Source organism: Kitasatospora sp. NPDC015120 (assembly GCF_043080305.1).
Taxonomy (GTDB): domain Bacteria; phylum Actinomycetota; class Actinomycetes; order Streptomycetales; family Streptomycetaceae; genus Kitasatospora.
Genome location: NZ_JBIBVJ010000003.1, coordinates 6,182 through 62,359 on the forward strand (window position 1 = coordinate 6,182; position 56,178 = coordinate 62,359).

The following is a 56,178-nucleotide window of genomic DNA, read 5'->3' on the forward strand; positions in this document are numbered from 1 at the left end:
GCTTGAAGGTGGCGGGCCCGGCGGGGGCGCGCCCCCCCCCCCCCGCGGGGGCGCCCCCCCCCCCCCCCCCCGGGGCCCCCCCCCCCCCCCCCCCCCCGGGGGGCCCCCCCCCCCCCGGGGGGGGGGGGGGGGGGGGGGGCCCGGCCCCCCCCCCCGCCCCCCCCACGCCGACCCCCGCTGCTGCTCCTGCTGCCGGCGGCGGTCATCATGATCCCGCTGGTCGCCTACCCGATCTACCAGCTCGGCCTGCTGTCCGTGCTGGACTTCGGCCAGGCCCAGGCCTCCGGCGGCGTGCCGACCAGCTTCGTCGGCTTCGGCAACTACCAGAAGATCCTGAGCGACGGGCAGTTCTGGTCGGTGCTGCTGCAGACGATCGGCTTCGCCGCGTTCTGCGTGGTCGCCACCCTGGCCGTCGGCGCGACCCTCGCGGTGCTGCTGACCAGGGTGGGCCGGGTGCCCCGGCTGGTGCTGACCACCGCCGCGATGGCGGCCTGGGCGGCGCCGGCGATGACCGGCTCGACGGTGTGGAGCTTCCTGTTCGACACCAACCTGGGCCTGGTCAACAAGACCCTGGTGGGCATCGGCCTGGACGGCTTCCACGAGTACAACTGGTTCTACGACAAGTGGACGGCCTTCCTCATCGTCGGCGCCGTCGTGGTCTGGCACTCCTTCCCGTTCGTCATGGTGACGCTGTACGCGGGCATCAAGGCGATCCCGACCGAGGTCATGGAGGCGGCGGCGCTGGACGGGGCCGGCACCTGGACCACCTTCCGCCGGATCACCGCCCCGATGCTCCGGCCGATCCTGACCATCGTGGTCATCCAGTCGGTCATCTGGGACTTCAAGGTCTTCACCCAGATCTACGTGATGACCGAGGGCGGCGGCATCGCCGGCCAGAACCTGGTGCTCAACGTCTATGCCTACCAGAAGGCCTTCGCCTCCTCCCAGTACGGGCTCGGTGCGGCCATCGGTGTGATCATGCTGCTGATCCTGGTGATCCCGACCGTCCTCTACATCCGCTCGCTGCGCAGGACGGGGAACGAACTGTGAACGCCCGTAGCCGCTGGCGCCTGGGCGCCAACACCACCGCGCTCCTGGTGGCCGTCGTCACCGCCTTCCCGATCTTCTGGATGGTGCTCTCGGCCTTCAAGCCGAAGGGCGAGGTGCAGTCGCTCAATCCGCGCCCGTGGACGGCGCACCCGACGCTGGAGAGCTTCCGCCAGGTGCTCAGCGTGGACGGCTTCGGCCGGTACTTCGTCAACAGCCTGGTGATCGCGCTGTCGGTGGTGGTGCTCTCCGCGCTGGTGGTCTTCCTCGCGGCGGTCGCGGTGACCAGGTTCAGGTTCCGCTTCCGCACCACCATCATGGTGATGTTCCTGATCGCCCAGATGATCCCGGTCGAGGCGCTGACCATCCCGCTGTTCTTCATGTTCCGCGACGCGGGCCGGTTCGCGCCGGGCATCGGGCTCAACACCCTGGCGTCGCTGATCCTGGTCCAGCTGGCGTTCTCACTGCCCTTCGGGATCTGGATGATGCGGGGCTTCGTCGCCGCCGTGCCGGTGTCGATCGAGGAGGCCGCGCAGATCGACGGCGCGAGCCGGGCCCGGATCCTGTGGACGATCCTGCTGCCGCTGGTCGCCCCCGGGCTCGCCGCGACCAGCGTGTTCTCCTTCATCGCGGCGTGGAACGACTTCGTCTTCGCCAAGACCTTCATCATCAGCGCGACCGACAACCAGACCCTCCCCTCGGCGCTGCTGGTGTTCTTCAAGCCGGACGAGAACGACTGGGGCGGCATCATGGCGGCCTCCACGCTGATGACCGTGCCGGTGCTGATCTTCTTCATCGCGGTGCAGCGCAAGCTGGTCTCCGGGCTGGCGGGCGCGGTCAAGGACTGAGACGCGGGCCTTGACGGGAATCCCCGCGATGGAGGGGCTGCGACGGGTACAGCGTCCGGGGCCGTGGAGGTGGGGTCCATGGACCGGGAGCGAGCCGACGGGCGACTCGCGCAGATCACCGAGACGGCGGGCCTCGCCCGCCGTCTCGGCACGCGTGTCCGGCTGCGTGGCGGCCGGGCAGTGGATTTCGCCCCGGACGGTCGTTCCTCCGGGTGACCGACGGCCGCGGGTCAGGCGGCCAGGGGCTCCTGCGCCGACGGCAGGCCGATCAGGGTGAACGCCGCGCCGGCGTCGTCGCGGACCACGGCGCGACGGCCGTAGGGGGTGGGTTCGGGGCCGGACAGGACGGTTCCGCCGAGTTCGCGGACCAGCTCCACCGCGAGGTCGGCGTCGGCGGCGCCGAACTGGACCGACCAGCCCGCTTCGGCCCGCCGGGCGATCCCGCCGGCGGGCCGGCCGTCGACCCGGAACGGGGTGGCACCGCCGCTCTCGGGGCCGTACTCGTAGCCGAACACCCGCCGGTAGAACGCCCGGGCGGTGTCGGGGTCGGGGGAGTGCTGCTCGCTCCAGCTGAACGCGGCCGGCTCGTCGACGAGTCCGGCGCCCTGCCAGAGCAGCCCCTGCCGCAGGCCGAACACCGCACCGGCCGGGTCCGCGGCGAGCGCCGCCCAGCCCTGTTCGGGCGCCACCTCGTAGGGTTCCCGCAGGACCCGCCCGCCGGCCTCGCGGACCCTGGCGGCCGTCCGCGCGGCATCGGCCACCGCCAGGTACGTCGTCCAGCACGCCCCGGCTCCCGGCGGCCCGGGGGCGAGGCCCGCGACCTGGGCGCCGCGCAGCGTGGCGACGGTCCAGCCGGGCAGCTCGACGAACTCCCAGGCGAACAGCCCGCCGTAGAAGCGCCTGGCCCGTCCGGGATCCACCGTGCCGAGCTCGACCCAGCAGGGGACGCCCTCGTGGTACCTGCCGGCCTTCGGCATGCCGGGCCCTCCTCGTCCGTCCGTCCGCCGGTGTCGGCCGGGGTGCGGTCCGCCGGCGGTCTCAGGAGACGCCGAGCGGCCGGAACTGGATGCTGATCCGGGGGCCCGTCGGCCGGGCCGTCTTCGGCACCGCGTGCTCCCAGGTGCGCTGGCAGGAGCCGCCCATCACCAGCAGGTCCCCGTGCCCGAGCCGGTGCCGCAGCACGGGCCCGCCGCCGCCCCGGGGGCGCAGCAGCAGGGACCGGGGTTCGCCCACGGAGAGGATCGCGACCATGGTGTCCTCGCGCGCGCCGCGGCCGATGCGGTCGCCGTGCCAGGCCACGCTGTCCCGGCCGTCGCGGTAGTAGCAGAGCCCGAGGGTGCTGAACGGCTCGCCCAGTTCGGGCGCGTAGTGGTCGCTCAGCGTCGTGCGGGCGGCGCCGAGCACCGGGTGCGGGGGCGTGTCGTGCTCCCCGTAGGAGGCGAGCAGCCGGGGGACGTCCACGGTGCGTTCGTACATCTCGCGCCGTTCGGCCCGCCAGGGCACCTCGGCGGCCAGTTGTTCGAACAGCCCGTCCGCCCCGTGCAGCCAGCCGGGCAGCACGTCGACCCAGGCGCCCGAGCCCAGGACCTCACGGCGCAGGCCGGTCAGCGGGCCCAGCACGGGTCCGGCCGGGCCGGGGTCGTCGAACAGCGACGGCTGGAGAGGGAGGGCGGGGGTGCTGCTCATGGCTCCAGCCTACGCCGAGAATCGAACAGGTGTCCGAACATGGTTCCGCATGCTCCGCAGGACGCTTCGAACGGGAGAGGGGCCGGGGACAACAGGGGGCGTGCGGGCCGAGGGCCGGCCCGGGCGCGGCGCCGGGACGCCCGGCGATCCGGTGCGGGGCGTGGGCGCGCGTGGGTGCCGACGTGGGCACCGGCGTGGGCACCGGCGTGGGCACCGCACTTCGAGCGTACGCCGACCGCGGGCCCGTACGAACGGGCCCGCGGTCGGCGGCGTGGGGGCTCAGCGGGCAGCGGGCACCCCCTCGGCGGTCCCGCCGGCCGTGACGTCGACGGTCTCCTCGATGTCGCTGGTGCCGAGCCGGGCGTACACCTCCGGGCGGCGCGAGCGCAGCCGCAGGGCGAGGCCGACCCCGGTCAGGAACACCACCGGAACCACCGAGACCAGCGGCCAGTTGACCTCCGGCCCGGCCGCCGTGAACAGGTCGAGGCGCCAGACCACCAGCCCGGTCGCACCGCACAGCAGCGCCGTGGACAGCAGCGGGGCGACCACCGTGCGCAGCCGGCCCGCGCTCGCCGCGGCCGCCCGCTCGCGCCGGAAGAACGCGTAGACCGCGAGCCCGGCCAGCGCCTGGAGCAGCAGGATGCCCACCACCCCGGGGGAGTTCACCCAGAGGAAGAACTGGTTGTACGGGTCCGCGCCGATCAGCGCCGCCACCGCCACGCCGCCCGCCGCCAGCAGGCTCTGGGCGATCCCGCCGATCCAGGGCGAGCGGTGCCGGGGGTGGATCCGGCCGAGTGCGGCCGGTGCGGCGCCCTCGGTGGCCAGCGCGTGGCCGTAGCGGGTGATGGTGTTGTGGAAGGCGAGCAGCGCGGCCAGCAGGCTGGTGACGATCAGGACGCGCTGCAGGTCCGTGGCCCAGCCGCCGACGTAGTCCGTCATCGCGGTGAAGAACATCCCGGCCGGGTCGGCGGTCGCGGCGTCCACGGCCCCGGAGTCGCCGAAGGCCTGCACGATCGTCCAGGTGATGAAGGTGTAGAACAGCCCGAGGAAGGCGATCGCCGCGTACGTCGCCCGGGGCACCGTGCGGTGCGGGGCGCGCGCCTCCTCGCGGTAGATCGCGGTGGCCTCGAAGCCGACGAACGCGGCGAAGGACAGGCCGAGCACGCCGCCCATGCCGCCGGTGGTCATGCGGGCGGGGGAGAACGAGGCGAGCGAGAGGCCGTGCGCCCCGCCCCTGGCCAGGATCGCGACGGCGAGCACCAGCAGGATGCCGGTCTCGGCGATCAGCAGCGCGCCGAGCACCTTGGCGCCGAGGTTGATCGAGCGGTAGCCGAGGAACCAGACCGCCGCGACTCCGATCAGCGCCCAGACCGGCCAGGGCAGGTCCAGGCCGAGCAGGTCGGCGGCGGTCTCCTGGGCGAAGTAGCCGAAGGCGCCGAACATGCCGATCTGGATGGCGTTGTACGACAGCACCGCGAGCAGGGCGGCGCCGAGCCCGGCGGGCCGGCCGAGGCCCCGGGTGACGTAGGCGTAGAACGCGCCGGCGTTGCGGACGTGCGCGGCCATGGTGGTGAAGCCGACGGCGAACAGGGCCAGGACGAGGCCGGTGGCCAGGTAGGCGGCCGGGGCGCCGATGCCGCCGAAGGCGATGGCGAAGGGCGCGACCCCGGCCATCACGGTGAGCGGTGCGGCGGCGGCCACGACGAAGAAGACGATGTCGCCGGTGCCGAGGACACCGCGTTCCAGCCCCGGGGCCGGGGGCGTGGCCGCGGCGGCGGTCGCCGCGGTCGCGGTGGTCGTGTCGGAGGGCAGGTGCATGGGGGGAGCTCTCCTGGTGGTCGTGCGGTCGAGGGTAGAGGAGGCCGCCCGGGTGGGGGCGCGAACGGCCTTGGCGCGCGCCCGGGGCGCAGCGCCGTCGATGGGGGCGCGCAGCGTTGCTGACGGCGCGGCTCAGTGCGTGCGGCGCCCGCCCAGCCAGGTGCCCAGGACGGCGACCCCGGCCAGCTCGCCCGCCGGGACCGCGTACGGGTCGGCGGCCAGGTGCACCAGGTCCGCCCGCAGACCGATCCGCAGCACGCCCCAGGCGTCCTCCTCGAACGCCTGGTGCGCCACGCCCGCCGAGTAGGCGGCGAGCGCCTCGTCGAGCCCGATCCGCTCCTGCGGCAGCCAACCGCCCTCCGGCAGCCCCTCGGACGTCTGCCGGGTGACGGCGGTGGCCAGCCCGGCCAGCGGCTCGTAGCGGGTGACCGGCCAGTCGCTGCCGAACGAGACCCGTGCGCCGTCGCGCAGCAGGGCGGCGATCTGGTACTGCCGGGCGCCGCGCTCGGGGCCGATCCGGGGCAGGGTCAGCTCGGTCATCAGCGGGTCCGGCTGCGCCCAGAGCGGTTCGAAGTTGGCGATCACGCCGAGTTCCGCGAAGCGCGGCAGGTCGGCCGGGTCCACCAGCTGGACGTGGGCGATCACCGGGCGGCGGGCGCGCGGTCCGTTGCGGCGCGCGGCGGCCTCGATCGCGTCCAGGGCGATCCGCACGCCGTGGTCGCCGATGGCGTGGATGTGCGGCTGGAAGCCGAGCGCGTCGACGGCGGTGACGGCGTCGGCCAGCTCCGCGCCGGTCCAGTTGGCGGCCCCGTGCGAGTGCGGGCAGTCGCTGTAGGGCTCCAGCAGCGCGGCGGTGCCGGACTCCAGGACGCCGTCGGCGAAGAACTTGACCGCCCGCGCGGTGACCTGGCCGCGTCCGGCGGCGTCGACCCGCTCCCGGTCGGCGGCCAGCCGGGGGAGCTGACCGCGCCAGTCGTCGGGTTCGAGCAGCAGCGCGAGGTTGGCCCGGACGGCGAGTTCCCGGCCGTCGGCGACGGCGGCGAGCCAGGTGTCGACCTGGGCGGGTTCCACCCAGGCGTCCTGGACCCAGGTGACCCCGGCCGAGGCGAGCATGCGGGCCGTCCCGTGCAGCGCGTCGGCCTGCTCGTCGAGGGCGGGCAGCGGGACGAGGGCGAGCACGGGGTTGAGCGCGCCGAACTCGCGCAGGGTGCCGAGCGGGCTGCCGTCGGCCCGGCGGACGATCTCGCCGTGGGACGGCTCGGGCGTCGCGGCGGTGTAGCCGGCCCGGCGCAGCGCCTCGCTGTTGGCCCAGCCGGTGTGGTGGTCCATGGTGCGCAGCAGCACCGGCCGGTCGGGGACGACCGCGTCGAGCAGCGCGGCGTCGAACAGGCCGCCCTCGGCGAGCCACGGGTCGAAGGCGTCGCCGGTGATCCACTCGGCCTCGGGGTGCTGCTCGGCCCAGACCCGGACGGCCTCGACCACCTCGGCCAGGCTGGTGCAGTCCCGGACCGGGACGCCGCGCAGGCCGAGCCCGCCGATCAGCGGGTGGACGTGGCCGTCGCCCCAGGACGGCAGCAGGGCGCCGCCGGCCAGGTCGACGGTCTCGGTCCGCTCGTCGCGCAGGGCGTGCGCCGTCGCGCCGAGGGCGGTGATCCGTCCGGCGGTGACGGCGAGGGCGTCGGTGACGGGGCGGGCCGGGTCGCCGGTGTGGATCCGGCCTCCGGTGAAGATCGTGTCGGCACGCATGCGGGTGCGTCCTCTCCCGGTGCGGTCTGGTGTGACCTGGTTAACTGAATGGGATTCGGTAACCGTAGGCGCGGCGGTGTGGAGCGCGGAAGGGTTTTACTGAAAGTCATTCGATTACGTTTTCATCACGATGATCTTGCGCGATGATCGTAGTGCCGCGCCCCGCGGCGACACCGACACCGCGCTCGCGGAGAGGGACGGGAACCCCCATGGCCAGGCCGCGCACACCCCTGCTGGACCGGCAGCGCATCGTGCACACCGCGCTGCGGCTGGTCGACGAGGCCGGCGACCTCACCATCCCCGCCCTCGCCGGGGCGCTCAAGGTCAGCCCGTCCGCGCTCTACCACCACGTCAGCGGCCGCGCCGAGATCGTCGCCCTGATGCGCGCCGAACTCGTCCGGGTCATCGGTGAGCGCTCGCTCTGGGACCGGCCGTGGGACGAGGCGCTGCGCGGCTGGGCCCGCGCCTACCGCGAGGCCTTCGCCGAACACCCCGGCATCATCCGGCTGCTGGCCACCGCGCCGCTCGCCGAACCGTTCATGCACGAGCTCTACGAGCGGGCGGTGGCCACCCTGGAGGCGGCGGGCTTCGCGGCGGAGGACGTGATGGGCATGATCACCGCCCTGGAGAGCTTCATCCTCGGCTCGGCGCTGGACCTCGTCGCGCCCGCCGTCATGGTCGACGCCGTCGACCGGGCCGCCACGCCGCGGCTGGCCGACGCGCTGGCCGCCGTCCCGGCCGGGCGGCGCCGGGCCGACCAGGCCTTCGAGACCGGGCTCGCGGCGCTGGTCGCCGGCTACGCCGCGCTGCTGCCCGCCGGTCGCGGGCCGGGTACGGCGGCCGGGGATCCGATTTCTGACCAGGCGTGATGGCCTGCTAGTGTTCATCTCGTCGACAGGGAACGATCTCCGCGAAGCGGGGACCGGGACCGGTTCGACCAGGCGTCAGCGGTGCTACCAGAGCACGCCCTACTTTCAGTAGGGAGAGTCCGTGCGACCCGGGCCTGGCGCTCCACCGGAAGCGGCCGTTCCCCTGCGGGGGGGCGGCCGCTTCGTCGTTCCCGGGGCGTTCTCCGGGGCGTTCTCCCGGTCCCTCTGCGGGCCGGTCCGCGGTGGCTCCGGGACCCACCGGTTCTATCGCATGCGCGGGCCGGAACGCGCCGGAGCGGCCGACAACCGGCCAAGGTGGCGCCCCAGGTGGATCGTGCGTTCGTGTCGCGCACGGGTGTGCGGTCAGCGGTGATGCCGTCCGGGCGAACCTGATGAGGCGTCAAAGAATGGCTGAAAACCCCTTTTTGTGGTGTGAATATGCCATCGGAATGTTCGTTGCATGGATTCCATCAGTAGCCTTCCGTGTCGAACCCGCCACGGGTCGTGGCAGTCCGGCCGGTGGCCGGCGATCACGGCCCGCCGCGCCGTTTCCTCCCCGAACCCTCCGAAGGAGCCCGAGTGCCGGGTATCGACGAGTGCCTGTCCCGGGCGATGGCGATCGCCGGGGCCCGCTCCGCCAGTCTGATCGACTGGAGCAGCGGGCTCGCGCTGGGCAGCGTCGGAGTCAGTCCGAGCGGCGACCACGACACCACGGCCGCGGAGGCAACCGACCTGGTGCGGGCGGCCGTTGAGGGCGTGACCTTCACCGGGGCGGAGGACCGCGCGGCGCCGCTGCAGGACATCATCCTGACCGCCGGCCGGAGTTACCACCTGCTGTGCTTCATCGACACCGTCTTCGACAGCCGGCTCGTGCTGCACCTCTGGCTCGACCGCGCCGAGGGCAACCTCGCCGTCGCCCGGTTCCGTCTCCAGTCGATAGCCGAGGAACTGGTGCTCGGATGACGAACTCCGACGCGAACCCCGGGCCGGCTCGCCACGGCGCGGAAACGGCGCGCACCGGCGTCGGGTTCCGGCCACCGGGGGAGGACGCTTGGACCCCGGGCGCGGCCGTCGAACGGCTCGCCGGCGAACGCGCCACCGGTGCGCTGCGCGGGCCGGGCGGCACCGTCTACCTCGTCGACGGTCTGGTCGCCCACGCCGAGTCCGACCGGGCGCCCGACCTCGCCACCCTGCTCACCGCCTGCGGCCGGCTCAGTCAGGAGGCCTGGCAGGACGCCGTCCGGCGGTTCGGCCCGCACGGGCGGGTCGGCGAGGGGCTGGTCGAGCAGGGCCGGCTGACCCGGGGCGAGCTGGAACTCTGCCACCTCGGCGCGCTCTACGACGCCGCCTGCTTCCTGCTCGACGTTCCCGCCAACTCCGCTGCGGCCCCGGCCTCGTGGACCTTCGCGCCGGGCGTGCGGCACTGGCTCGGCCCGGTGGCCGCAGTCGGCGCCCACCGGCTGCGCCGGGAGGCCGAACGGCGGCGGCGCCTGCTGGACCGGATCCTTCCCTCGGCGCAGTTCGACACCGCGCCGCTGTGCCGGGCCGTCGCAGCAGCCCCGCCGACCGTCGCCACCCCCGCACGCCACGCCCGCCGGCTGCGGCCGCCGACCCGTCGGCAGTGCGAGCTGCTCGACCACGCGGACGGCCGGAGAACCCCGGCGGAGCTGGCCAGGCTGCTCGGCCGCTCCGCGTTCGCGACCACGGCGGACGTCCGCCGGCTCGCCGCCGACGGCCTGCTGACCGGTGTGGACACCGGTGTGGACACCGGTGTGGACATCGGTCCGGTCACCGGTGCGGGACCCGGCGCCGGGTGCTCGGCGGGGACGCTGCCGGGCACGGGCGGCGGGGTGCCGGCGCCGCGCGGCCCCGGCGGGCTGCACCGGCGGGTGCCCGGCGCAGCGCTCGCCGCCCTCACCCGCGAGCGGCGCGGACCGGAGTCCGGCGCCGCCCCGCCCACCGCCACCGATCCGGACATCGCGCTGCTGGTCCGGGTCCGAACCCTTCTGGAGGCCCGACTTTGAACCACGCTCCGCCCGCGACCCCGCCCTCACGGTCATGAGGCGGGCGCTCAAGCAGCGTGTCGGAAGGAGACAACTGATCGCCTTGGAGACCGAGCTGCTGGCCGAACTCCGTGCCCTCCGGCACCGGATGCCGCACCTCGCGGGCGGTCTGGTGGCGAGCGTGGACGGCCTGCTGGTCGCCCACGACACCCACGGGACCGAGCCCTCGGGCCTGGCGGCGATGACCGCCGCCTCGCTCGGCCTGGCGCAGCGGCTCGCCGACAGCACCGGCCAGGGCGAGTTCCGGGAGTCGCTGGTGCGCGGCGAGCACGGCTACGTCGCCATCTACACGGCCGGCGGCAGCTGCGTGCTCACCCTGCTGGCCCACCCGGAGGCGAACGTCGGCCGTCTGCACCTGGAGGCCCGCCGCTCCGCCCGGCGGATCGCCGCGCTCCTGAACGACGCGCTGCTGCCCAAGGACGCCCGGGAGCTCTGACGGCCCCCGCCGTCCCACCTGCCCCATCCACTCACTCCACTCACTCACCGACGAACCGGAGACACCGAGATGACCGACGCCGCAGGCGCGCTGAAGCAGGCCATGACCACCATCGAGGGCGCCATCGGCGCGGCCCTGGTCGACTACAACAGCGGCATGGCGCTGGCGACCCTCGACGGCCCCGGCGGCCTGGACCTCAATGTGGCCGCCGCCGGGAACACCGACGTGGTCCGCGCGAAGATGCGCACCATGGACATGCTGGGCCTCACCGACGGGATCGAGGACATCCTCATCACTCTCAGCAGCCAGTACCACCTGATCCGCCCGCTCACCAGCCGCAGCGGCAAGGGCCTGTTCCTCTACCTGGCGCTGGACAAGGGGCGGGCCAACCTGGCGATGGCCCGCCACCAGCTCACCAGGATCGAGGCCGACCTGGAGGTCTGACGGGTCCGGTCCCTAGTACCGGACGACCTCGCCGCCGGGGAGCCCCGCGCAGAGCGTGCCGTCGGGCGTGACGACGCGCCACGGCGCCAGCAGGGCGTGCGGCGGGACGGACAGCGTCCCGCCGCCCTCCCCGGCGAAGACGAGCTCCAGCCCTCCGGCCGGGGTGACCCGGGCGGAGGAGACCGTCCGGCCGACCAGACCGAGCAGTGGTCGGGTGGGCCGGAAGGTCAGCGCCGGGTAGAAGATCCCGACCCCGGTCGCTCCGGTGAGGCGGAACTCCTGCGTCACCCGGACGGTCACCGGCCCGTCGAGCACGAGGTCGAGCCTGTCGCCCCCGTGCACCCCCGTCACCCGGCGACCGACCAGGCCGTTCTCAGGTCGCGTCGTGTGCTCCATGTTCTGCATGGTGCCAGTGTGGACGGCCGGCACGCCACCCGTCCCGCCCCGGAGCAGAAAGTCGACGCGGCCGACTTCCCACTCCCGCAGCCACCCCGAATCCGCCATCCCCCCGGCCGTCCCACCCCCTTCGCCGGTTGAACTGGAGTGGGAAGTCGGTGTGGCCGACCTTCCATTCCAGTGGCCGTGTGAGGGCGGTCGCCGCGATCGGTTCTCCGGGCGGTAGGGGAAACGTTTCTGTATCTGGGTGCCGGGGTCGGTGAGTTGGGTGGGAGTGGGAGGTCGAGTACGCCGACTTCCTGTTCCCGCAGTTGGATGGGATCCACCACCTCTCTGGCCGTGCTCTTCGCGTGCTGCGCCCCCTTTTGGGGGTTGGGTGGGAGTGGGAAGTCGGTGTGGCCGACTTCTCACTCCCGGGGCCATGGGAAGGTGGCCGCTGAAGCTGGCTTCCTGTGGTGGGGGAAACGTTTCTGCATTTGGTGCCCCGGTCGGCTGGTTGGGCGGGAGTGGGAAGTCGGTGTGGCCGACTTCCTGTTCCAGTAGCTACTGAACTTGAACGGGTGAGGTCGGGCTGTTCTCCGGACGGCGTGTGGGTGGCTTCGGTAGTCCTGGTGGGGTGAGGTATCCGCAGGGCGGCGGCTTGACCGACACCGAGAGGGCCGGGCGAGAGCGGGTCCTGCGCCGGGCTGTGGCCGGCTTCGAGGCTGGCGAGAAGAATCGGGAGATCGCTGCCGCGTTGCGTGTCTCGGAGCGGACGCCGGCTGGCTCACCGTGTTCCAGCTGCCGACCTACGCCCCGGGCCTCAACCCGCAGGAGGGCGTCTGGTCGCTGGTCAAGCGCAAGATGTTGCAGTACCGGCCTGAGCCTGTCGGGGTGATCGTCAGAAGTAGCCGAAGAAACGGTTCCACCAGCTGGACCGTTGAACATACGAGGGCAGCCGGCTTGGCCCGTCGTAGTCGTTCTCCAGCAGTTCCTCGGGGACCACCACAAAGCCGAGCTCGGTCAACGCCCGGTTGACCTTCGCAAGGTCCGCGCCGTCCAGTTCACCCTCGGCCTGGGCGTCGTCGGTTCCGAGGAAGGCGCCCGGATTGTCTGCGCAGACCAGAGCGAGTGAGCCGAATTTGCTCACGCAGACGACGAGCCGGGTCCCGCGCACCGTAGCCTCCCCGGGCACGGTGACGCGTCCGTACTCGCTGGAGTCCTGGGTGTCCGGTTCGGCCGTGCAGCGAGTTGCGAAGCCGCCTTCGAGCCGGGCCACCAGAGTGCTGAATCGGGCTGCGATCTCGCCACGGTCGTAGTCCCGCGGCCGTTCCAGCCACGCCGGATCGTCGAGCTCGCGCAACAACGCCAGCAGATCCGCTTCACTCCCGGTCATGCACTCATCCTGCCGCACCAGCTGGCTTCCCGCGGTGGGAAAACGTTTCTGCACTGGGTGCTGCGGTCGGCTGGTTGAGGGGGGAGTGGGAAGTCGGCGGGGGTGACTTTCTGCTCCGGCAGCGGTGGGGGGGTCAGGGGGTGGGGTGGGGCGGGAGGGTGGAGAGGGCGGTGGTGGTGGCGTGGGTCATGTGGCGGTCGTGGTGGTCGGTGGTGCCGCGGAGGCGGGCGAAGCCCTCGGCGGCGGCGAGGGCGACCAGGCCGGGGAGCAGGTCGGTGCTGCGGTCGGCGATCCAGCGGGTGCCCTTGGTGGCCATCCACCAGACGTCGGAGAGGGTGCCGGGCGGGGGGTCGGCGGGTTCCGGCGCGGGGGCCGGGCCGAGCGGGCGGCCGGCGGTGGCGAGGAGCTGGTGGAAGCCGCGGGCGATCAGGTGGTGGCCCTCGGCGCTCGGGTGGAGGCGGTCGACGCTGAGCAGCCGGCGCTGCGCCGTCCAGGGCAGGTCGGCGATGTGCAGGTGGACGGCCCGGTGGCGGGCGGAGAGCGCGTGCACCACGGTGTTCACCGCCCGCATCCGCCGCGCCAGCGGCCGGGCGAGCGGGCGGGGCAGGCGCAGCAGGGCGCCCGGGTCGGGCAGGCAGGCGGTGAGGACCACCGCGCCGCTGCCGGTGAGCCGGCCGAGGACGGTGTCCAGGGCGGTGGTGGTGCGGCCGACGTCGAAGCCGGACCGCAGGGTGTCGTTGCCGCCGGCCACCACGGCGGCGAACTGCGGGCGCAGGGCGATCGCCGCCGGCAGCTGCTCCGTCGTCAGATCGGTGGTGAGCGCGCCGCTGCGGGCGAGGTTGGTGAACTCGACCCCGGCCTGCGGCGGGGCCAGGGAGCGGGCGAGCAGGGCCGCCCAGCCGCGCCAGCCGTCGGCGATCGGGTCGCCGATGCCCTCGGTGAGCGAGTCGCCGAGGGCCACGAACCGCACCGGCTCGCCGGTCCGCCGCCCGTCCCCGCGGGTCGTGCCGCTCGCGGCAGCCGGGACGGTGCCGCCCCCTCCGTCCACTGCGGTGACGGTGTTCACCGGGCCTCCCTCCCCTTCCCCGGAGCCGCGGTGGAGGGCGCCGCGGTGACGGGCGCCACGCCGTGGGCGGCGAGGAAGGCCGCCACGGCCGCGGGCCAGCCGTACCGTTCGGCCTGGGCGCGGGCGGCGGCGCGCCGGGCCGCCTCGGGGCGTGCGAGCAGCTCTCGCACCGCCTCCGCGAAGCCCGCGCCGCTCGGCGCAGCGGCCACACCCGCCGTGCCGACCAGCTCGGGCAGGGCGGAGCCCCGGTGGACGGCGACCGGGGTGCCGCAGGCGAGCGCCTCCAGCGCCGCCAGCCCGAAGGTCTCCACCGGCCCCGGCGCCAGCACCGCGTCCGCGCAGCCCAGCAGCCGGGCGACGGCGTCCCGTCCGGCCAGGTGGCCGAGCAGGTGCACCGGCAGCCGCTCCCGCGCGGCCCGGGCGGCGAGGCGCGGGCGCAGCGGTCCGGTGCCGGCCACCGCCAGCACCGCGTTCACCCCGGCGGAGCGCAGCGCGGCCAGGGCGTCGAGGGCGAGCGCGGGGCGCTTCTCGGCGGAGAGCCGCGAGCAGAGCACCAGCAGCACCTGCTCGGGGGCGGCGTACCGGGCCCGCTCCGCCGCGCGGTCGGCGGCGGTGGGCGGGCGCAAGGCGGCGAGGTCCACGCCGAGCGGGGCGCGCGCGAGGTTGCGCACGCCCAGCCGCCGGAACTCGGCGGCGGCCCACTCGGTCGTGCAGATCACCGTGTCGTACGACCGCGCGGTCCGGCCGTTGAGCCGGTCGGCGGCGGCGTCGGCGGCCGGTCCGGGGACGCCCCACGTCCGCAGCAGGCCGACGGCGCTCTCGTGCGACACCATCGCCGACCGCACCCCGTGCCGCCGGGCCCAGGCACCGGTCCAGCGCAGCGTGGTGCGGTCGGAGACCTCCAGGCGGTCGGGGGCGAGCCGTTCGAGCTCGGCGGCCACCGCCCGGCGGTCGGTGAGCAGCCGGTACCCGCCGCTGCGGGGGAGCACCGGGCCCGGCAGCGTGACGACCAGCCCCTGTTCGCCCTCCTCGACGGTGCGCCGCTCCCCGGGCACGACGAGCACGGGGGTGTGTCCGGCGGCCCGGTAGCCCGCGCCGAGGTGGCGCAGCGCGGTGCGCAGTCCGCCGGAGACGGGGGTGACGAAGTTGGCCACCCGGACGATCCGCAGCGAGCCGGCGGTCATGCGGACAGTTCCTCCGTCAGCGGGGCGGCCGGCCGGCCGGTCCCGCCGGCGGGGGCCGGAGCCGCCGGCCCGGTGCCGGAGGCCACCATCCCGCGGTGCTCCGCGAGCACCTCGGCGTAGTGCCGCAGCAGCAGGTCCCCGACCGCCTCCCAGGTGCGGGCGGTCACCTCCGCCCGCCCGGCGCGCCCGTACCCGGCCCGCAGCTCCGCGTCCCCGGCGAGGGCGGTCACCGCCCGGGCCACCGCCGCGCCGTCCCGGGGCGGGACGAGCAGGCCGGTGCGGTGGTGCGCAACCAGGTCGAGCGGACCGCCGGCGGCCGGGCCGACCACCGCGACCCCGCTGGCCATCGCCTCCTGGATGGTCTGGCAGAACGTCTCCAGCGGCCCGGTGTGCACGAAGACGTCCAGGGTGGCGAAACATCGGGCGAGTTCCTCGCCGGTGCGCCGGCCGAGGAAGACGGCGCCGGGCATGGCGGCCTTCAGCCCGGGGGCGGAGGGCCCGTCGCCGACGACCACCACCCGCACCCCGGGCAGCGCCGAGGTCTCGGCGAGCAGGTCGACCCGCTTCTCCGGCGCGAGCCGCCCGACGTACCCGACCAGCACCTCGCCGCCGGGGGCGAGCGCCCGGTGCAGCGCCTCGTCGCGGTGGCGGGGGTGGAAGCGGACGGAGTCCACGCCGCGCGGCCACAGCTGGACCCGGGCGACCCCGTGGGCGGTGAGGTCCTGGGCGGCGGGGGTGGACGGCGCGAGCGTGCGGGCGGCGAGGCCGTGGACGGTGCGGATCCGGTGCCAGGCGGCCGCCTCGCCGAGCCCGCGCCCGGCCCGGTAGGCGTGCGCGTAGCCGGCGAGGTCGGTCTGGTAGACGGCGACCACCGGCACCCCGAGCCGGGCGGCGACCTGGGCGCCGCGCGCGCCGAGCACGAACGGGCTGGCCAGGTGGACGAGGTCGGGCCAGTGCCCCCGGACCGCGGCGGCCAGCTGCCGGCTGGGCAGCGCGATCCGGACCTGCGGGTAGCCGGGCAGCGGGACGGAGGGGACGTGCACGACCGGCAGCTCCTGCGGCACGCCGCCGGCGCCGAAGGTGTGCGAGGGACTCTGGGCGCCGCGCGCGGGCGCCGGCGTGACGACGAGCGGCTGGTGCCCCCGGCGGAGCAGGTGCTCGGCGGTCCGCAGCACGCTGTGAGCGACGCCGTTGACCTCGGGGGGAAAGGATTCGGTGACGATGACGACACGCATGCCTGAGTTCTGTCCGCGTCCGGCGTGCACGCGGCCAAAGGGATCTGTCGTACAAACGAACGCGGGTCGGCGAATTGTCCCGCCGACCCGCGTCCCACGCGGTCCCGGGCGCTGCCGAACCCGTTCGGCAGCGCCGCCGGAGCCCTCAGGACGGCGACCCGGCGGCCGCCTCCTTCAGCTCCGCGTAGGGGGCGAGCTTGCGGATCGACTCGATGCTCTTCAGGCAGTCGTCCCGGTTCTCCTGCGGGTCGCCGGTCACCACGATCGATCCGTTGCTCGCCTTGAGCCGGAACCGGTGCAGGCCGCTCTCATCGATGTACAGCTCGAACTTTCCCGCCATGACAGTTGACACCTCTCGTTCAGGAAGCCCCCTCGCACCGCACCGTAGGGGCAAATCCCTTGCCCCGCACGCCAGATGATCCATCCGGGTACGGGTCCGCCGGGTGCGCCGTCCCGGTGGGCCACCGCGGGCCCCGGCCCCCGCTCCGACCTGGGAGAATGGCTCCTGCGCCCGTTGGAGGGCCGTCGCTTCCCGGACGGCCGCGGGCGGGCGTGGAACGAAAGGAAGTCCCATGATCTTCATCACCGTCAAGTTCGCGGTCCGTCCGGAGCGCGCCGACGAATGGCTCGGCCTCGTCGACGACTTCACCCGGGCCACCCGCGACGAGCCCGGCAACCTCTTCTTCGAGTGGTCCCGCAGCGTGGACAACCCCCACGAGTTCGTCCTGGTCGAGGCCTTCCGGGACGGCGAGGCGGGCAAGGCGCATGTGGAGTCCGCGCACTTCGTGAAGGCGATGGAGGACATGTCGTACGCGGTGGCCGCCAAGCCGCAGATCGTCTCGATCGAGATCCCCGGCATGGACGGCTGGGGGGAGATGGGCGAGATCACCCCCAAGTGACCGCCCCCCGGTGACCGAGGTCCCGGTGACCGCGCGGCCCGCCGTCCTCCCGGCGGCGGGCCGCGCTGTCGGTGGCGCGGACTAGGGTGGGAAGCCCGTTCCGTTTCCGCCCCGGAGAGGTGCCGCCCGCCGATGTACGCCCTGCACGCGCTCTGGCGCGCCGACGGCCGGCTCGCCGTCTGGGCGGAGGACGCGGCGGTGTACCGCGGGGAGGCGCCCGCTCCGGGCGGGCGCGGTGACACGGCGCACCCGTTCGCCTGCCCGGCCGGTGAGGTGGCGCGGCTGCTGGGGGAGGTCGGGCCGGGACTGGGCTGGCTGGCCGAGCAGGCCGCCGAGCGGTGGACCGGGCTGCTGCTGCCGACCCTCGGCGGGCGGCCGACGCCCTCCCCGGACCTGCCGGCGGGCGCCGTGCCGCGCCCGGTGGCGCTCGCGCCGTGCCGGGTGCCCGCGCTGCTCTTCGACCCCGCGCAGACCGCCCAGCTGCTCGGCGCGCTGCACGACCCGCACTGGCCGGGCGCCACCGTCCGGCGGTCCGACGGCACCGAGACCGAGCTGGCGTACGGCGCCTCGGTGCGCTGGCTGTCCGCCGTGCACGACCTCGCCTGGCGGCTGGTCGGGCGCGGACGGCTGCTGCCTGCACTGACCGAGGAGACGGGGCGGTGGTACGCCCGCTGGCGGCCCGCCCCGGACGCCCCGGCCCGCCGGGAGGCGGCCGCGCTGATCGCCGGCTGCCCGCCGGTCTGCCGCGCCGAACACCCCGCCGCCCCGCCCTCGCCGGCCGCCCAGCCCCGGGCCGCGCAGCCCCCGGCCGCACCCGGGCCGAAGCCCTCGCCGCCCTCGGCCGCCGCGCTGTTCACCGCCTTGCTCGACACCCTCGTCGACCAGGAGGCCCGGGCCGCCCTCGCGGACCTCGACCCGCCCGCCGACCCCTTCCTCGCCGCCCTGCACCGCCCCGACGGCCGGCTCGCCGAGGCCCCGCCCGCCGCCCTCCCCGAGCGGCTCGCCGCCTGGCAGGCCGTCCGCCCGGACGACGCGCCGCTGCGGCTCGACTTCCGCCTCACCGAACCGCTCGGCCCCGACCCGGACGCCCCCGACGGCGGGGTGCGCGCCGACACCTGGCGGCTCGACCTGCTGGTGCGCGCCGCCGACCGCCCCTCCCTGGTGGTCCCCGCCGCCGCCCTGCGGCCGGGCGCCGCCGCCGACCCGGGGTACCGGGCCCTGGTCCGCGCCCTGCCCGCCGGGGCGGGCGACCCGGCCGAGGCCTACCAGGCCGAACTGGCCCGCGCCGTCCGGGTCGACCCGGGGCTGCGCCCACGGCTCCCGGGCGCCTTCCCCACCGAGGCCCGGCTCGACCGGGAGGACGCCCTGCGCTTCCTGCGCGAGGGCGCGCCCGCACTGGCCCGCGCCGGTTTCGGGGTCCTGCTGCCCGCCTGGTGGCAGCGCCGCCCCCGGCTCGGCCTGGTGCTGACGGCGGGCACCCCGGCCGGCGACCCGTCCGCGGTGGCGCGCACCGCGCAGGTCGACCGGGACGCCGTGCTGGCCTTCGAGTGGCGCCTCGCCCTCGGGGAGTCCCCGCTCACCGAGCAGGAGCTCGCCGACCTCGCCGCCGCCCAGCAGGGGCTGGTCCGGCTGCGCGGCCGCTGGGTCGAGGTCGACCAGGCCCAACTGGCCGCCGCCGTGAGGTTCCTGGCCGAGCACGGCACCGGCACCATGGAGCCGGTCGAGCTGCTGCGGCTGGCCGTGGAGGACGGCGCCGTGGTGGACGGCCTGCCGGTCACCGCCGTGCACGCCACCGGCCCGGTCGGCGACCTGCTGGCCGGCCGGACCGGGAGCGCCGAGCGCGTCCCGCAGCTGCCCGCGACCTTCACCGGCACCCTCCGCCCCTACCAGCGACGCGGGTTGGCCTGGCTGGACGCCCTCGGACGGCTGGGCCTCGGCGCCGTGCTCGCCGACGACATGGGCCTCGGCAAGACCGTGCAGACCCTGGCCCTGCTCGCCCTGGAGCGGCAGCGCGGCGAGCGCGGGCCGGTGCTGCTGGTGTGCCCGATGTCGATGGTCGGCACCTGGCAGCGCGAGGCCGCCCGGTTCGCGCCCGGCCTGCGGGTGCACGTCCACCACGGGCCCGGCCGCACCGCGCCCGACGCGGCCGCCGACCTGGTCATCACCACCTACGGCCTGGTCCAGCGGGACGCCGCCGAGCTGCGGGCCGTCCGCTGGCGGCGGATCGTCGCCGACGAGGCCCAGCACATCAAGAACCGCTCGGCCCGGCAGTCCCGGGCGCTGCGCTCGCTGCGCTCCGGCCCGCGGATCGCGCTCACCGGCACCCCGGTGGAGAACCGGCTGGCCGATCTGCACGCCGTCCTGGACTTCGCCAACCCCGGGCTGTTCGGCAGCGCGGAGGCGTTCCGGGAGCGCTTCGCGATCCCCGTCGAGCAGACCGGGAGCGTGGACGCGGCGGCCCGGCTGCGCCGGGTCACCGGCCCGTTCCTGCTGCGCCGGCGCAAGGACGACCCGCTGATCGTCCGGGACCTGCCCGCCAAGCAGGAGTTCACCGTGTCCTGCACGCTGACGGCGGAGCAGGCCGGGCTCTACCGGGCGGTGGTGGCCGACCTGTTGGAGCGCCTCGGCGGGCTGCGCGGCGTCGAGCGCAAGGGCGCCGTGCTGGCGGCGATCGGCCGGCTCAAGCAGGTCTGCAACCACCCGGCCCACCTCCTGCACGACGGCACGGCGGTGGCCGGGCGCTCGGGCAAGGTGGAGCGGCTGGTCGAGCTGCTGACGGAGGCGCTCGCCGAGGGGGACCGGGTGCTGGTCTTCACCCAGTACGCGGAGTTCGGCACCATGCTCCGGCCCCACCTGCGGCGGACCTTGGGCGAGGAGGTGCTCTACCTGCACGGCGCGGTGCCGCGCGGGCGGCGGGAGGAGATGGTTGCGCGGTTCCAGTCGCCGGACGGGCCGCGGGTGTTCCTGCTGTCGCTGAAGGCGGGCGGCACCGGGCTCAACCTGACCGCCGCCAACCAGGTGATCCACCTGGACCGCTGGTGGAACCCGGCGGTCGAGGACCAGGCCACCGACCGTGCGCACCGGATCGGCCAGCGCCGCGCCGTGCAGGTGCGCCGGCTGGTCTGCGTTGGCACCGTCGAGGAGCGGATCGGTGAACTCCTGGACGCCAAACGGACGTTGGCCGAGGCGGTGGTGGGTGACGGCGAGCAGTGGCTGGCCGAGCTGCCCGCCGAGCGGCTGCGCGAGCTGCTGACGCTGTCCGCCGACGTGACGGGGGAGTGAACCGTGCCCGCCTCCGACGCCCCCGACTTCGACGACGCAGCCTCCGCCGACCCCGACCCCGACCCCGACCCCGACTTCGACGCCCCCGACCTCGCCGCCGATCTCGGCGAACGCCCGCTCGCCGAACTGCTCGACGTCTTCTGGCAGGGCTCGGTGCCCGGCCAGGGCGACGAGCCGGAGGGCGGAGTGACCACCGCGCTGGACGAGTTGGGCCCCCCGGGCCTCACCTCGCGCGGCGGCCGCCCGCCGGACGCCGCGCTCGCCGCCGCCTACCGCCGGTTCACCGGGGCCGGCTGACCCCGGTGAACCGCCGCCGGCCGGGCGGCCGGCGGCCCGGCCGGGTCAGCCCGCGGTGACCGGGTAGTGGTCGGACAGGTCGGCGTAGGTGTAGCTGGTGCCCCAACTGCTCACCGTCCACGGCGCGCTGTGGAAGCGGACCACCGTGTTGGTGTAGTTCGCCGGGCGCGCGTGGTCGGCCCGGTAGAGGACGTAGTCGAGGTCCTCCTTGGGCTCGCCCGGGTAGCGGTAGGCGGCGATCGAGTTGTCCGAGGTGTCGAAGGAGTTCGCCCAGCCGTCGCGGCTGGTGGCCGGGGCCACGCCCGCGTTGGCCAGCAGCGCGGGGTACTCGCCGCCGTGCGCGTCGATGTTGAGGTCCCCGGCGAGCACGACCGGCTCGGCGGCCGGGATGTTCTTGGCGTCCACGAACGCCTTCATCGCCTTGAGCTGGGCGGCCCGGACCGCCGCCGGCTGGCCCGCGGAGCAGCCGGTGTCGGTGGACTGCAGGTGGGTGCCGATCACATGGGTGCGCAGGCCGTTGACGTTCAGCACGGCGTAGACGAAGCCCTTGTTCGAGAACCAGTCCGAGCCGCAGGCGTCCTTGAAGACGTACTGCTCCTTGCGCAGGATCGGCCACTTGCTGAGCAGGGTGACGCCGCCGTCCTCGGGGGTGGTGGAGCTGTAGCCGCCGGAGGTGGCGTCCCAGCCGCTGGTGGAGCGGCCGACCACGGGGGTGTGGTACGGGTACGCGGCCGAGGCCTGGGCGACCAGCGCGTCCGAGGCGGCGTTGTCGAAGGCCTCCTGGAGCACCACGACGTCCTGGCCCTGGAAGACGGCGGCGGCCGGGATCGCCTTGGCCCGGTAGTCCTGGCCCCAGTTGGGGTAGAGGTTCTTGCTCATCAGGAAGACGTTGTACGTCAGCACCTTGAGCGCCGGAACGGTGGTGTTCCCGGCGGGGGCGGCGTACGCGCCCGGCGCGGCGGCGAGCGGGGCGATCAGTGCTGCGGCGGCCGCGCAGGCGGCGGCGAGGCGCACGGAGGGAGTTGGCATGCCCGCAGTCAAGCGACGTCGGGCCACGGTCGTCCAGACGGCGAACGATAACCATATGAACTCATTGGTAACTTAAAGCTGTCTGGCCAACTCCTCCTCGGGCGGAGGAACTTGCCTGGACAACCTGCTCGGCCACCACATGCGGTGGTCCAGGTCCAGGGTCAGCGCCGTGACCAGGACGGACCGCACCACCAGGGTGTCCAGCAGGACGCCGAGGGCCACCGCGAAGCCGATCTCCGCGAAGCCGACGATCGGCAGCGTGCCGAGCACGGCGAAGGTGCTGGCGAGGATCAGGCCGGCCGAGGTGATCACGCCGCCGGTGGCGGCCAGGCCGGCCACCGCGCCGCGCCGGGTGCCGTGCCGGGCGGCCTCCTCGCGGACCCGGGTCATCAGGAAGATGTTGTAGTCGATGCCGAGGGCGACCAGGAACACGAAGACGAAGAGCGGGAAGGCGTTGTCCTGGCCCTCGAAGTGGAAGACGTGCGCGAAGACGAACGCGCTGATGCCGAGCGCCGCCGCGTAGGACAGCACGACGGTGGCGATCAGCACCAGCGGCGCGGTGACCGCGCGCAGCAGCAGCGCCAGGATCACCAGGACGACGCCCAGCACCAGCGGGATGATCGTCCGGTTGTCGGCCGACGCCGCCCGCCCCGCGTCCAGGATCACCGCCGTCGAGCCGCCCACCTCGGCGTCGGCGCCCGGCACCGCGTGCACGGCGGTGCGCAGCCGGTCCACGGTGTCCTCGGCCGGTCCGCTGTCCGGCGGGTCGGTGAGCGTCGCCTGGAACATCGCCCGGTCCTCGTGGGTCACCGGCTCCGTGGTGCCCGCGACCCCGGGCGTCCGCTGCGTCACCGCGCGCACCGCCCCGGCCTCGCCGGCCGCCGAGACGACCGTCAGCGGCGCGCCGGTGCCGGCCGGGAAGTGCTCCGCCAGCACCTCCTGGCCGACCACCGAGTCCGGCCTGCCGGTGAAGGTCCCGGCCGTGCTGAGACCGGTCGCGTCCAGCGAGACCAGCCCGACGCAGCAGACCGCCAGCGCCAGCGCGGTGCCGGTCCAGACCTTGCGCGGACGGCGCCCGATCCACGCCCCGACGTGCGCCCAGCGCCCGGTCCGCGTCGGCTCCGGCGTGCCGAACGCCGGCCGCACCGGCCAGAACACCCAGCGGCCGGCGATCACCAGCAGGGCCGGCAGCAGGGTCAGCATCGCGGCCAGCGCCACCAGCACGCCGATCGCGCAGACCGGGCCGAGCCCGCTGGTCGAGTTCATCTCGGCGACCAGCAGGCAGAGCATCGAGACGACCACGGTCGCGGAGGACGCCAGGATCGCGGGCCCGGCCCGGTGCAGGGCGAAGGCCATCGCCTCGTGCCGGTCCTCGTGCCGGCGCAGCTCCTCCCGGTAGCGGGCGGTGAGCAGCAGCGCGTAGTCCGTCCCCGCGCCGAGCACCAGCACGATGAGGATGCCGGCGCTCTGCGCGTTGACGGTCAGCCCGGCGTGGTCGGCCAGCAGGTAGATCACCGCCTGCGCGACGACCAGCGCCCCGGCCGCCGAGAACAGCGGCAGCGCCCACAGCACCGGGCTGCGGTAGGTGAGCAGCAGCAGGACGATCACCACGCTGACGGTGGCCGCGAGCAGGGTGGAGTCGATCCCGGCGAAGGCCTCCGCCTGGTCGGCGCCGATCCCGGCCGGGCCGGTGACATGGGTGGTCATGCCGAGGCTGTCGGCGGCGGCGGTGGCGCGCAGGCTGTCCACGGCCGGGCGCAGGTCCTGCCAGCCGCCGGTGCCGATGTCGACCGGCACGATGGTCTGCAACGCACGGCCGTCCGCGGACTCCACCGGCCCGGTGATCCGGCCGAGCACGTGCGGGGCGGTGGCGAAGGCCGCGGCGTCCCGGGCCGCCTCGGCCCGGTCGGCGGGCGTGATCCCGGTGTCCCGCACGTAGACCACCACCGCCTGGGCGGTGTCCACCGGCTGGAACGCCCGCTGCTCGTTCAGCACCCGGGTGGACTCGGCGTTGCCCGGAAGCCAGCTGGAGGCCTGGTTGTCCTCGGCGTCGGTGAGCTTGCCCGCCAGTGGGCCCGCCACCACCAGCAGCACCAGCCACAGGGCCAGCACCACCCACTTGCTGCGGCGTCCGCACGGCAGCTCGGCCAACTTCCGGGTCGGGCTCATCGGGGAACCCCCGTCCTCGGGGCGCATGACTCGTTCCAGCCTGCCACCGGGGCCGGGCACCGGCAGCCCGGAGGACGCTAGCCGGGGAGCCCCCGGCCGGCCGGGGCGGCGGCGCGGGCCCGCAGCGCCTTGAGCGCGGCGATGTCCCGGGCATGGCCGGTGCCGTCGCCGCCGTGCTTGCGGTCCGGGGTCTCCACGATCAGCGGGACGCCGGCGGTGGCCGGGTGCTCGAACAGCTCGCGGAACGGCTCGGCGCCGATCAGGCCGTCGCCGATGTTGGCATGCCGGTCCTTGCGCGCGCCGAGGGCGTCCTCGGAGTCGTTGGCGTGGATCAGCCGCAGCCGGTCCGGGCCCGCGGCCTCCACCAGCGCGTCCAGCGTCTCCCGGACACCGCCCGGCGCCGCCAGGTCGTGACCGGCCGCGAAGGCGTGGCAGGTGTCCAGGCAGACCCCGACCCTGGGGTGGCCGTCCAGCGCGTCCAGGTACTCGGCGAGGTCCTCCATCCGCGAGCAGAGCGAGCGGCCCTGGCCGGCGGTCGGCTCCAGCAGCAGCCACGGCGCGTCCTCGCCGAGCGCGTCCAGCTCGTCCAGCAGGGGGCGGACGTCGGCCCGCACCTGTGCCATCGCCTCGGCCCGGCGCGAGCCGCCGTCCGGTGCCGCGCCGACCGCCGAACCCGTGTGCAGCACCACGCCCAGTGCGCCGATCGCGTGCCCGCGCAGCAGCGAGTGGCGCAGCGAGTCGGCCGAGCGCTCGCGGGTGGCGGGGTTGTCCGAGCCGAAGTTGATGAGGTACGGCGCGTGGACGTAGGCGGGGAGCGTCCGCTCGGCGCAGGCCGTGCGGAACTCCTCGTCCTGCGCCGGACTGCCGGCCGGTGTCGCCCAGCCGCGCGGGTTCGCCACGAACACCTGCACCGTCTCGGCGCCCACCCGGCGGGCGTACGCCAGGCCGGTTCCCGCCAGGCCCCGGGCCGCCACCGGCACATGGGCGCCGACGGGGTTGCGGCGGGCGGCCGGGGGCGGCGGGCCCGGGGCGGCGGCCGGGGCGGGGATCACGGGGGCGGGGCCGGTGGTGCTCATGCCTCCGAGGATGGCACGCGCAGCGGGGCGGACGGCACGCCGGGCCTTCCTCCGGCTCCCGCCCGCCGGTCCGGCCGGGGCGCCCGCCGGCTGACGGGCCGCCACCGGCCGCCGGGCCGCCGGTCCGCACCGGGCCGCCGCCGCGCACCGGCCCCGGACACGCCCGGCCCGACGCCCCGTCAGTCCGGCAGCCCAACCCTGGTGGCGGGGGCACCGGCGTGCCCCTAGCGTCGATTCGGCCGACACCCACCGGCCGTCATCCCCCGCTCACCTTGCGTCACCGTGCCGATGGCCCCCACGAGCGCGTCGGGGCTCCCACGCGGCGGCGTGCCAGAAAGAGGTCCTCACTCATGCCCACGCGACGGGTCCACCACCTCGCCGCGGCCACCGCCGCCGCCACGACCGCCCTGACCACCGTCCTCACCGCCGTCGGCGCCGCGCCCGCGCACGCCGCCGGGGAACTGCACGTGGTGCCCCCCGGAGGGTCGATCCAGCAGGCCCTCGACGCCGCCCGGCCGGGCGACGTGGTGCAGCTGCTTCCCGGTGAGTACCGGGGCAGCCTCCGGATCACCACACCCGGCCTCACCCTGCGCGGCGCCGGCCCGGAGAGCGTGATCCTTCCCGCCGAGGCGGCGGACCCGGCCACCGCCGCCGCGCCCGCTGCCGCCGCCGCGGCGGCGCCCCCCGCCGCTGACGCGCCCCCCGCCGCCGCGCCCGCCGCGCCCGCCACCGCCGCCGACCTGGCCGCCGCCTGCTCCGCCGCCGGGCACGGCCTCTGCGTGGCCGGCACCGACGACCGCCCGCTGGAGGGCGTCACCGTCGAGGCGCTCGCCGTCACCGGCTTCCGCAAGAACGGCATCAACGCCACCGGCACCACCGGCCTGACCGTCCGCGCCACCTACGTCCACGACAACGGCCAGCAGGGCATCAGCCAGGAGAAGTCCACCCGGGGCGTGATCACCGCCAACGAGTCCGCCCGCAACGGCCAGTCCGGCGTCTTCCTCGCCAACACCGTGGACAGCGAGGGCGGCGCCCTCTCCGCCGACGGCACCCGGGTCAGCGGCAACCTGCTCACCGACAACCGGATCGGCGTCACCGTGCGCCGGCTGCGCGACCTGAGCATCGAGCAGAACCGGATCCACGGCAACTGCGGCGGGATCTTCGTCGTCGGCGACGAGGGCGTGCCCCGGGCCGGCGCGCTCACCGTCTTCCGCAACCAGGTGCTCGCCAACAACCGCTACTGCCCGCCCAACCCCCGGCTGGACCACATCCAGGGCGCCGGCATCGTCCTCACCGGGGCCGAGGAGACGGCCGTGACGGAGAACGAGGTCCGCGACAACGTCGGCGCCTCGCCGTTCTCCGGCGGCATCGTGCTCGTCCGCAGCGTGGTCGGCGTGGCCAACGCCCGCAACACCGTCGCCGACAACCTCGTGCTCGGCAACGGCCCGGCCGACCTCGCCGACCGCGACACCGGCACCGACAACGCCTTCGCCCGCAACCAGTGCGCGGTCTCCGAGCCGGCCGGCCACTGCTGACCGGTCCGCCCGCCCCCAGCCCTCCGAAGCCCCGCGCCCTCCCGCTCCCGCAGAAAGCAGAGAAACGGTCCATGACCACCGCACCCGCCACCACCCCGCAGGCCGCCATGCGCCTGCGGGAGCTCGTCTTCGGCGCCGCCTGCGCCGCCGCCGTCCGCGCGGCCGCCCGGCTCGGTGCCGCCGACGCGCTCGGCGACACCCCCGCCACCGTCACCGACCTCGCCGCCGACCTCGGCACCGAGCCCCGGCAGCTGCGCCGCCTGCTGCGCGCCCTCACCTGCTACGGCATCTTCGAGGAGCTCGACGGCGACCGCTTCGCCCACACCGAGATGTCCCGGCTGCTGCGCGAGGACGCCCCGAACAGCCTGCGCTACATCTCCCTGTGGTGCACCGAGCCGTGGACGTGGGAGGCCTGGCCGAAGCTGGACGAGGCGGTGCGCTCGGGCCGCAACGTCTTCCCCGAGCTGTTCGGCAAGGAGTTCTTCGACTACCTGCACAGCGACGGGGGCGAGTCCGCCAAGGTCTTCGACAAGGCGATGACCACCTCCAGCCGGCAGTCCGCCGCCGACTTCGCCGCCTACCTCGACCTCACCGGCATCGGCTCGGTGGCCGACATCGGCGGCGGCCAGGGCCATGTGCTCGCCAGCCTGCTGGAGAAGCACCCGGCGCTGCACGGCACCCTGCTCGACCTGCCCAAGGTGGTGGCCGGCGCCGATCCCCGGCTGCGCGACGGCGGCGCGTTCGCCGACCGGGCCCGGCTGGTCCCCGGCGACTGCCGGGAGTCCATCCCGGTGGCCGCCGACCTCTACATCATCAAGAACATCCTGGAGTGGGACGACGGGAGCACCCGCCGCACCCTGGCGAACGTGGTCGCCGCCGCCCGCCCGGGCGCCCGGGTCGTGGTGGTCGAGAACCTCGTCGACGACAGCCCCTCGATGCGGTTCACCACCGCCATGGACCTCATGCTGATGCTCAACGTCGGCGGGGCCAAGCACTCCGAGGCGAGCATGGTCCGGCTGATGACCGAGGCCGGGCTGGACGTCCGCGAGGTCCGCCCGGTCAACCCGTACCTGCACGCCTTCGAGGCCGTGGTGCGCGGCTGACCCGCCCGCCCCGGACGCGCCGCGACCGCCGGTCCCCGAGCAGGGGGCCGGCGGTCGCGTCGACGCCGGAGCCGCTCACGCCGGGCGCGAGGACTCCAGGTGCGCGAAGACCACCACGTTGTCGAGGTAGTCCCGGCGCTTCTTGTCGTAGGTGCCGCCGCAGGTGATCAGCCGCAGCTGCGCGTCGGGCGTCCTCCCGTAGACCCGCTGGTCGGGGAAGGCGTCCTTGGCGAAGGTCTCCACGGCGTCGACCGCGAACACGGCGACGGTGCCGTCGGCCCGCTGGACCTCCACCTTGTTGCCCGGCAGCATCAGGCTGAGCAGCAGGAACACCGCCGGTCCCTTGGTGGTGTCGACGTGCCCGGCGACCACCGCGGCGCCGCGCTCGCCGGGCGAGACGCCGTCGCGGTACCAGCCGACCAGGTTCTTGTCGTCCGGCGGCGGGGCGTCGAGCTGTCCGGCGGGGTTCAGGGCCAGCTCGGTGAAGGGCGCGTCCACGTTGATCTGCGGGATCCGCAGCCTGGTCGGTTTGGCGCGCTTCAGCGGCGGGGCCGCCTCGACCGGTGCGGCGGGTGCGCCCGCGCCCGAGGGGGCGGCGCCGCCCGGCACGGCCGCGGCGGCCGCCGCCGGGGGAGCGGCCTGCCCCGGCACGGAACCGTCCGCCGGGACGGTGTCCACCGAGTTGTAGATCAGCAGCAGACCGACCGCCGCCGCGCCCATGCCCGCGCGCAGCAGCCGGGAGGTACCGGGGACCGGACCGGCCATCGTCGCTCGTACTCCTCTCCGTGGCCCGCCCCGCGCAGGCGCGGGCCCGACATGCCGAAGCGCCGTCCCGCGCGCCTCCGGACGGGAGGCGGCGGGAACGGCGCGGGGTCAGACGGCGGCGCCGGCGGTCCGGCGGCCGCGGCGCAGCGCGACCGCGCCGGCCCCGAGCCCGCCGAGCAGCAGGACCGCGCCGGAGGCGAGGCCGCCGCCGGAGAGCGCGAGCCCGCCGCCGCCGGTGTGCACGCCTCCGTGCGGGGCCTTCTCCTCGCCCTTGCCCTCGTAGCCCTTGCCTTCGGAACCCTTGCCCTCGGAGCCCTTGCCCTCGGACGCCTTCTGCTCCTCGGTGCCGGAGGAGCTCTTCTGCTTCTCCTCCCAGGTCTTCTGGCCCTCGGGGCTGGCGGCCTTCTCCTGCTTCTCCTGCCAGGTCAGGTTCTTGCCCTGGTCGGAGGCGCCATCGGCGTAGGCGAGCGGGGCACCGACGGTGAGGGCCGCGGCGACGGCGGCCCCGGCGAGCAGCGTGCGTGCAGAACGCATGATGATGATCCTTCCGGCGCGGAACCCGCGATCGCCGACACGTCGTCGGCCAGGGGACTCACGGGCGGGCGCCTGATCCAACGTCAACCACGGTGGCGGCGGGTGCCACCGGAAGGCGGCAGTGGCGGCCCGGCGGATGAGCCCTTCGGGTGGAAGTCCCGGGCGTGTTCACCCGAGTGCCCTGGGCGCTCCGGGTGACGTCCGCGCGCGGGGGAGCGGAGTGCGGGGGGACCGGAGGGGAACACTGGACGCATGGTCGAGATCACGAGGGACGTCCGGGAACGGCTCACGGCGGGGCACATCTGGTACGTCGGCACGGTCAACGCCGACGGGTCCCCGCACGTGAGCCCCATGTGGGTGGGGCTGGAGGGGGACCTGCTGCTGTTCAACACCTCCGTCGGGCGGGTCAAGGAACGGAACCTGCGGCGGGACCCCCGGGTCTGCCTCTCGCTGGCCGGGCCCGCCGACCCGTACGACCGGGTGCAGATCCGGGGGCGGGCGGTGCGCTTCGTCGAGGGCGAGGAGGCCGAACGGAACATGGACCGGCTGGCCCGCACCTATCTCGGCGTCGAGCGGTACGGGTGGGGGATCCCGGGGGAGCGCCGGGTGGTCGTGCTGGTCGAGCCGACCAGGATCAGCCGGGTACGGGGGATCGAGCCGCTGCCGCCGGGCGTGCCCGGAGCCACCGCGGCGGACCGTCCCTGAGCACTCCCGAGCGTCCCCCGGGGCGTCGCGCGGGCCCGCCCCGGGGGACCGCCCGCCCGCAGGCGCGTCTATCTTGAGGGGCCACGGACACGAGAGGGGCGGGACATGGGCACGGCCGGTCGGAAGGTGGCCGCCGCGGCGGCGACAGGAGTGCTGCTGGCGGCGGTGGCGGCCTGCGGCTCGGGAGGCTCGGCGCACTCCGGGGACGCGGCGAAGGGCACGGCGGGAGCGTCGGCGAGCCCGGGGGTGACACCCGACGCGGCCACCGCCGCGGCGCCCGTCGGCACTCCCGCGCCCGCCGACGCAACGGCGCCCCCGGCGGCCGGCACCCCGGCGGCCGGCAGCACGCCGCCGGCCGGAACGTCGGGGGGCGCTGCCGGGGCGGGGGGTGCCGGGGCGAACGGCGCGTCGGCGGGCGGCGCGACGGCCCCGGGCGCGTCGACGGGTGCACCGGGCGGCGCCACCACCGGCGGAGGACCGGCGGGTGGCGGAGCGACGGCCGGCGGAGCCACGGCGGGCGGCGGGCAGCCGGCCACCGGCCCCGATTCGGACACCCCGCTGCTCGACTCCACGCTCCTCGCGCAGCTCCTGCCCGACCAGAAGGCGATGACCGGCTGGGAGGAGGAGAAGCGGCGGGTCGACACCGCCGACCACGCGACCACCTGCACCGCCGCCGCGCCGTGCACCGGCAAACCGCTGAGCGGGCAGGCCCGGTTCGGCGCGGGCGAGGTGACCGTGCGCTTCGGCGTCGACACCCTGCCCGGCCGGGCGCAGGCCCAGGACCGCCTCAAGGAGGCGTACGCGGCCTACGGCGACACCACCAAGTACGGCCCGGCGGACATCGGCCCGCTGGGAACGGAGAGCCGCGCCTTCCAGGGCCAGCTCGCGGGCCGCGACGGCGTGGCGGTCGTGCTGCGCTCGGGCACGGTGGTCGCGACCGTCACCACCGAGGGCGGCCCGGTCGACCCGGCGGGCACCCGGCGGCTCGCCGCGATGCTGGTCGCGCGCATCGAGCAGGCCCAGGCGGGCCGCACCCCCGACGCCGGGCTCTGACCCGACGCCGGACCCCGACTCGGCCCCGCAGCCCCGCAGCCCCGCGGCCCCCGGACCGGACCCCGGTCCGGGGGCCGCGCGCGTGCGGCTACCACGTCCGGGCCGCCGCCAGGTGACGTAGCGTCAACACCTCTTGTGTTCCGGCCAAGTTGAGGATGGCCGTCCGCTGGCGCGAAAACAGTGGTCCGCATATCGGACGTAGAATTGGACATTCCGCCACCGAAGGCCGGTCGGCGCGTCACCGCTGGTCGCGGCCGTGGGGGCGGGCGACGGGCCGGGAGCGGCGGTGCGGACCGGGCGCGCACGGAGGCCGGGGCCGGCGGTCGGATCCGGTCGATCCGGACGGGGGCCGGAATCCGGCCAGCCGGTTGCCCGGTAGCGAAGCGGTGACCGAGAGTCGAACCGATGAACGACAAGCCCTCCCCGTCCCGCACCGGTCCGCCGGCCCGCCGCGACTTCCGGCTCCTGCTGTCCGGAGCCGTCGCGGCGCAGGCGGGCAGTCAGGTCACCCTGGTCGCCCTGCCGCTGGTGGCGGTGGTGGAACTCGACGCCACGCCGTTCCAGGCCGGACTGCTGACGGCCGCCGAGACCGCCGCCTTCCTGCTGGTGGGCCTGCCCGCCGGCGCCTGGCTGGACCGGATGCGCAAACTGCCCGTGCTGGTGCGCGCCGACGTGCTGCGCTGCCTCGCCGTCGGATCGATCCCGGCGGCCGCCGCGCTGGATGTGCTCGGCCTGCCCCAGCTCTACCTGGTGGCCCTGGTCACCGGTGTGGCGACGGTCTTCTTCGACGTCGCCCACCAGTCCTTCCTGCCGGTGCTGCTGCCGCGCGAGCGCCTGGTGGCCGGCAACGGCGCGATCGAGACGGTCCGCTCCTCCGCCCAGATCGCCGGGCCCGGCCTCGGCGGCGGCCTGGTCCAACTGCTCGGCGCGCCACTGGCGATCGTCGCCGACGCGGCCGGCTACCTGCTCTCGGCGGCGCTGCTCGCCCGGATCCGCGCCGAGGAGGCGCGGCCCGTGCCCGAGCCCGGGCGCTCGCTGCGCGCCGACGTCGCCGAGGGACTGCGGTTCGTGACGCGGCACCCGCTGCTGCGGGTGATCGCGGCCACCACCGCGCTGTCCAACCTCTTCGGCGCCGTGCTGATGGCGGTGCAGACCGTCTTCTGGGTGCGGGTGCTGGAGCTGTCGCCGGCCGCGATCGGGATCCTGCTCTCGGTCACGGCGGTCGGCGGCCTGGCGGGTGCGCTGTGCGCCGGGCGCCTGGCGGCCCGGGTCGGGCAGGCCCGGCTGATCCGGCTCGCCCCGCTGGTCACCGCGCCGTTCGCGCTGCTGTGGCCGCTGGCCGACGGCCCCGCCGGGGCGGTGCTGTTCGCGGTCGGCGGGGTGGCGGTGCTGTTCGGCGCGGTGGTCTACAACGTCGCCCAGGTGAGCTTCCGGCAGGGCCTCTGCCCGCCCCGGCTGCTCGGCCGGATGAACGCCACCATGCGTTTCCTGGTCTGGGGCACCCTGCCGCTCGGCGCCCTGCTCGGCGGCGCCGTCGCGGACGCGGCCGGCCCGCGCGCCGCCCTCTGGCTCTGCGCGGCGGGCTTCCTGGTGGTGCCGGTGCCGCTGCTGCTGTCGCCCCTGCGCGGCCTGCGGGACCTGCCGCCCGCCCCGGTGGACCCGGCCCCGGGCGACGACGGTCCGGCTGCCGACGGTCCGGCCGACGGGGCCGCCGGCGCGGACGCGGACCCCCTGGACATCCGAACGCCCTGAACCGACCCGAAGCGGAGACCCTCCCGTGCATTCCAGCATCACGGCCGCCTACCTCGCCCGCTACCGGTCCCTCGCCCGCGCCTCCGGGGCCGCCCCGGCGGGGCTGCTCCCGCTCACCGGCGCCCAGCGCCGCTTCCTGATCACCCGGCACCGCGACCCGCACGTCCGGACGGACGTCGTCCCGCTGTTCTTCGCCTTCCCGCGCGGCACCGTCGACCCGGCCCGGCTGCACCGCGCCGCCGTCCGGCTGGCCGCCCGGCACCCGGCGCTGCGCGGCGGGTTCACCGTGCTGCGCGGTACCCCGGTGCTGCGGCCCGGCGAGCCGTCCGTCGAGGTGGCCCGGATCGCGGCCGGGGCGGCGCACCGCCCGGACCACCCCGACGGCCCGGCCCGGGCGGCGCTGCGCCGGGCGCTGCTGGAGCGGCCCGCCGACGGACCGGCGCTGCGCCTGCTGCTGGCCGCCGGGCCGGGCGACGAGGAGGAACTGCTCGCCGTCGCCCTGGACCACGCCGCCTGCGACGAGCAGTCGCTCGGCCTGGTCACCGAGGGGCTCACCGTCGCCTACGCCGCGGACGACGAGGCGCCGGGCGTCGTGCGGGACGACGGCGTCGAGGCCTACCGCGCGGCGGTGGAAGGCCAGTTGGCCGCGGAGGCGAACGCCGTGGGCGAGGCCGCCCGGGCCCACTGGGCCGGCCGGCTCGGCGCCCTCGCCGAGCCCCCGCGGGCGGCCGGCAAGGCCGGCGCCGCCCGGTCGACCGGCATGCTCGCCGAGCGGCTGCCCGCGGTGACCGGCGCCGCCCGCGGCGGCGTCTTCCCCGCCCTGCTGGACGCCGTCGCCACCGCCGCGCACCGCCTCGGCGACGGCGGCGGCCGGGTGCTCGCGCTCGGCTACCCGTGGGGCGGCCGCCCGGCCGGGGCGGCCCCCGTGCTCGGCTGCTTCCTCAACACCCTGGTCCACCCCGCGCCGCCCGGCCCGCCCCGGGACCTGGACGCGCTGGGCGCCGCCTGGTGGGACGACCTCGACCACGCGGACACCCCGTACGACGAGGTGGTGCACGCCGCCCGCTCGGCCGGGGCGGGCTGGTCCGGCACGCTCGACGGCCTGCTCACCTTCGAGGACCTGCACCGCCGCCCGCCGCTGGTGCTCGACGGCGTCACCGGGCGGGAGGTCCACCTGGCCGGCCGTCCGCTCGCCGCACCGCTCGCCGTCTCCGCCTCGCACGGCGAGGACCTCTTGGTGCGGCTGGCCTGGGACCGCGAGCGGCACCCGCAGGCCGCGGCGGAGTCGGCCTTCGCGGACCTGCTCGCCACGTTGCGCCGCCACCTCGGCGCAGCGGCGGTCTGATCCCGCCGGTCCCGCCGGCACGCCCCACCGTCCCCTCGTCCCCTCGTCCCCGTCTCGCCCTGCCCGCGCGCCGTCCCGGTGCGCCCCGACCACCCCGCCGCGCCCGCCACCACCCCCGGCGCGCCCGGCCGGGGCGGGCTCCACGCTGCCCGCCCCTGGCACCGTCGAACCCAACAACCACCTGACACCACAAGGAAGTTGCCCATGTTCGAACTGTCCTCCTCGCAGCAGATCGTCTGGCTGCACGAACAATTGCTGCCCGGTAGCCGCGCCTACAACTTCACCGCCGCCCTGGACCTCTGGGGTCCGCTGGACACCGAAGCGCTCCGGGCCGGCCTCACCGCCGTACTCGCCCACCACCCCGGACTGCGGCTCGAACTCGTCGAGCAGGCCCGGGGACTGCCGCTCCAGCGGGTCGGCACCCCGGGCGGGCCGCGGCTGCGCACCAGCGACCTGAGCACCGCGCCCGACCCGGAGGCCGCGTTCCGCACCCTGCTCGCCGCCGAGGCCGAGGAGCCGCTGGACACCACCGAGGCCCCGCTGCTGCGCTGGCACCTCGCCCGGCTGGGCACCGACCACCACCGGCTGATCCACGTCGAACACCACCTGGTGCACGACGGCCACTCCTTCGCGATCCTGCTGCGCGACCTCTTCACCGTCTACCGCGCCCACGCGGGCGGCACGGCCGGCGCCGTCACCCTGCCCGCCGCCCCCTCCTACGAGGACCACGTACGCGCCGCCGGCGCCACCCGGCAGGCCGACCGCGAGCGCGGACTCGCGTACTGGACACGCGAGTTGGCCGATGCCCCGGTCGACCTCGCGCTGCCCGGACTGGCTCGCCCCGGTGCCCCGCGCCGCCACCGCGGCGGGCAGTTGCGCCAGTCGGTCGGCGCCGACCTCGCCGAGCGGCTGCGCGAGCGCGCCAAGGCCGACGGGCACACCCCGTTCTCCACCCTGCTCACGCTCTTCGCCGAACTGCTGCGCCGCCACAGCGGCCACCGCGAACTGGTGGTCGGCACCGCGGTCGGCAACCGCCCGCCCGGCTTCGAGGGCACCGTCGGCATGTTCGTCAACACCGTGCCGCTGCGCCTGCGGCTCGACCCGGCCGCGCCCGGCACGGAGGCGGTGGACGAGGTGACCGACGTGCTGTTCCGCGCCCTGCCGCACCAGGACGTGCCCGTCCAGGAGCTGACCCGCGCGCTCGGCCGGCACACCGACGGCGCCGGGAACCCGCTGTTCACCGTGATGTTCAGCGCGCACGACGCCCCGCTGCCCGACGTCCGGGTGCCCGGTCTGGAGATCTCGCTGTACGAGGGGTTCAACACCGGCACCACCCGCTTCGACCTCGATGTGGTGCTGCTGCCCGACGACCGCCGGGTGGTCGGCGAGAAGCACGGCGCGGCCGGGATGACCCTGATCTGGGACTACGACGCCGACCTCTTCGGCGAGCCGGTCGCGGCCCTGCTCGCGGAGCGGCTGCTCGACCTGCTGCGCGGCTACCTCGACGGACCGGACGCCCCGCTCGCCGACCTGGCGGCCGGCCCCGCCCCGCAGGAGCCGGCCACCGGGACCGTCCCCGCGCCGGCCGTCCCCGAGCCCGCCGGCCTCGACCCGGCCGCCGCCCACGACCCCACCGCGCTCGCCCTGCTCGCCGGCTCCGAGCGCCTGACCTACGGCGATCTCGACCGCCGGGTCGGCGAACTCGTCGAGCGCCTGCGCGCCGCCGGGGTGACCCCCGGGCAGCCGGTCGCCTCCGTCCTTCCGCGGGGCGTCGACAGCGTCGTCGCCCTGCTCGCCTGCCTGCGCCACGGCGCGGTCCACGCGCCGCTGTCCGCCGAGGACCCGCAGGCCCGGCTCGCCCTGCTGCTGGACCGGCTCGCCCCCGCGCTCGTCCTGGCCACCCGGCAGAGTGCGCTCGCCCTGCCCGCCGCCGTCACCCCGGCGCTGCTGGACGGCCCGCCGTTCCCGAAGGCCGGACCCGCCGCCGTGCTCGACGGCGCCGCCTACCTCATCCACACCTCCGGCTCCACCGGCGTGCCCAAGCCGGTCCTGGTCGGCCGTGACGCGCTCGCCCGCTGGACCACCGCGATCGCCGGCCGCTACGGCCTCCGCCCCGCCGACCGGGTGCTGCTGTTCGCCCGGCCCTCCTTCGACGTGGCGCTGGAGGAGGTGCTGCCCTCGCTGGTGGCCGGCGCCGCGCTGGTGGTGCCGCAGCGCGAGGTGCCGACCGGGCCCGAGCTGGCCGCCGTGCTGGCCGCCCGCGGCGTCACCGTCGCCAACCTGCCCACCAGCTACGCCCTCGCCGTCCGCGCCGAGCTGCGCGAGGCGCTGGCGGACGGCCGCTGGACCCCGCGGCTGCTGGTCCTCGGCGGCGAGCGGCTGCCCGCGCGCGCCCTGCGCGGGCTGGTCGGGGGGACCGAGGGCACCGACGGGACCGACCGCGCCGCCGGAGCCGCCGGAGCCGCAGGCCCCGCCGTCACCGTCCTCAATGCCTACGGCGTCACCGAGGCCACCGTCACCTCCACCGTGCACGAGATCACCGCCGCCGACCTCGCCGCCGAGGGCGGGGACGCCGCCGAGATCCCGCTCGGCACCGAACTGCCCGGCGTCCGGGTCCACGTGCTGGACACCGCCGGGCAGCCGCTGCCGCCCGGCGCCGTCGGCGAACTCGCCATCGGGGGAGCGCTGCTGGCCGACGGCTACCCGGGCCTGCCGGAGGCCACCGAGGCCCGGTTCACCACCCTGCCCGAGTTCGACGGCGAGCGGGTCTACCGCACCGGCGACCGCGGCTACCGGGGTCTCGACGGCCGGCTGCGCTTCCTCGGACGCCAGGACAACCAGGTCAAGCTGCGCGGCTTCCGGATCGAACTGGAGGAGATCGAGGCCGCCGCCTCCGCCGAACTCGGCGGCCGCTCCTGCGCCGTCGTCCTGCACCGGGACGACATCACGGGCCCGCGCCTGCTCGGCTTCCTCGACGGCGGCCCGCAGCCCGACCAGGCCGCCCTGCACGCCGCGCTGTCCCGCCGGCTGCCCGCCGGCCTCGTCCCCGCCCACTGGACGGCCCTCGACGCCATGCCGCTGCTGCCCGGCGGCAAGCCCGACCGGACGGCCCTCGCCCGGCTGGCCGCCGCGGCGCCCGGGCCCGCCGCGCAGAACGACGGGTCCGCGCAGAACGACGGGTCCGCGCCGGGCGACGGCGCCGCGCCGCAGCAGCCCTTCACCGACCCCGGTCAGCGGCTGCTCGCCGAGGCCTGGCGCGAAGTGCTCGGCCATGACCGGTTCACCGCCGGCTCGCACTTCTTCGAGGTCGGCGGCCACTCGCTGCTCGCCGCCCGGCTCGCCGCCTGCCTGGAGCCGCGCCTCGGCGGCCGGCCCGCGCTGCGCACCCTCTTCCAGCACCCCGTCCTGGCCGACCAGGCCCGCGTTCTGACCGGAGTCCAGCAGTGACCACCAGTGCCGTGCGCCTCTCCGCGCCGTCCGCCGTTCTCGAAGCCGGGCAGCGGGAGCTCACCGCCGCTTTCGAGAGCTTCGTCCGCCGCGAACTCGAACCGCTCGCCGCCGAGTTGGCGGAGAGCGCCGACCAGCCGCCGGCCGATCTGCGGGCCTATGTGCGCAAGCGCTCCGCCGCCCTCGGCTTCTACGCGGGCGACTACCCCGAGGAACTCGGCGGCGCCGGCATGCCGTTCACCGCCGTCGCCCAGCTCCACCACGCCGCCGGCCGCAGCGGCTGCCCGCTCGCCCCCTACGCGCTGGCCGGCTCCGACGGCCCCAGCCCGCTGCTGCGGCACGGCACCCCCGAGCAGATCGAGCGCCACCTCGTCCCGCTGGTGCGCGGCGAGCGCACCCGCTGCCTCGCGCTCACCGAACCGCAGGCCGGCTCCGACGCCTTCCGGCTCACCACCACCGCCGTGCGCGACGGCGACGGCTGGCTGCTGAACGGCCGCAAGACCTTCGTCAGCAACGCCGACCGGGCCGACCTCGCGCTCGTCGTCGCCGCCACCGACCTCGGCGACGGCGCCGGGCCGACCGCCGGTGCCACCGCCTTCGTCCTGCCCATGGACCACCCCGGGCTGCGCCTCGGCCAGCGCTACGAGGGCATGTCCGGCGAGCCGCTGTTCGAACTCACCCTCGACCGGCTGCACGCCCCCGCCGCCTCCGTCATCGGCGGCGAGGCGGGCGTCGGCGCCGCCACCGGGCTCGCCATGGACAGCCTCTCCCGGGGCCGCCTGGTGGTCGCCGCGATGTGCAACGGCATCGCCGAGTACGCGCTGCGCCTCGGCGTCGAGTACGCCCGAGAGCGGCGGGCCTTCGGACAGCCGATCGGCGACTACCAGCACATCCAGGAGCACCTGGTGCGCACCCGCGCCGAGGTGGAGGCCGCCAAGCTGCTCACCCTCGCCTGCGCCCGGCTGGTCGACGACGGCACCGAGGCTCCCGAGAACGCGGCGCTCGCCAAGCTGACCTCCTCGGAGACCGCCGTCCGGGCCGTCGACCGCTCGCTCCAGGTGCACGGTGCCACCGGCTGGGTGCGCGGCCATCCGCTGGAGTACCTCTACCGCCACGTCCGGATGACGACCATCATCGAGGGGACCTCCGAGGTCCAGAAGGTGATCGTGGCCCGGGCCATGGGCCTGGGCTGACCCCGTACCGACGACCATCGACCGACGTCCGGAGGACTGACATGACCACCAGCCCGGCCCGCCCCGTGCCCGCGCCGCTGCCCGGCCTCTCCGTCGCCCACGGCCGCCCGCACCACGACGGCGCCGTCCTCGACCTGTTCACCAGCTGGGCCCGCCGCACCCCGCACGCCCCCGCCCTGATCGACGGGGACCTGACCCTCGGCTACGCCGAACTCGACCGCCTCGCCGATGACGTGGCCGGGCAGCTGGCCGCACACGTGCGGCCCGGCGACCTCGTCGGCCTCTGTCTCGACCACTCCGCCGCCCTGGTCGCCGCCACCCTGGCCGTCGCCCGGCTCGGCGCCGTCCACCTGCCGCTCGGCCCGCGCCCCGGCGAGCGCCGGCTGCGGGCCGTCGCCGAACAGCTGCGCCCCGCCTGCCTGATCGGTGACCCGGAGCTGCTGCCGCCCGCCCACCGCGACGGGCTGCACCTCCCGCTCGCGGCCCCCGGCGCCCGGCGGGCCGTGGCCGCCTTCGCCGCCCCCGCCGGGGAGGCCGCCGCCAGGGCCCCCCGGGGAACCCAGTACACCGTGCTCACCTCCGGCTCCACCGGCCTGCCCAAGGCCGTCGCCGTCGGTCAGACCGCGCTCGGCGCCCTGCTCGCCTGGTACCGCGAGCTGACCGGCCTCGGCCCCGGCGACCGGCACAGCCTGCTCATCGGCGTCGCCTTCGACCCGCACCTGATGGAGCTGTGGGCCGCCCTCGGCTCCGGCGCGGCGCTCGTCGTCGCCCCCGAGGCCGTCCGCTGGGACCCGGCCGCGCTCACCGACTGGTGGCGCACCGCCGGCATCACCGTCGGCGTGCTGCCCACCCCGCTCGCCGAACCCGTCCTGGACCGCCCCTGGCCCGCCGACCTGCCGCTGCGCCACCTCATGATCGGCGGCGACCGGCTGCGCCGGGCCCCCGGCCCGGACGTCACCGCGACCGTCCACAACGCCTACGGCCCGGCCGAGGCCACCGTGGTCACCACCGTGCACACCATGGCCCCCGGCGACGGCCACGGCACCGGCGCGCCGCCGATCGGCCGCCCGGTCCCCGGCGCGATCGTCCTGGTGACCGACGAGAACGGCCACCCGCTGCCGCTCGGCGAGGCGGGCGAACTGCGGATCGGCGGGCAGGGCCTGGCCATCGGCTACCTCGACGCCGGGCTCACCGCCGAGCGCTTCGTCTCCGCGCCCGACGCGGTCGACGGCACCGACCGGGTCTACCGCACCGGCGACCGGGTCCTGATGCGCCCCGACGGGGTGCTGGAGTTCCTCGGCCGGCTGGACGACCAGGTCAAGGTGAGCGGTGTGCGGATCGAGCCGGCCGAGGTCGAGGCCGCCCTCGAACGCGACCCCCGGGTGCGGCGCGCCGCCGTCGTCGCCCGCCCGGCCCCGGCCGGCGGCGGCGCCCAGCTGCTCGCCTTCGTCCAGCCCGCCGCCGGGGCCGGACCGGCGGACGGTGCCCCGCTGCTGGAGGCGGTACGGCCCTGGCTGCCCGAGCAGGCCGTACCGGGGGTCCTGCGGCTGGTCGACGCCTTCCCGCTGGACGCCAACGGCAAGATCGACCGGGCCGCCCTGCTGAAGGCCGAGGAAGCGGCCGCCCAGCAGGACGGCCGGCCCGCCGCGGAGGTGACGACGCCCACCGAGCGGACCGTGCTGCGGCTCTGCCGCGACCTGCTCGGGCACACCGCTCTCACCCTCGACGACAACTTCCTGGACGCGGGCGGCACTTCGGTCACCGCGGCCCGGCTGCTGGCCGCCCTGGAGGAGGAGTGCGGGGTGCGGCTGCGCGCGTCGCAGCTGCTGCGCCAGCCCGACCTGCGGGCCGTGGCGCTCCTGCTCGACGAGCGGGCCACCGGCTGACCCGCCGCGCCGCGCCGCCCCTCCTCCCGACCCTCGCCGCAGGGCGCTCCGGCATGCCGCCGGGGCGCCCGGAAGGACCCGCCCATGACCGGCCCCCTCACCACCGTCCCGGAGCTCGTCGCCCGGCAGGCCGCCGAACGCCCCGACGCGCTCGCCGCCACCGACGGCAGCACCACCCTCACCTACCGCGAACTCGCCACCGCAGCCGCCCGGTTGGCCGCCGAACTGACCGCCCGCGGGGTCCGCCCGGGCAGCGCCGTCGGCCTGCTCTGCGCCCGCGCCGCCCGCCTGCCCGTCGCCCAGCTCGCCGTCTGGTGGGCCGGCGGCCACGTCGTCCCGCTCGACCCCGCGTACCCGCGCCCGCGGCTGCGCGCCATGCTCGACGACGCCGGCGCCCGGCTCACCCTCGGCGACAAGGCACTGCTCGCCGAGGCGGGCCTGCCCGGGGAGGACGTCCTCGTCCTCACCGAACTCGGCCCCACCGCGGTCGCCGGCACCGGCCCCGGCACGCCGCGCACGCCCGGGCCCCCGGCCCCGGACGCGGCCGCCCTCGTCTACTACACCTCCGGCTCCACCGGCCGTCCGAAGGGCGTGCTCGTCCCGCACGGCGCCGTCGCCGACCTGGTCACCGCCGCCGACGGCCCCGCCCCCGCCCTCGGCCCCGGCGACCGCGTGCTGCACCACTCGCCGGTCGCCTTCGACGCCGCCACCTTCGAACTGTGGGGCCCGCTGGCGCGCGGCGCCGCCGTCGCGCTGTCCCCGGCCGGGCGCCCCAGCGCCGAGGAACTCGCCCGCGACGTCGAGCGGTTCGGCGTCACCACCGCCTTCCTCACCACCGCGCTGTTCCACCAGCTGGCCGCCCGCCGCTCACGGATCTTCGGCGTGCTGCGCACCGTGCTGGCCGGCGGCGAGGCGCTCTCCGCCGAGCACGCGGACGCCGTGCTGCGGGCCTTCCCCTGGCTGCGCCTGTTCAACGTCTACGGACCCACCGAGGCCACCACCTTCACCACCCTGCACCGGGTGCGGCCCGCCGACCGCACCGGACCGGTGCCGATCGGCCGCCCCTTCGGCGGCGCCGGCGCCCTCGTCCTGGACGCGGACCGCCGCCCCGTCCCCGACGGCACCCGCGGCGAACTGTGGATCTCCGGCGCCCGGGTGGCGCTCGGCTACCTCGGCCGACCCGAGCTGACCGCCGAGCGCTTCGCCGTCCTGCCCGGCACCGGGCGCGCCTACCGCACCGGCGACCGGGTGCTGCGCCGCCCGGACGGCGTGCTGGAGTACCACGGCCGGCTGGACGACCAGGTGAAGGTGCGCGGCTTCCGGATCGAGCCCGGCGAGGTCGAGCACGCCCTGCGGAGCCTGCCCGAGGTGGCCGAGACGGCGGTCGTGGTGCGCCGGGCCGGGCAGGAGGACGCCGCGCTCACCGCGTACGTGGTCCCCGCCGAGGGCCGGCGCCCGGTGCCCGAGGCGCTGCGCCGCCGGCTCGCCGAACGGCTCCCCGCCCATCTGGTGCCCACCGCCTGGACACTGCTCGACGCGCTGCCGCTCACCACCAGCGGCAAGGTCGACCGGCGCGCGCTGGCCGCCGACGAGGGCGCACCGGCCCCCGCCCCCGGGGCCGCCCCCGCCCCCGGCGCGCTGACGCCGATCCAGCAGGTGGTCGCCGCCGCCTGGTCGCGCGCCCTGGAGCGCCCGGTCACCGCCCCGGACGCGGACTTCTTCGCCGAGGGCGGGCACTCGCTGCTCGCCATGTGGGTGGTCGACGATCTCCGCGAGGACCTCGGCGTCGGCCTTCCGCTCGGCGACTTCCTCGACCACCCGACCGTGGCCGGCCAGGCCGCCCTGGTCGAACGGGCCCTGCGGGCCGCCGAGGCCGACGCCGACACCCCCGCCGAGGCCGACTCCGAGGCCGACGCCGCCGAGGCCGACGCCGCCGATGCCGACGCCGCCGGAGCCACCGCCGCCGGAGCCGTCACCGACGGCGTGGAGACGGAGACCCCCGAGGAGCCCGCCCGATGACCAGCCAGGCCGACCTGCTCCGCCGCGCCCGCCGCCGCACCGCGGCCGCCGCGTCCGCCGACCCCGTCCCGCCCCTCACCCACACCCCCGGCCCGGCCCCGCTCTCCCACGCCCAGCAGCGGATGTGGCTGATGGAACGCCTCGGCCAGGGCGGCCCCCGCTACCACGTCCCGCTGGCGACCCGGCTGCACGGCCCGCTGGACCTCGACGCCCTCGCCACCGCCCTGACCGGCCTCACCACCCGCCACCACGTCCTGCGCACCCGCTACGGCCACCACGACGACCGCCCCCACCAGGACACCGGACCCGCCGTCCCCGTCCCGCTGCCCGTCCGGCACGCCACCCCCGAGGCCGCCACCGCCCTGCTGCACGCCGAGGCGGCCCGGCCCTTCGACCTCGCCACCGGCCCGGCACTGCGCGCCCTGGTCGTCCGGCACGCCCCCGACGACCACACCCTGCTGCTCACCCTCCACCACATCGCCGTCGACGGCGGCTCGCTGCCCGTCCTCGCCGCCGAACTCGCCGAGCTCTACGCGGCCGCCGCCGACGGCCGCCCGTCCGGCCTGCCCGAACCGGGCCTCCAGTACGCCGACTACGCCCGCTGGGAGCGCTCCCGCGACGACCGGCTCGCCGCCGCGGCCGCCGAACGGGCCCGCCGCCTCGCCGGCGCCCGCCCGCTGCCGCTGCTGCGCGCCGTCCCGCCCGGCACCCCCGAACGCCGCGCCGTCCTGCACTGCGCCCCGCTCACCGCCGCGACCCTCGACGGCCTGCGCCGGCTCGGCGCCCGGCACGGCGCGACCCCGTTCACCGTCGTGCTGGCCGCCGCCTTCGCCGCCCTGCGCACCGCCACCGGCGGCTCCGACCTCGTGCTCGGCTGCGCCGGCGGCCACCGGGCCCGGCCCGGACTGCGCCGGCTGATCGGCCTCCAGGTCAACACCCTGCCCGTGCGCGCCCGGCTGCCCCGGCCCGACGGCGACCCGGCCTTCACCGAGGTGCTGGCCGCCGTGCGTACCGCCCTGCTCGACGCCCAGGCGCACCACGAGGTGCCCTTCGACCTGGTCGTCGAACACCTCGGCGCCGCCGCCCGGGGCGAGGACGGCACCCCGCTGCTCGCCGTGAGCTGCGACCTGGTCCGCCCCCCGGAGCCGCTGAGCCTGCCCGGCCTCACGGCGCGGGCCGTCGAGGTCGACCTCGGACTCGCGAAGTTCGGCCTGAGCCTGCTGGTCGAGGAGGGCCCCCGGCCGCGCTGCCTGCTGCAGCACGACCCGGCGGCGCTGGACGAGCCCACCGCGCGCCGCCTGCACACCGCCTTCACCGAACTGCTCACCGCCCTCGCCGCCGACGCCGGCCGCCCGCTCTCCGCACTCCCCGGCGAACGCCTCACCCCGGCCGGCGGCGGACACCCCGTCGTCACCGCGCTGCTCGCCGACCCCCGGGTCACCGACGCCGCCCTCCACCTCGCCGGCGACGGCCCGGCCCTCGCCTACGCGAGCGTGCGCGGTCCGGTCGCCCCGAGCGGCGCCGAACTGCGCGCCGCGCTGCGCCGCCGGCTCCCGCGGGCGGACCGGCTGCCGCTCGCCGTCACCCTGCTGGACCGCATCCCGCGCCACCCCGACGGCACCCTCGACCCCGCCCGCCTCCCCGGACGGCCCGCCGCCCCGGCCCGCCTCCCCGAGGTGCTGGACGCGTTCGCGCAGCTGCTGGGCGTGCGCCCGTCACCGGACGGGGACTTCCTGCGGCTCGGCGGCCACTCCCTGGCGGCGGTGCAGCTGGCCGAACGGCTGCGCACCCGGGCCGGTCTGCCGCTGACCGGACTGGACGTGCTGGAGCAGCGCACCCCGCGCGCCCTGGCCCTCCTGCTCGCCGCCCGCGCCGCCGAACGCCGGGCCACCCCCGGCCGCCGCTCCGCGCCCGGGCGGTCCGCCGCACGGGCCGGGACGGTGCTGCTCACCGGCGCCTCCGGGGGCGTCGGCGCCGCCGTCCTCCAGGAGCTCCTCGCCCAGGGCCGCCCCGTCCGGGCGCTGGTGCGCCCCGAGTCGGCCCACCTGGTGGCCGCCGCCGGTGTCGAGGTGGCCGAGGGCGACCTCGCCGACCCGGACAGCCTGCGCCGGGCCGTCGAGGGCGTGGACACCGTCGTCCACGCCGCCTGCACCTTCACCGAGCACGCCGTCGACCTCGCCGCGATGCGCGCCCTGGTCGGCGGCTGGCGCGGCACCGGCGGCTTCGTCCTCGTCAGCAGCGTCGACGCCTACGGCCGCCCCGCCCCGGGCGAGGTGGCCGAGGGCGCCCCCGCGGCCGGAGCGCTCAGCCCCTACGGCCGGGCCAAGCTCGACTGCGAGCGGATCCTCCTGGACGCCGCCCCCGGGGCCCGCGGCCCGGTCTCGGTGGTCCGCCCGCCGCTCGTCTGGGGCCCGCACCGGCGGCTGCGCGACCAGCTGCGCTGGGGCGCCACCGGCACGCTCTACCAGGCCGCGCTGGCCGGCCGCCGGATCCTGCTGCCACCCGCGGACGGGGGCCGGGCGGGCATCGGCTGGGTGCACTCCGCGGCCCTCGCCCGGGCCGTCACCGCGAGCACGGCGCTCGCGCCCGGCCGGGTCGTCAACGCGGTCACCGGCCATGTGCCCTGGGCCGCGTTCACCGCCGAACTGGTCCGGCTGCTCGGTTCGTCCAGCCCCGTCGTGCACGGTCCGGACGCCGACCCCGAGCTGCTGCGCCCCTGGCACTACCGGGCCGACGCGCTGGCCGGTCCGCTGCGCCCGGAGCCCGGCGAGGACTGGCGCACCGTCCTCGCCGCGATGACGCTCGGCACCGCCGCCGCGCGCTGAGCAGGCGGACACCCCGGGGCCGTGGGGGCCCCGGGGCGTCCGCCCGGTCACCGCCGGCGCGCGCTCAGCCGCGCCGGTCCCAGCGGTAGAACTCGTGCGCCATCGCGTCCTTCGGCCCCCGCCAGGTGGCCGGGTCGTACGCCTGGACGAACGCGGCGAGCGCATCGCTGATCGCCCGGAACTCGGGGTGGCCGGTCACCTGGGCGACGGCCGGGCCCGGCGGGCGGTCCGCCTCGATCAGGTGCAGGTAGACGTCGCCGAACTGGAACAGGCTGCGTCCCGTCACCCCGATCAGGTGCGGGAGTTCACCCCGGTCGTCGGAGTCGGCGAACACCTCGGCGATGCCGGCGGCCGCGTCCGGCTTCATCCGGGCGACGATCAGGGCGCGATGGGTCTGCGCCGTCCCGGGCACGCTCCCGGGAGTGGTCACGGGGGATGCCATGGTCAGACCTCCGCCGCCTTCTTCTCGACCTTCTCGCGGATCAGCTGCATCTGGATCCGGGAGTTGCGGTTGATGTGGTTGACCATGCCCTCGTCGTCGACCGGGGCGGTGGGCTTCATGGCGAAGTCCTGCACCCAGCGCATCCGGGTGCCGGCCGGAACCTCGGCGTACTCCCAGCGGATGTCCATGAACTCGAACGGGCCAGGCTCGACCCGCCGGGCGTTCACGGCGAGTTCGGCGCGGTCGGTGGTGCGCTCGGAGACCCAGCTCCACACCTTGCCGTCGTCGTCGGGGTGCATGGTCAGCCGGAACCGCACCCGGTCGCCGTCGCGCTCCAGCACGTCGACGGAGGCGTACTCGCTGAACAGCTGCGGCCAGTTCTCCAGGTCGTTGGTGATCTCCCAGACCAGGTCGAGCGGGGCGGCGATGACGATCTCGTTGTCGGTGTGTCCGGGCATCTCAGGCACCCGCCTTCGCGGTGACGGCGGAGTTGACCAGCTCCAGGAACTCGGCGGGGGTCTTGGCCGACTCCGCGCCGTTGGTGACCTTCACGCCGTGCCGGTTCTCCAGTTCGCCGACCACGCCGAGCAGGCCGAGGGAGTCCACGCCGAACTCGTCGAAGGCGGCGCCGGGGCGCTCCAGGGCGGCCGGCTCGATCACGACGCCGGCCCGGGCCTGGATGAGCGCCGCGAGTTCGGGATAGCTGAGGGTGTTGCTCACGGGGGTGTCCCTTCGTTGCGAGCGAGTGGTGAGCGGGTGGTGATCGGGTGGAGCAGGGGGTCGGGGCGGGTTCAGGACGGCTCGCCGCGCCGGAGCACCAGCGCCGAGTTGGAGCCCATCAGCCCGCGGCTGAGCACCAGCGCGGTGCGCAGTTCGGCCGGGCGGGCCCGGTCGGTCACCAGGGCGAGGTCGTGGGCGACCTCGGTGACGTTGGGAGTGGGCGGCAGCACGCCGTCCTCCATGGCGAGCACGGCGGCGGCGGTGTCCAGCGCGGGGGCGCCGCAGTAGGCCCGCCCGGTACCGGACTTGGGGGCGGTGACCGGGACCCGCTCGGCGTAGGGGCCGAGCGCGTCGGCCAGCGCGAGCGCCTCGGCGCGGTCGGCGGCCGGGACGCCGAGGGCGTCGGCGAAGACCACGTCGATCTCCTCCGCCGCGATCCTGGCCCGCTCCAGGGCGATCCGGATCGCCGCGGCCAGGCCCTCGCGGGACTCCACCCAGCGGGAGGCCCCGGTGAAGGTCGCGCCGTGGCCGGCGATGTGCGCCCGGACGGCGGCCCCGCGCCGGCGGGCGGCCGCCTCGTCCTCCAGCAGCAGCATCGCGCCGCCCTCGGCGGGGGCGAAGCCGGCCGCGTCGGGGGAGAACGGCAGGTAGGCCCGGTCGGGCCGGTCGGCGAGGCTCAGCTCGGGGTAGCCGAGCTGGCAGACCATCGAGTAGGGCGCGAGCGGGGCCTCGGCGGCGCCGACCACCACCGCGTCGGTGCCGTGCTCGACGGCCCGGGCGGCGTGCGCGAGCGCGTCCAGTCCGCCCGCCTCGTCGCTGGCCACCACCGCGCACGGGCCCTTGTAGCCGCCGCGGATGGAGATCTGGCCGGTGCTGGCCGCGTAGAACCAGGCGATCGACTGGTAGGGGCCGACGAACTGTGGTCCCTTGCCCCACAGCTGCTGGAGCTCGCCCTGGCCGAACTCGCCGCCGCCGGAGCCGGCCGCGGTCACCACGCCCACCGCGTACGGCTGTTCGGGGTCGGCGACGAAGCCGGCGTCCGCCACCGCCTGGTCGGCGGCGGCCATCGCGTAGTGCGTGAACCGGTCGGTCTGCACCAGGTAGCGGTTGTCGATGGCGGTCCGCGGATCGAAGTCCCGCACCTGGCCCGCGATGCGCAGCGGGAGGTCCGCGCAGCCCTCGCGGGATATCCGGTCGAGGACGCTCACGCCCTGCCGGGTGGCCTTCCAGAAGGCGTCGGCCCCCACGCCGTTCGGTGCCACCACACCCAGGCCGGTGATCACCGCCCGGCGGTTCTGCTGACGTGACGTCATGGATCTCACCCCGTTCTTGTGAGCACGACGGCGGACTGGAATCCGCCGAATCCGCTGCCGACCGACAGGATGTTCCGCAGCGGCAGCTCCCGCGCGGTGCGCGGCACGTAGTCGAGGTCGCACTCCGGGTCGGGTGTCTCGTAGTTGGCGGTCGGCGGCACCACCCCGCGGTCCAGCGCGAGGGTGCAGGCGACCACCTCGATCGCGCCGATCGCGCCGAGCGAGTGCCCGACCATCGACTTGATCGAGCTCATCGGCGTCCGGTACGCGTGCTCGCCGAGCGAGCGCTTGACGGCCGCCGTCTCGTGCCGGTCGTTCTGCTTGGTGCCCGAGCCGTGCGCGTTGACGTAGTCGACGTCCTGGCGGTCGACCCGGGCGTGGTCGAGCGCGTGGTCGATCGCCCGGGACATCTCCAGCCCCTCCTGGGTGAGGCCGGTCATGTGGTAGGCGTTGCCGAAGGTCGAGAAGCCGCCGATCTCGCCGTAGATCCGCGCGCCGCGCCGGCGGGCGTGCTCCAGTTCCTCCAGCACCAGGACGGCGCCGCCCTCGCCGAGCACGAAGCCGTCGCGGTGGGCGTCGAACGGCCGGGAGGCGTGGGCCGGGTCGTCGTTGCGTTCGCTGGTGGCCTTGATGGCGTCGAAGCAGGCGACGGTGATCGGGGAGATCGGCGAGTCGGAGGCGCCGGCGACGCAGATGTCGGCGCGCCCGTCCTCCACCGTCTGGAAGCCGTAGCCGATGGCGTCCAGGCCGGAGGTGCAGCCGGTGGAGACGGTCTGCACCGGTCCGTGCGCTCCGGTCCGCTCGGCGACCGCGGAGGCGAGCGTGCTGGGCGCGAACGCCCGGTGCAGCTGCGGCTCGGCGAGCCGGTGGTCGACGTCCCAGCGGGCGCCGCCGGCGCTGACCAGGGCGTAGTCGTGCTCCAGCCGGGTGGTGCCGCCGACGGCGGTGCCGAGCGAGACGGCGATCCGCCACGGGTCCTCGGCGGCCAGGTCGAGCCCGGCGTCGGCGATCGCCTCGTCGGCCGCGACCATCGCGAACTGCACGTAGCGGTCGGCCCGTCGGACGTCCTCCGGGCCGAGCCCGTGGGCCGCCGGGTCGAAGTCGCACTCGGCGGCGATCCGGGACCGGAACCCGGCGGGGTCGAAGAGCGTGATGCCCCGGGTCGCCGTCCGCCCGGCGGTGAGGAGGTCCCAGAACGCCGGGACCCCGACCCCTCCGGGCGCGACCACGCCGATACCGGTGACGGCGACCCGACGGCGGCTCACGAGCCCACCTTGGCGTGTTCCGGCGGGCCGGAGTTGACCACCGGCCCGGTCTCCTCGGTGTCGACGTGGCCGAGTTCGGGGCGCGGCGCCAGCGGGCCGAGGTGGAAGACCATCTTGGCCACCGAGTCGCCGACGTTGCGGAACCGGTGGCGCATGTCGACCGGGATCAGCAGCCCCTGTTCGGGCTTGAGCACCCGGGTCTCGCCGTCCAGGTCCACCTCCAGGTCGCCGGTGACGACGAACACGAACTCCTCGGAGTACGGGTGGTAGTGCTCGCCGATCCGCTCGCCCGGCTGCACGATGGCCAGCCCCATGAACCCGCTGGTGGCGCCGCAGGTGGTCGGGGTGAGCATGGCGCGCAGGTCGCCGCCGCGCCGGCGGTTCTCCGGAACCTCGGAGACGTGCACGATCCGTGGGTACTGCGTGGACATGGTTTCTTCCTTCTGTTGCCGGGGCTTGTCGTGCCGGAGCTGCTGGTGCCGCGGCTTCCGGTGCCGGAGTTCCCGGGGCCGGGTGCGGGCGGTGGTCAGGAGTCCTGGGACGTCCGGTCGGTGACCGGGTTCATGCTGCGGGCGGCGAGGAAGGCGCGCAGCCCGGCGTCGGTCCGCAGGTCGCCCTCCGGTCCGAGGTCGAGCAGCCGGCCGAGGAGGGTCGCCTCGCGCTCGCCGGCCACGCCCAGGGCCGCCGCCGGGTCCGCCTCCGGCGGCAGCCGCAGGTCCACCAGCCGCACCACGACGTCCTCGCGGTGGAAGACGGTGCTCGCGGCGACCGGGCCGGTGGGGTCGGCGGTGGCGAGGACGTCGTACTCGGCGAGCAGGTCGGTGACCACCTTCCCGTTGCCGGGCTTCACCGGGTACAGCACGGCGTGCCGGTGCAGCCGCCCGGAGACCGGGGAGCCGCCCACCGCCTGGTTGGCGGCGGGCAGCGCGGCCCGGGCGAAGAAGGCGCGCGCCGCCTGCGGGTCACCCAGCTGCCGGGCCTCCTCCAGGTACGGGTTGATCGCCTCCTCGACGGCCCGCACCTCGGGCTGCAGGGCGACGTGCCGCAGGGCGTCCCCCAGGCTGCCGATCACCTCGACCGCGCGGACCACCCGGTTGCCGTGCATGAACAGCGAGGTGCGCCGCAGCCGGGTGGCCCCGTCGACCTCCGCGCGGGGGGAGGCGTAACCGGAGAGGATCCGGGCCACCTCGGGCTCGCTGCCGGGCTTGACGGTGAAGGTGAGCGCGTGCCGGACCACCCCGTCCGGGCCCGGGTCGGCCTTCGGCGGGCCGGCCTGCCCGGCCGGGGCGGTGCGCGGCAGGCCGGCCGGCACCTCCAGCGGCGCGCGGCTGCCGGTGGCGCCGGCGGCGGAGGTCTCCCGCAGGATGGTGTAGCGCAGCGAGCGGAAGGTGTCGCTGACACAGCCGTGCATCGGCTTGACCATCTCCCGGTGGGCCGGGCTGTCCACCCACGCCAGGAAGGTCTCCTGGTCCTCCCACTCGCTGGTGATCAGCCACTGGCGGGGGTCGTTGATGGACTGGCAGAGCTGGTCGCTGACGTGGCCGGGGACGGTCGCGACCTGGTGGCGCAGCTTCTCGTACACGTCCATGAAGCGCTGCTGGGCGCCGTCCTGGATCTCCAGCATCAGCACCACCCGCAGGCGGGTCTCGGAGGGGGAGTGCTGCCGGGCGGGCGGTTCGGACAGGGTCGTCATGATCCACTTTCTGCTTCTGGGCCGCGCGCGTCGGGGGCCGCGTGCGGCGGCGCCGGTGCCGGAGGGGGCCGGGCGGCCCCCGGCGGGAGGGGTGCTGCGGTGTCGCTCGGCCATCAGGCCTGAGGTCGATCGTGCGCGGCGCTCCCGAGTGGCGCGAGATATGCGGGCCATCCGGGCGACGAGACGGCACAAGGCGCCCGTCACGGGGGACGGTAGGACCGGGCCGCCGTGCCCGCGAGGCCCCGACAGGGCGCCGCCGAGCCCCGCATTCGGCCCCGAACTCCCGTACAGGCTGGAGCAATTGATGAATCCGAAGGTGGACGACCGGGTACCGGTCCTGATCGTCGGCGGCTCGCTGGTCGGGCTGTCGGCCTCGCTCTTCCTCGGCCGACTGGGTGTCAGGCACCTGCTGGTCGAGAAGCACGCCGACACCTCGCATCACCCGCGCGGCCGAGGCAACAACGTGCGGACGATGGAGCTGTACCGGGTGGCCGGGATCGAGACGGCGATCCGCGAGGCGGCGTCCGTGCTGGCCCCCAACCACGGCATCCTCCAGGCGCCCTCGCTGACCGGCGAGGAGCAGGAGTGGCTGTTCCGGGAGATCGACCCCGGCGGGCGGCTGGCCCGGTTCAGCCCCAGCTCCTGGTGCCTGTGCAGCCAGAACGACCTGGAGCCGGTGCTGCGCCGCGCGGCCCGCGACCTGGGCGCCGAGATCCGCTTCGGCACCGAGCTGCTCTCCTTCGAGCAGGACGCCGACGGGGTGACGGCGCTGCTGCGCAGCCGGGAGACCGGCGAGGAGCGGGTCGTCCGGGCGGAGTACCTGGTCGCCGCGGACGGCCCGCGCAGCCCGGCCCGCACCCGGCTGGGCATCGGCCAGAGCGGCCAGGGCGAGCTGTTCCACAACGTCAGCATCACCTTCCGGGCGAAGCGGCTGGCCGAGGCGGTCGGCGACCGCCACTTCATCGCCTGCTACCTCACCAACCCGGAGGCGGACGGTGCCCTGCTGCCGGTCGACAACCGGGAGGAGTGGGTCTTCCACGCGCCCTGGCACCCGGAGCACGGCGAGCCGCTGGAGGCGTTCACCGACGAGCGCTGCGCCCGGCACATCCGGGCCGCCGTCGGGATGCCCGAACTCGACGTCGAGGTGACCGGCAAGGCTCCGTGGCACGCCGCCGAACGGGTCGCCGAGCGCTACTCGGGCGGTCGGGTCTTCCTGGCCGGGGACTCGGCGCACGAGATGTCCCCGACCGGCGCGTTCGGCTCCAACACCGGCATCCAGGACGCGCACAACCTGGCCTGGAAGCTGGCCGCGGTGCTCTGCGGCTGGGCCGGCCCCGGGCTGCTGGAGACCTACGGGCAGGAGCGCCGGCCGGTGGCGCGGGTGACCAGCGAGCGCGCCTCGGCCCGCTCCGCCGAGCACAGCCACCCCGGCTACGCCGTGGTCCCGGGCGTCGGCCGGCAGGCCGGGGTGCTGGCGGTGGCGCTCGGCTACCGCTACCCGCAGGGCGCGGTGCTGGGCACCGACCCGGCCGGCCCCGTGGTCCCGGACGCCTTCGAGTCGACGGGCGAGCCGGGCAGCCGGGCCCCGCACCAGTGGCTGCTGCGGGCGGGCGTGCGGCTGTCCACCCTCGACCTGTACGAGCAGGCGATGGTGCTGCTGACCGGCTCGGCGGGCACCGCCTGGAAGGACGCCGCCCGCCGGGCGGCCGACCGGCTGGCCGTCCCGCTGGACGCCTACCGGATCGGCGACGGCGCGGACGACGACCTGGCCCCCGAGCCGGGCGCCGACTTCGCCGCCCTGCACGGCATCCGCCCCGACGGGGCCCTGCTGGTGCGCCCGGACGGCTTCGTCGCCTGGCGGTCCGAGCACCCCGCCGACGACCCCGAGGCCGCCGTGGAGCATGCCCTGCGCTCGGTGCTGTCGCTGTAGCCCGACGCGGAAGGGCCCGCCGGTCGCACGGCCGGCGGGCCCTTCCGCGGGGTCGGACGGTGTCTCAGTGACCGCCCTCGTCGACGACCTCGACGTCCTCGATGTTGCGCTCGATGATCTCGGCCGGCAGCGCGACCCGGATCGCCCAGTAGTAGATCACCAGGGAGAACACCGCGACCGCCGCCATGTCCCACCACATCGGGATCCGGCCGGTGCCGTCGCCGAAGCCGCCCTGCCAGGAGATCAGGCCGAGGCCCAGCAGATAGGCCGGCAGCCACTGGGCGGCCCGCCAGTCCATGTGCGGGGCGTTCGGCAGGCCCTTGCGGATCGCGTACGTGGCGTAGCTGCCGAGCAGCAGGTAGCCGATGACGATCGCGATGCCCAGGCGGGACAGGGTGTGCCAGCCGGACCAGTAGATGATCAGGCTGGAGACGATGAAGGACGCCGGGGCGATGGCCGCGCCGCCGGGCAGGCGGTAGGAGCGCTCGCGCGCCGGCAGCCGGCGGCGCAGCGCGCCGAAGGCGAGCGGGGCGCCCGCGTACATGAGCACGCTGGCCGAGGTGATGAAGCCGACCAGCTCCTGCCAGCTCGGGAAGGGCATGAAGCAGACGACGCCGGTGACGAACGACATCAGGAGGCCGAACCACGGCGCGCCGCGCTTGTCGACCCGCTCGAACAGCTGCGGCGCGTAGCCGTTCTTGCTGAGACCGTAGGCGATGCGCGAGGTGGAGGTGGTGTAGATGAGGCCGGTGCCGCCGGGGGAGACGATGGCGTCGAAGTACAGCACCCAGGCCAGCCAGCCGAGGCCGACCAGGGTGGCGAGGCCGGCGAACGGGCCGTCGATGCCGGGGAAGTCGAGCTTGTCCCAGCCGCCGGCGAAGGTGGAGGCGGGCAGCGCGGCGATGAAGACGACCTGCAGCAGCACGTAGATCGCGGTGCCGATGGCGACCGAGCCGAGCACGGCGCGCGGGATGTCGCGCTTGGGGTTGCGGCTCTCGCCGGCCAGCTGGATCGCCTGCTCGAAGCCGAGCAGGGCGAAGATGATGCCGCTGGCGCTGACGGCGGTGAGCACGCCCTTGATGCCGAACGGGGCGAAGCCGTGCGAGGTGAAGTTGGAGCCGTGGAAGTTGCTCACGGACAGCACGAAGATCGCGAACAGCGGGACGAAGATCTTCAGCCAGGTGGCGGCGCTGTTGGTGCGGGCGAGCACCCGGACGCCGAGGAAGTTGACCGCGACGAACAGGGCCATCAGCAGCACGGCGACGACCATGCCGCTCGGGGTGAGGGTGCCGTTGTCGTTGAGGAAGCCCTGCGCGAACTCCCAGTGCCCGGCGTAGCCGATCATCGCCTCGACCTCGATGGGCGCGACGGTGGCGGCCTGGAGCCAGGAGAACCAGCCGAACGACATGCCGGCCAGCCCGCCGAAGGCGTAGTGCGGGTAGCGGGCGGTGCCGCCGGCGACCGGGAACATGCCGCCGAGCTCGGCGTGCACGAAGGCGAGCAGCACGATGGCGACCGCGCCGATGCCCCAGGAGACGAGCGCCGCCGGTCCGGCGACGACGACGGCGTTCTTCGCGCCGTAGAGCCAGCCCGAGCCGATGATCGAGCCGACCGAGGCCCACATGAGGCCGATGAGACCGACTTCGCGGCGCAGCGACCGGTGGGTGGTGGTTCCGGTGCCGGAACCGGTGCCCGAACCGGGCGGGGAGAGCTGGTTGAGGGAGGCCATGCGCAATCTCTCTGTGCTGTGGGGGCTCCGGTCGTGCGGAGCGCGGAGAGTTGACACACGGTAGGCGGATTCGGAGACATCTGCACAGATTCCATTACTGAATGTTTACCTACTTCGCAGGATATTTCCGCAGGTAGGCGCCCATCTGTTCATGCACCCGTTACGTGACGGATGAGTAGTTTCGGCGTTTCCGCCATATGTGAGCATTGATTTCCCCCCGGGCGGGATGATAAGGCGGAACGGGTTATGGAAATCAGGCTGTTCGTATAAGGATGCAGCCCCGTTCCCGGTCGCGTAGGGTGCCCTCATGCGTTCCCGGATCCTGCCGCCGCCCGTCCGCTAGCGGGCGGCCCACTCCACGCACCCCCGCCCGGCGGCCGCGCCGTTCCCGGGCCGATGAGTGCCGCCCGCTGCGCCGGTGGACCTCATCCGGCCGGGCCCCGCCCGGCACCCCGTCGTGGAGATCGAACGCATGACCACTCCTGCCGCCGTGCCGTTCCGGCACGGCCTGCTGTCCATCTCGGCCGCCGCCGTCGCCTGGGGCGCGGGCGGGGCCGTGGCCGCCCTGCTGATGGGCGCCGCCGGGCTCGGCCCGGTCGCCGTCTGCGCCTGGCGGTTCGCCGTCGCCGCCGGCTGTCTCGCCCTGCTGCCCGCCCGGGGCGCCACCGGGCCGCGCCGCGCCGCCGTGCTCACCGGGCTCGGGCTGGCGGTCAGCCAGTGCGCCTACTTCGGCGCGGTCCGCTGCGCCGGGCTCGGCCTCGGCACCCTGGTGACCATCGGCGCCGGGCCGGTGCTCACCAGCCTCGGGGCCCGTCTGCTGCTCGGCGAACGGCTCACCGGCCGGGCGGCGGCCGCCAACCTGCTCGCCCTGGGCGGACTGGTCCTGCTGGTGGCGGGCCCGGCGGGCGGTCCGCGGCCCGCGCTCGGGGTGGCGCTCGCCGCGCTGGCCGGTGCCGGGCAGAGCGGCCTGACCCTGTGGGCCCGGGCCGGTGGTGCGGCCCGCGCCTCGGCCGGGGCGTTCACCACCGGCCTGCTCTGCCTGCTGCCGCTCGCCCTCACGGTGGACGGCGGTGTGCTGCCGACCGCCGGGGCGCCGCTGCCGACGGCGGGCGCCCTGCTGTTCCTGGGCACGGTGCCGACGCTGCTCGCCTACCGCTGGTACTTCGCCGGCCTGAGCGTCGTCCCGGGGGCGACTGCGGCCGTCCTGGTCCTGCTCGAACCGGCCACCGCCGCCGCCCTCGGCGTGGCCTTCTTCGGCGAGCCGTTCACCCTCGCCCTGCCGGCGGGCTCCGCCCTGCTGCTGACCGCCATCGCCACGCTCACCCGCCGCTAGGCCCTCTCTGATCCGCAAGGGCGGGCCCGGCCGGGCCCGCCCTTGCGGATCAGGGCACCGGGCGCAGGGCCGGCCGGGCGGGGGCGAGGGCGCGCAGCACCAGGTCCACGTGGACGTGGGCGGCGCCCGCCCGCAGCAGCGCGGCGGAGACGGCGCGTAACTCCTCCGGGCCGGTGCAGGCGAGCCGCAGTTCGAGGTCGGCGTCGCCGGCCAGCGCCAGGCCGCTCTGCACCGCGGGGAACTCGGCGGCCAGCCGGTCGAAGTCGAGCGGGACCGGGCCATAGCTCACCCGGGCGAGGGCCTGGAGCGGGCGGGCCGGCTCGGGCTGCGGCGCGCCGGGGACGAGGTGGAGCGCGCTCACCGGCGCTGGAGCCGGGCGCCGGAGCGGGGAGCGGTGTGCCCGGTGGCCGGGCGGGCGGCGCCGGTGCCGGCACCGCCCACCGGCGGGGCGACCAGCCGGGGGTCCAGGACCAGTTCCTCGACGCCGAGCGGCGCGGTGAGCGCGCGCAGCGCCGGTTCGCCGAGCTCGACGGCGGCCTGCCCCGGGCCGAGCAGCCCGGCGAGCGCGCCCGCCGAGCTGAAGCCGACCGCACAGCGGCGGCCGTCGCGCAGGCGGAAGAGGCGGA

At 75.9% G+C, this 56,178-nt stretch carries 48 protein-coding genes (1 of these 48 running past the window's edge); 23 read left to right on the top strand and 25 right to left on the bottom strand.

Annotation, left to right across the window (positions count from 1 at the left end):
• The first annotated feature begins 207 nt into the window (after positions 1-207).
• Both ACF1AK_RS08850 and ACF1AK_RS08855 read left to right on the top strand, forming a co-directional pair.
• Positions 208-1,050, top strand: coding sequence for a carbohydrate ABC transporter permease (locus tag ACF1AK_RS08850; protein WP_391498056.1), 843 nt, complete (start codon positions 208-210; stop codon positions 1,048-1,050).
• Positions 1,047-1,895 carry a carbohydrate ABC transporter permease gene (locus tag ACF1AK_RS08855; protein ID WP_391498057.1) on the top strand — a complete coding sequence of 283 codons (849 nt, stop codon included), beginning with the start codon at positions 1,047-1,049 and terminating at the stop codon, positions 1,893-1,895. The genes ACF1AK_RS08850 and ACF1AK_RS08855 overlap by 4 nt, the downstream gene beginning before the upstream one ends.
• A gap of 230 nt (positions 1,896-2,125) precedes the next feature.
• On the opposite strand, the gene ACF1AK_RS08860 is transcribed toward ACF1AK_RS08855, so the two are convergent.
• The 4 genes from ACF1AK_RS08860 to ACF1AK_RS08875 all read right to left on the bottom strand — a co-directional run bounded on the left by ACF1AK_RS08860 (position 2,126) and on the right by ACF1AK_RS08875 (position 7,145).
• Complete coding sequence (locus ACF1AK_RS08860; RefSeq protein ID WP_391498058.1) at positions 2,126-2,872, bottom strand: VOC family protein; 747 nt, start codon at positions 2,870-2,872, stop codon at positions 2,126-2,128.
• A gap of 61 nt (positions 2,873-2,933) precedes the next feature.
• Positions 2,934-3,581, bottom strand: coding sequence for an alpha-ketoglutarate-dependent dioxygenase AlkB (locus tag ACF1AK_RS08865; protein ID WP_391498059.1), 648 nt, complete (start codon positions 3,579-3,581; stop codon positions 2,934-2,936).
• A 279-nt stretch (positions 3,582-3,860) separates the two neighbouring features.
• Positions 3,861-5,399: an APC family permease gene (locus tag ACF1AK_RS08870; RefSeq protein ID WP_391498060.1), complete on the bottom strand. Its 1,539-nt coding sequence runs from the start codon at positions 5,397-5,399 to the stop codon at positions 3,861-3,863.
• A 132-nt stretch (positions 5,400-5,531) separates the two neighbouring features.
• Positions 5,532-7,145, bottom strand: a complete 1,614-nt coding sequence (locus ACF1AK_RS08875) for an amidohydrolase (protein ID WP_391498061.1) — start codon at positions 7,143-7,145, stop codon at positions 5,532-5,534.
• Between the two features lie 209 nt (positions 7,146-7,354).
• On the opposite strand from ACF1AK_RS08875, the gene ACF1AK_RS08880 reads away from it, so the two are divergent.
• The 5 genes from ACF1AK_RS08880 (at position 7,355) to ACF1AK_RS08900 (ending at position 10,957) form a co-directional block, all read left to right on the top strand.
• Positions 7,355-8,014, top strand: coding sequence for a TetR/AcrR family transcriptional regulator (locus ACF1AK_RS08880; protein ID WP_391498062.1), 660 nt, complete (start codon positions 7,355-7,357; stop codon positions 8,012-8,014).
• 579 nt (positions 8,015-8,593) lie between these two features.
• A complete protein-coding gene (locus ACF1AK_RS08885) occupies positions 8,594-8,977 on the top strand; it encodes a hypothetical protein (RefSeq protein WP_391498063.1) in 384 nt (127 codons plus the stop codon).
• On the top strand, positions 8,974-10,038 hold the full coding sequence (locus ACF1AK_RS08890) for a hypothetical protein (protein ID WP_391498064.1): 1,065 nt from the start codon (positions 8,974-8,976) through the stop codon (positions 10,036-10,038). Before ACF1AK_RS08885 ends, ACF1AK_RS08890 begins: the two co-directional genes overlap by 4 nt.
• 82 nt (positions 10,039-10,120) lie before the next feature.
• Entirely contained in the window at positions 10,121-10,513 is a 393-nt protein-coding gene (locus tag ACF1AK_RS08895) for a roadblock/LC7 domain-containing protein (protein ID WP_391498065.1), read from the top strand.
• Between the two features lie 69 nt (positions 10,514-10,582).
• Positions 10,583-10,957: a hypothetical protein gene (locus tag ACF1AK_RS08900; protein WP_391498066.1), complete on the top strand. Its 375-nt coding sequence runs from the start codon at positions 10,583-10,585 to the stop codon at positions 10,955-10,957.
• 12 nt (positions 10,958-10,969) lie between these two features.
• Here ACF1AK_RS08900 and ACF1AK_RS08905 read toward each other — a convergent pair whose 3' ends face one another.
• The 6 genes from ACF1AK_RS08905 to ACF1AK_RS08930 form a co-directional block, all read right to left on the bottom strand.
• On the bottom strand, positions 10,970-11,353 hold the full coding sequence (locus ACF1AK_RS08905; RefSeq protein ID WP_391498067.1) for a DUF6188 family protein: 384 nt from the start codon (positions 11,351-11,353) through the stop codon (positions 10,970-10,972).
• A gap of 880 nt (positions 11,354-12,233) precedes the next feature.
• Complete coding sequence (locus tag ACF1AK_RS08910; protein ID WP_391498068.1) at positions 12,234-12,728, bottom strand: hypothetical protein; 495 nt, start codon at positions 12,726-12,728, stop codon at positions 12,234-12,236.
• 133 nt (positions 12,729-12,861) lie between these two features.
• Positions 12,862-13,794 (bottom strand): SGNH/GDSL hydrolase family protein, encoded by a 933-nt coding sequence (locus ACF1AK_RS08915; protein ID WP_391498069.1) that lies wholly within the window; start codon positions 13,792-13,794, stop codon positions 12,862-12,864.
• Positions 13,791-14,978 carry a glycosyltransferase gene (locus ACF1AK_RS08920; protein WP_391498070.1) on the bottom strand — a complete coding sequence of 396 codons (1,188 nt, stop codon included), beginning with the start codon at positions 14,976-14,978 and terminating at the stop codon, positions 13,791-13,793. The genes ACF1AK_RS08915 and ACF1AK_RS08920 overlap by 4 nt, the downstream gene beginning before the upstream one ends.
• Positions 14,975-16,213 (bottom strand): glycosyltransferase family 4 protein, encoded by a 1,239-nt coding sequence (locus tag ACF1AK_RS08925; protein ID WP_391498071.1) that lies wholly within the window; start codon positions 16,211-16,213, stop codon positions 14,975-14,977. Before ACF1AK_RS08925 ends, ACF1AK_RS08920 begins: the two co-directional genes overlap by 4 nt.
• Before the next feature lie 145 nt (positions 16,214-16,358).
• Positions 16,359-16,553: a YegP family protein gene (locus tag ACF1AK_RS08930; RefSeq protein ID WP_391498072.1), complete on the bottom strand. Its 195-nt coding sequence runs from the start codon at positions 16,551-16,553 to the stop codon at positions 16,359-16,361.
• Between the two features lie 232 nt (positions 16,554-16,785).
• On the opposite strand from ACF1AK_RS08930, the gene ACF1AK_RS08935 reads away from it, so the two are divergent.
• The 3 genes from ACF1AK_RS08935 to ACF1AK_RS08945 all read left to right on the top strand — a co-directional run bounded on the left by ACF1AK_RS08935 (position 16,786) and on the right by ACF1AK_RS08945 (position 20,691).
• A complete protein-coding gene (locus tag ACF1AK_RS08935) occupies positions 16,786-17,112 on the top strand; it encodes a putative quinol monooxygenase (RefSeq protein WP_391498073.1) in 327 nt (108 codons plus the stop codon).
• Between the two features lie 132 nt (positions 17,113-17,244).
• Complete coding sequence (locus ACF1AK_RS08940) at positions 17,245-20,394, top strand: DEAD/DEAH box helicase (protein WP_391498074.1); 3,150 nt, start codon at positions 17,245-17,247, stop codon at positions 20,392-20,394.
• Positions 20,395-20,397: 3 nt separating this feature from the next.
• The gene (locus ACF1AK_RS08945) at positions 20,398-20,691 is read left to right on the top strand and encodes a hypothetical protein (RefSeq protein WP_391498075.1); all 294 of its coding nucleotides are present in this window, start codon (positions 20,398-20,400) and stop codon (positions 20,689-20,691) included.
• A gap of 45 nt (positions 20,692-20,736) precedes the next feature.
• Here the strand turns inward: ACF1AK_RS08945 and sph are convergent, their stop codons facing one another.
• From sph to ACF1AK_RS08960, 3 genes are all read right to left on the bottom strand, one after another.
• Positions 20,737-21,720: a sphingomyelin phosphodiesterase gene (gene sph / locus ACF1AK_RS08950; protein ID WP_391498076.1), complete on the bottom strand. Its 984-nt coding sequence runs from the start codon at positions 21,718-21,720 to the stop codon at positions 20,737-20,739.
• A 72-nt stretch (positions 21,721-21,792) separates the two neighbouring features.
• Positions 21,793-23,889, bottom strand: coding sequence for an MMPL family transporter (locus tag ACF1AK_RS08955; protein ID WP_391498077.1), 2,097 nt, complete (start codon positions 23,887-23,889; stop codon positions 21,793-21,795).
• A gap of 77 nt (positions 23,890-23,966) precedes the next feature.
• A complete protein-coding gene (locus ACF1AK_RS08960; protein WP_391498078.1) occupies positions 23,967-24,965 on the bottom strand; it encodes a deoxyribonuclease IV in 999 nt (332 codons plus the stop codon).
• 350 nt (positions 24,966-25,315) lie between these two features.
• Here ACF1AK_RS08960 and ACF1AK_RS08965 point away from each other — a divergent pair, with 350 nt between their 5' ends.
• Together ACF1AK_RS08965 and ACF1AK_RS08970 are read left to right on the top strand one after the other, a co-directional pair.
• Entirely contained in the window at positions 25,316-26,500 is a 1,185-nt protein-coding gene (locus ACF1AK_RS08965) for a right-handed parallel beta-helix repeat-containing protein (RefSeq protein ID WP_391498079.1), read from the top strand.
• A 71-nt stretch (positions 26,501-26,571) separates the two neighbouring features.
• On the top strand, positions 26,572-27,603 hold the full coding sequence (locus tag ACF1AK_RS08970) for a methyltransferase (RefSeq protein WP_391498080.1): 1,032 nt from the start codon (positions 26,572-26,574) through the stop codon (positions 27,601-27,603).
• Positions 27,604-27,678: 75 nt separating this feature from the next.
• Here ACF1AK_RS08970 and ACF1AK_RS08975 read toward each other — a convergent pair whose 3' ends face one another.
• Both ACF1AK_RS08975 and ACF1AK_RS08980 read right to left on the bottom strand, forming a co-directional pair.
• Positions 27,679-28,368, bottom strand: a complete 690-nt coding sequence (locus ACF1AK_RS08975; protein ID WP_391498081.1) for a class F sortase — start codon at positions 28,366-28,368, stop codon at positions 27,679-27,681.
• A 108-nt stretch (positions 28,369-28,476) separates the two neighbouring features.
• Complete coding sequence (locus ACF1AK_RS08980; RefSeq protein ID WP_391498082.1) at positions 28,477-28,902, bottom strand: hypothetical protein; 426 nt, start codon at positions 28,900-28,902, stop codon at positions 28,477-28,479.
• A 252-nt stretch (positions 28,903-29,154) separates the two neighbouring features.
• Here ACF1AK_RS08980 and ACF1AK_RS08985 point away from each other — a divergent pair, with 252 nt between their 5' ends.
• The 9 genes from ACF1AK_RS08985 (at position 29,155) to ACF1AK_RS09025 (ending at position 45,127) form a co-directional block, all read left to right on the top strand.
• Positions 29,155-29,607 (top strand): PPOX class F420-dependent oxidoreductase, encoded by a 453-nt coding sequence (locus ACF1AK_RS08985; protein ID WP_391498083.1) that lies wholly within the window; start codon positions 29,155-29,157, stop codon positions 29,605-29,607.
• 105 nt (positions 29,608-29,712) lie between these two features.
• A complete protein-coding gene (locus ACF1AK_RS08990; protein ID WP_391498084.1) occupies positions 29,713-30,660 on the top strand; it encodes a hypothetical protein in 948 nt (315 codons plus the stop codon).
• Between the two features lie 405 nt (positions 30,661-31,065).
• Positions 31,066-32,412, top strand: coding sequence for an MFS transporter (locus tag ACF1AK_RS08995; protein ID WP_391498085.1), 1,347 nt, complete (start codon positions 31,066-31,068; stop codon positions 32,410-32,412).
• Between the two features lie 25 nt (positions 32,413-32,437).
• Positions 32,438-33,757: a non-ribosomal peptide synthetase gene (locus ACF1AK_RS09000; protein ID WP_391498086.1), complete on the top strand. Its 1,320-nt coding sequence runs from the start codon at positions 32,438-32,440 to the stop codon at positions 33,755-33,757.
• A 204-nt stretch (positions 33,758-33,961) separates the two neighbouring features.
• On the top strand, positions 33,962-37,204 hold the full coding sequence (locus tag ACF1AK_RS09005) for an amino acid adenylation domain-containing protein (protein ID WP_391498087.1): 3,243 nt from the start codon (positions 33,962-33,964) through the stop codon (positions 37,202-37,204).
• Entirely contained in the window at positions 37,201-38,397 is a 1,197-nt protein-coding gene (locus ACF1AK_RS09010) for an acyl-CoA dehydrogenase family protein (protein ID WP_391498088.1), read from the top strand. Before ACF1AK_RS09005 ends, ACF1AK_RS09010 begins: the two co-directional genes overlap by 4 nt.
• A gap of 41 nt (positions 38,398-38,438) precedes the next feature.
• Entirely contained in the window at positions 38,439-40,283 is a 1,845-nt protein-coding gene (locus ACF1AK_RS09015) for a non-ribosomal peptide synthetase (RefSeq protein ID WP_391498089.1), read from the top strand.
• An 84-nt stretch (positions 40,284-40,367) separates the two neighbouring features.
• A complete protein-coding gene (locus ACF1AK_RS09020) occupies positions 40,368-42,302 on the top strand; it encodes a non-ribosomal peptide synthetase (protein WP_391498090.1) in 1,935 nt (644 codons plus the stop codon).
• Positions 42,299-45,127, top strand: coding sequence for a condensation domain-containing protein (locus ACF1AK_RS09025; protein ID WP_391498092.1), 2,829 nt, complete (start codon positions 42,299-42,301; stop codon positions 45,125-45,127). Before ACF1AK_RS09020 ends, ACF1AK_RS09025 begins: the two co-directional genes overlap by 4 nt.
• 64 nt (positions 45,128-45,191) lie before the next feature.
• Here the strand turns inward: ACF1AK_RS09025 and ACF1AK_RS09030 are convergent, their stop codons facing one another.
• The 7 genes from ACF1AK_RS09030 to ACF1AK_RS09060 all read right to left on the bottom strand — a co-directional run bounded on the left by ACF1AK_RS09030 (position 45,192) and on the right by ACF1AK_RS09060 (position 50,560).
• Complete coding sequence (locus tag ACF1AK_RS09030) at positions 45,192-45,569, bottom strand: TcmI family type II polyketide cyclase (protein ID WP_391498093.1); 378 nt, start codon at positions 45,567-45,569, stop codon at positions 45,192-45,194.
• Positions 45,570-45,571: 2 nt separating this feature from the next.
• Positions 45,572-46,027: an SRPBCC family protein gene (locus ACF1AK_RS09035; RefSeq protein WP_391498094.1), complete on the bottom strand. Its 456-nt coding sequence runs from the start codon at positions 46,025-46,027 to the stop codon at positions 45,572-45,574.
• A 1-nt stretch (position 46,028) separates the two neighbouring features.
• Entirely contained in the window at positions 46,029-46,289 is a 261-nt protein-coding gene (locus tag ACF1AK_RS09040) for an acyl carrier protein (RefSeq protein WP_391498095.1), read from the bottom strand.
• A gap of 71 nt (positions 46,290-46,360) precedes the next feature.
• Positions 46,361-47,602: a beta-ketoacyl synthase N-terminal-like domain-containing protein gene (locus ACF1AK_RS09045; protein ID WP_391498096.1), complete on the bottom strand. Its 1,242-nt coding sequence runs from the start codon at positions 47,600-47,602 to the stop codon at positions 46,361-46,363.
• A 5-nt stretch (positions 47,603-47,607) separates the two neighbouring features.
• Positions 47,608-48,867 (bottom strand): beta-ketoacyl-[acyl-carrier-protein] synthase family protein, encoded by a 1,260-nt coding sequence (locus tag ACF1AK_RS09050; protein WP_391498097.1) that lies wholly within the window; start codon positions 48,865-48,867, stop codon positions 47,608-47,610.
• Positions 48,864-49,298, bottom strand: coding sequence for a cupin domain-containing protein (locus tag ACF1AK_RS09055; protein WP_391498098.1), 435 nt, complete (start codon positions 49,296-49,298; stop codon positions 48,864-48,866). The genes ACF1AK_RS09050 and ACF1AK_RS09055 overlap by 4 nt, the downstream gene beginning before the upstream one ends.
• 95 nt (positions 49,299-49,393) lie before the next feature.
• Positions 49,394-50,560 (bottom strand): SchA/CurD-like domain-containing protein, encoded by a 1,167-nt coding sequence (locus tag ACF1AK_RS09060; RefSeq protein WP_391498099.1) that lies wholly within the window; start codon positions 50,558-50,560, stop codon positions 49,394-49,396.
• A gap of 304 nt (positions 50,561-50,864) precedes the next feature.
• Here ACF1AK_RS09060 and ACF1AK_RS09065 point away from each other — a divergent pair, with 304 nt between their 5' ends.
• Positions 50,865-52,490, top strand: coding sequence for an FAD-dependent oxidoreductase (locus tag ACF1AK_RS09065; protein WP_391498100.1), 1,626 nt, complete (start codon positions 50,865-50,867; stop codon positions 52,488-52,490).
• A 64-nt stretch (positions 52,491-52,554) separates the two neighbouring features.
• On the opposite strand, the gene ACF1AK_RS09070 is transcribed toward ACF1AK_RS09065, so the two are convergent.
• Positions 52,555-54,219: an APC family permease gene (locus ACF1AK_RS09070; RefSeq protein ID WP_391498101.1), complete on the bottom strand. Its 1,665-nt coding sequence runs from the start codon at positions 54,217-54,219 to the stop codon at positions 52,555-52,557.
• Between the two features lie 472 nt (positions 54,220-54,691).
• On the opposite strand from ACF1AK_RS09070, the gene ACF1AK_RS09075 reads away from it, so the two are divergent.
• The gene (locus ACF1AK_RS09075) at positions 54,692-55,552 is read left to right on the top strand and encodes an EamA family transporter (protein ID WP_391498102.1); all 861 of its coding nucleotides are present in this window, start codon (positions 54,692-54,694) and stop codon (positions 55,550-55,552) included.
• 49 nt (positions 55,553-55,601) lie between these two features.
• On the opposite strand, the gene ACF1AK_RS09080 is transcribed toward ACF1AK_RS09075, so the two are convergent.
• On the bottom strand, positions 55,602-55,913 hold the full coding sequence (locus tag ACF1AK_RS09080; protein WP_391498103.1) for a hypothetical protein: 312 nt from the start codon (positions 55,911-55,913) through the stop codon (positions 55,602-55,604).
• Positions 55,910-56,178, bottom strand: the 3' portion of a protein-coding gene (locus ACF1AK_RS09085) for an SAV_915 family protein (protein WP_391498104.1). 58 nt of this gene lie beyond the right edge of the window; the window shows 269 of its 327 coding nt (coding positions 59-327); its start codon lies beyond the right edge, outside the window; the stop codon is at positions 55,910-55,912. The genes ACF1AK_RS09080 and ACF1AK_RS09085 overlap by 4 nt, the downstream gene beginning before the upstream one ends.

Bases quoted from the DNA above. Each gene is read 5' to 3' on its own strand.
- ACF1AK_RS08985 (WP_391498083.1), top strand. From the start codon at position 29,155: ATGGTCGAGATCACGAGGGACGTCCGGGAACGGCTCACGGCGGGGCAC.
- ACF1AK_RS08890 (WP_391498064.1), top strand. From the start codon at position 8,974: ATGACGAACTCCGACGCGAACCCCGGGCCGGCTCGCCACGGCGCGGAA.
- ACF1AK_RS08940 (WP_391498074.1), top strand. From the start codon at position 17,245: ATGTACGCCCTGCACGCGCTCTGGCGCGCCGACGGCCGGCTCGCCGTC.
- ACF1AK_RS08920 (WP_391498070.1), bottom strand. From the start codon at position 14,978: ATGACCGCCGGCTCGCTGCGGATCGTCCGGGTGGCCAACTTCGTCACC.
- ACF1AK_RS08935 (WP_391498073.1), top strand. From the start codon at position 16,786: ATGATCTTCATCACCGTCAAGTTCGCGGTCCGTCCGGAGCGCGCCGAC.
- ACF1AK_RS08925 (WP_391498071.1), bottom strand. From the start codon at position 16,213: ATGCGTGTCGTCATCGTCACCGAATCCTTTCCCCCCGAGGTCAACGGC.
- ACF1AK_RS08990 (WP_391498084.1), top strand. From the start codon at position 29,713: ATGGGCACGGCCGGTCGGAAGGTGGCCGCCGCGGCGGCGACAGGAGTG.
- ACF1AK_RS09070 (WP_391498101.1), bottom strand. From the start codon at position 54,219: ATGGCCTCCCTCAACCAGCTCTCCCCGCCCGGTTCGGGCACCGGTTCC.
- ACF1AK_RS08980 (WP_391498082.1), bottom strand. From the start codon at position 28,902: ATGCGTTCTGCACGCACGCTGCTCGCCGGGGCCGCCGTCGCCGCGGCC.
- ACF1AK_RS08975 (WP_391498081.1), bottom strand. From the start codon at position 28,368: ATGGCCGGTCCGGTCCCCGGTACCTCCCGGCTGCTGCGCGCGGGCATG.
- ACF1AK_RS08955 (WP_391498077.1), bottom strand. From the start codon at position 23,889: ATGAGCCCGACCCGGAAGTTGGCCGAGCTGCCGTGCGGACGCCGCAGC.
- ACF1AK_RS08995 (WP_391498085.1), top strand. From the start codon at position 31,066: ATGAACGACAAGCCCTCCCCGTCCCGCACCGGTCCGCCGGCCCGCCGC.
- ACF1AK_RS08880 (WP_391498062.1), top strand. From the start codon at position 7,355: ATGGCCAGGCCGCGCACACCCCTGCTGGACCGGCAGCGCATCGTGCAC.
- ACF1AK_RS09045 (WP_391498096.1), bottom strand. From the start codon at position 47,602: ATGACGTCACGTCAGCAGAACCGCCGGGCGGTGATCACCGGCCTGGGT.
- ACF1AK_RS09035 (WP_391498094.1), bottom strand. From the start codon at position 46,027: ATGCCCGGACACACCGACAACGAGATCGTCATCGCCGCCCCGCTCGAC.
- ACF1AK_RS09075 (WP_391498102.1), top strand. From the start codon at position 54,692: ATGACCACTCCTGCCGCCGTGCCGTTCCGGCACGGCCTGCTGTCCATC.
- ACF1AK_RS08860 (WP_391498058.1), bottom strand. From the start codon at position 2,872: ATGCCGAAGGCCGGCAGGTACCACGAGGGCGTCCCCTGCTGGGTCGAG.
- ACF1AK_RS09005 (WP_391498087.1), top strand. From the start codon at position 33,962: ATGTTCGAACTGTCCTCCTCGCAGCAGATCGTCTGGCTGCACGAACAA.
- ACF1AK_RS09015 (WP_391498089.1), top strand. From the start codon at position 38,439: ATGACCACCAGCCCGGCCCGCCCCGTGCCCGCGCCGCTGCCCGGCCTC.
- ACF1AK_RS08960 (WP_391498078.1), bottom strand. From the start codon at position 24,965: ATGAGCACCACCGGCCCCGCCCCCGTGATCCCCGCCCCGGCCGCCGCC.
- ACF1AK_RS08905 (WP_391498067.1), bottom strand. From the start codon at position 11,353: ATGGAGCACACGACGCGACCTGAGAACGGCCTGGTCGGTCGCCGGGTG.
- ACF1AK_RS08850 (WP_391498056.1), top strand. From the start codon at position 208: ATGATCCCGCTGGTCGCCTACCCGATCTACCAGCTCGGCCTGCTGTCC.
- ACF1AK_RS08875 (WP_391498061.1), bottom strand. From the start codon at position 7,145: ATGCGTGCCGACACGATCTTCACCGGAGGCCGGATCCACACCGGCGAC.
- ACF1AK_RS09055 (WP_391498098.1), bottom strand. From the start codon at position 49,298: ATGTCCACGCAGTACCCACGGATCGTGCACGTCTCCGAGGTTCCGGAG.
- ACF1AK_RS08970 (WP_391498080.1), top strand. From the start codon at position 26,572: ATGACCACCGCACCCGCCACCACCCCGCAGGCCGCCATGCGCCTGCGG.
- sph (WP_391498076.1), bottom strand. From the start codon at position 21,720: ATGCCAACTCCCTCCGTGCGCCTCGCCGCCGCCTGCGCGGCCGCCGCA.
- ACF1AK_RS09020 (WP_391498090.1), top strand. From the start codon at position 40,368: ATGACCGGCCCCCTCACCACCGTCCCGGAGCTCGTCGCCCGGCAGGCC.
- ACF1AK_RS08870 (WP_391498060.1), bottom strand. From the start codon at position 5,399: ATGCACCTGCCCTCCGACACGACCACCGCGACCGCGGCGACCGCCGCC.
- ACF1AK_RS08965 (WP_391498079.1), top strand. From the start codon at position 25,316: ATGCCCACGCGACGGGTCCACCACCTCGCCGCGGCCACCGCCGCCGCC.
- ACF1AK_RS08930 (WP_391498072.1), bottom strand. From the start codon at position 16,553: ATGGCGGGAAAGTTCGAGCTGTACATCGATGAGAGCGGCCTGCACCGG.
- ACF1AK_RS08865 (WP_391498059.1), bottom strand. From the start codon at position 3,581: ATGAGCAGCACCCCCGCCCTCCCTCTCCAGCCGTCGCTGTTCGACGAC.
- ACF1AK_RS09065 (WP_391498100.1), top strand. From the start codon at position 50,865: ATGAATCCGAAGGTGGACGACCGGGTACCGGTCCTGATCGTCGGCGGC.
- ACF1AK_RS08910 (WP_391498068.1), bottom strand. From the start codon at position 12,728: ATGACCGGGAGTGAAGCGGATCTGCTGGCGTTGTTGCGCGAGCTCGAC.
- ACF1AK_RS08900 (WP_391498066.1), top strand. From the start codon at position 10,583: ATGACCGACGCCGCAGGCGCGCTGAAGCAGGCCATGACCACCATCGAG.
- ACF1AK_RS09025 (WP_391498092.1), top strand. From the start codon at position 42,299: ATGACCAGCCAGGCCGACCTGCTCCGCCGCGCCCGCCGCCGCACCGCG.
- ACF1AK_RS09030 (WP_391498093.1), bottom strand. From the start codon at position 45,569: ATGGCATCCCCCGTGACCACTCCCGGGAGCGTGCCCGGGACGGCGCAG.
- ACF1AK_RS09060 (WP_391498099.1), bottom strand. From the start codon at position 50,560: ATGACGACCCTGTCCGAACCGCCCGCCCGGCAGCACTCCCCCTCCGAG.